57 protein-coding genes (1 of these 57 running past the window's edge) are annotated in these 57,671 nt (G+C 40.1%); 22 read left to right on the top strand and 35 right to left on the bottom strand.

The annotated features are described in order from the left end of the window. On the top strand, positions 1 to 668 hold the 3' portion of the coding sequence (locus KIT27_00285) for a Bax inhibitor-1/YccA family protein (GenBank protein ID MCW5588077.1). It extends 10 nt beyond the left edge of the window; the window shows 668 of its 678 coding nt (coding positions 11–678); its start codon lies beyond the left edge, outside the window; it ends in the stop codon at positions 666 to 668. A gap of 42 nt (positions 669 to 710) precedes the next feature. Here the strand turns inward: KIT27_00285 and KIT27_00280 are convergent, their stop codons facing one another. Genes KIT27_00280 through KIT27_00265 form a run of 4 tightly spaced genes read right to left on the bottom strand, consistent with a single transcriptional unit; the run spans position 711 to position 5,537 of the window. Then, positions 711 to 1,229 carry a DUF4124 domain-containing protein gene (locus KIT27_00280; protein MCW5588076.1) on the bottom strand — a complete coding sequence of 173 codons (519 nt, stop codon included), beginning with the start codon at positions 1,227 to 1,229 and terminating at the stop codon, positions 711 to 713. Continuing rightward, on the bottom strand, positions 1,229 to 2,518 hold the full coding sequence (gene serS / locus KIT27_00275; GenBank protein ID MCW5588075.1) for a serine--tRNA ligase: 1,290 nt from the start codon (positions 2,516 to 2,518) through the stop codon (positions 1,229 to 1,231). Before serS ends, KIT27_00280 begins: the two co-directional genes overlap by 1 nt. A gap of 21 nt (positions 2,519 to 2,539) precedes the next feature. After that, positions 2,540 to 3,157, bottom strand: coding sequence for an outer membrane lipoprotein chaperone LolA (gene lolA, locus KIT27_00270; GenBank protein ID MCW5588074.1), 618 nt, complete (start codon positions 3,155 to 3,157; stop codon positions 2,540 to 2,542). Between the two features lie 13 nt (positions 3,158 to 3,170). After that, entirely contained in the window at positions 3,171 to 5,537 is a 2,367-nt protein-coding gene (locus KIT27_00265) for a DNA translocase FtsK 4TM domain-containing protein (protein MCW5588073.1), read from the bottom strand. Positions 5,538 to 5,698: 161 nt separating this feature from the next. Between KIT27_00265 and trxB the strand changes: the two genes are divergently transcribed. Together trxB and infA are read left to right on the top strand one after the other, a co-directional pair. Beyond that, entirely contained in the window at positions 5,699 to 6,646 is a 948-nt protein-coding gene (trxB, locus tag KIT27_00260; protein MCW5588072.1) for a thioredoxin-disulfide reductase, read from the top strand. Between the two features lie 72 nt (positions 6,647 to 6,718). Next, the gene (gene infA / locus KIT27_00255; protein ID MCW5588071.1) at positions 6,719 to 6,952 is read left to right on the top strand and encodes a translation initiation factor IF-1; all 234 of its coding nucleotides are present in this window, start codon (positions 6,719 to 6,721) and stop codon (positions 6,950 to 6,952) included. A gap of 298 nt (positions 6,953 to 7,250) precedes the next feature. Here infA and KIT27_00250 read toward each other — a convergent pair whose 3' ends face one another. From KIT27_00250 to icd, 12 genes are all read right to left on the bottom strand, one after another. Further along, positions 7,251 to 7,919: a hypothetical protein gene (locus KIT27_00250; protein MCW5588070.1), complete on the bottom strand. Its 669-nt coding sequence runs from the start codon at positions 7,917 to 7,919 to the stop codon at positions 7,251 to 7,253. A gap of 369 nt (positions 7,920 to 8,288) precedes the next feature. Continuing rightward, positions 8,289 to 10,586: an ATP-dependent Clp protease ATP-binding subunit ClpA gene (gene clpA / locus KIT27_00245; protein MCW5588069.1), complete on the bottom strand. Its 2,298-nt coding sequence runs from the start codon at positions 10,584 to 10,586 to the stop codon at positions 8,289 to 8,291. Positions 10,587 to 10,601: 15 nt separating this feature from the next. After that, positions 10,602 to 10,931, bottom strand: a complete 330-nt coding sequence (locus KIT27_00240) for an ATP-dependent Clp protease adaptor ClpS (protein ID MCW5588068.1) — start codon at positions 10,929 to 10,931, stop codon at positions 10,602 to 10,604. Between the two features lie 96 nt (positions 10,932 to 11,027). Then, the gene (locus KIT27_00235; protein ID MCW5588067.1) at positions 11,028 to 11,486 is read right to left on the bottom strand and encodes a cytochrome c5 family protein; all 459 of its coding nucleotides are present in this window, start codon (positions 11,484 to 11,486) and stop codon (positions 11,028 to 11,030) included. Continuing rightward, complete coding sequence (locus tag KIT27_00230; protein ID MCW5588066.1) at positions 11,483 to 11,947, bottom strand: TlpA family protein disulfide reductase; 465 nt, start codon at positions 11,945 to 11,947, stop codon at positions 11,483 to 11,485. Before KIT27_00230 ends, KIT27_00235 begins: the two co-directional genes overlap by 4 nt. Positions 11,948 to 12,213: 266 nt before the next feature. Then, the gene (locus KIT27_00225) at positions 12,214 to 12,879 is read right to left on the bottom strand and encodes an SCO family protein (GenBank protein ID MCW5588065.1); all 666 of its coding nucleotides are present in this window, start codon (positions 12,877 to 12,879) and stop codon (positions 12,214 to 12,216) included. Positions 12,880 to 12,916: 37 nt separating this feature from the next. Further along, positions 12,917 to 13,453, bottom strand: coding sequence for a hypothetical protein (locus KIT27_00220; GenBank protein ID MCW5588064.1), 537 nt, complete (start codon positions 13,451 to 13,453; stop codon positions 12,917 to 12,919). Further along, a complete protein-coding gene (locus tag KIT27_00215; protein ID MCW5588063.1) occupies positions 13,440 to 14,213 on the bottom strand; it encodes an SURF1 family protein in 774 nt (257 codons plus the stop codon). The genes KIT27_00220 and KIT27_00215 overlap by 14 nt, the downstream gene beginning before the upstream one ends. Before the next feature lie 32 nt (positions 14,214 to 14,245). Then, positions 14,246 to 14,833: a cytochrome c oxidase assembly protein gene (locus KIT27_00210; GenBank protein ID MCW5588062.1), complete on the bottom strand. Its 588-nt coding sequence runs from the start codon at positions 14,831 to 14,833 to the stop codon at positions 14,246 to 14,248. A 7-nt stretch (positions 14,834 to 14,840) separates the two neighbouring features. After that, entirely contained in the window at positions 14,841 to 16,466 is a 1,626-nt protein-coding gene (gene ctaD, locus KIT27_00205) for a cytochrome c oxidase subunit I (GenBank protein MCW5588061.1), read from the bottom strand. Between the two features lie 12 nt (positions 16,467 to 16,478). Continuing rightward, complete coding sequence (gene coxB, locus KIT27_00200; GenBank protein MCW5588060.1) at positions 16,479 to 17,246, bottom strand: cytochrome c oxidase subunit II; 768 nt, start codon at positions 17,244 to 17,246, stop codon at positions 16,479 to 16,481. A gap of 197 nt (positions 17,247 to 17,443) precedes the next feature. After that, positions 17,444 to 18,700: an NADP-dependent isocitrate dehydrogenase gene (gene icd / locus KIT27_00195; GenBank protein MCW5588059.1), complete on the bottom strand. Its 1,257-nt coding sequence runs from the start codon at positions 18,698 to 18,700 to the stop codon at positions 17,444 to 17,446. Positions 18,701 to 18,859: 159 nt separating this feature from the next. Here icd and mnmA point away from each other — a divergent pair, with 159 nt between their 5' ends. From mnmA to KIT27_00180, 3 genes are all read left to right on the top strand, one after another. Further along, positions 18,860 to 19,954 carry a tRNA 2-thiouridine(34) synthase MnmA gene (gene mnmA, locus KIT27_00190; protein ID MCW5588058.1) on the top strand — a complete coding sequence of 365 codons (1,095 nt, stop codon included), beginning with the start codon at positions 18,860 to 18,862 and terminating at the stop codon, positions 19,952 to 19,954. A gap of 10 nt (positions 19,955 to 19,964) precedes the next feature. Then, on the top strand, positions 19,965 to 20,585 hold the full coding sequence (hflD, locus tag KIT27_00185) for a high frequency lysogenization protein HflD (protein MCW5588057.1): 621 nt from the start codon (positions 19,965 to 19,967) through the stop codon (positions 20,583 to 20,585). 328 nt (positions 20,586 to 20,913) lie between these two features. Continuing rightward, a complete protein-coding gene (locus KIT27_00180) occupies positions 20,914 to 21,306 on the top strand; it encodes a hypothetical protein (protein MCW5588056.1) in 393 nt (130 codons plus the stop codon). Between the two features lie 174 nt (positions 21,307 to 21,480). On the opposite strand, the gene KIT27_00175 is transcribed toward KIT27_00180, so the two are convergent. Further along, positions 21,481 to 22,206, bottom strand: a complete 726-nt coding sequence (locus KIT27_00175; GenBank protein ID MCW5588055.1) for a hypothetical protein — start codon at positions 22,204 to 22,206, stop codon at positions 21,481 to 21,483. Positions 22,207 to 22,653: 447 nt separating this feature from the next. On the opposite strand from KIT27_00175, the gene KIT27_00170 reads away from it, so the two are divergent. Next, entirely contained in the window at positions 22,654 to 23,466 is an 813-nt protein-coding gene (locus tag KIT27_00170; protein ID MCW5588054.1) for a Dam family site-specific DNA-(adenine-N6)-methyltransferase, read from the top strand. Positions 23,467 to 23,674: 208 nt separating this feature from the next. On the opposite strand, the gene KIT27_00165 is transcribed toward KIT27_00170, so the two are convergent. Then, a complete protein-coding gene (locus KIT27_00165) occupies positions 23,675 to 23,977 on the bottom strand; it encodes a HigA family addiction module antidote protein (GenBank protein MCW5588053.1) in 303 nt (100 codons plus the stop codon). A 12-nt stretch (positions 23,978 to 23,989) separates the two neighbouring features. Beyond that, on the bottom strand, positions 23,990 to 25,441 hold the full coding sequence (locus tag KIT27_00160; GenBank protein MCW5588052.1) for a bifunctional 2-methylcitrate dehydratase/aconitate hydratase: 1,452 nt from the start codon (positions 25,439 to 25,441) through the stop codon (positions 23,990 to 23,992). 387 nt (positions 25,442 to 25,828) lie between these two features. Between KIT27_00160 and KIT27_00155 the strand changes: the two genes are divergently transcribed. Continuing rightward, the gene (locus KIT27_00155; protein MCW5588051.1) at positions 25,829 to 26,707 is read left to right on the top strand and encodes a DUF5630 domain-containing protein; all 879 of its coding nucleotides are present in this window, start codon (positions 25,829 to 25,831) and stop codon (positions 26,705 to 26,707) included. 4 nt (positions 26,708 to 26,711) lie between these two features. On the opposite strand, the gene KIT27_00150 is transcribed toward KIT27_00155, so the two are convergent. The 3 genes from KIT27_00150 to prpC all read right to left on the bottom strand — a co-directional run bounded on the left by KIT27_00150 (position 26,712) and on the right by prpC (position 31,775). Continuing rightward, on the bottom strand, positions 26,712 to 29,147 hold the full coding sequence (locus KIT27_00150; GenBank protein MCW5588050.1) for a hypothetical protein: 2,436 nt from the start codon (positions 29,145 to 29,147) through the stop codon (positions 26,712 to 26,714). 231 nt (positions 29,148 to 29,378) lie between these two features. Beyond that, a complete protein-coding gene (gene ispG / locus KIT27_00145; GenBank protein ID MCW5588049.1) occupies positions 29,379 to 30,608 on the bottom strand; it encodes a flavodoxin-dependent (E)-4-hydroxy-3-methylbut-2-enyl-diphosphate synthase in 1,230 nt (409 codons plus the stop codon). Between the two features lie 45 nt (positions 30,609 to 30,653). Then, a complete protein-coding gene (gene prpC / locus KIT27_00140; protein MCW5588048.1) occupies positions 30,654 to 31,775 on the bottom strand; it encodes a 2-methylcitrate synthase in 1,122 nt (373 codons plus the stop codon). Between the two features lie 156 nt (positions 31,776 to 31,931). On the opposite strand from prpC, the gene fumC reads away from it, so the two are divergent. Continuing rightward, positions 31,932 to 33,323: a class II fumarate hydratase gene (fumC, locus tag KIT27_00135; protein MCW5588047.1), complete on the top strand. Its 1,392-nt coding sequence runs from the start codon at positions 31,932 to 31,934 to the stop codon at positions 33,321 to 33,323. Further along, the gene (locus KIT27_00130) at positions 33,323 to 33,934 is read left to right on the top strand and encodes a carbonic anhydrase (protein MCW5588046.1); all 612 of its coding nucleotides are present in this window, start codon (positions 33,323 to 33,325) and stop codon (positions 33,932 to 33,934) included. Before fumC ends, KIT27_00130 begins: the two co-directional genes overlap by 1 nt. Positions 33,935 to 34,036: 102 nt before the next feature. On the opposite strand, the gene KIT27_00125 is transcribed toward KIT27_00130, so the two are convergent. Then, positions 34,037 to 34,420: a hypothetical protein gene (locus KIT27_00125; GenBank protein ID MCW5588045.1), complete on the bottom strand. Its 384-nt coding sequence runs from the start codon at positions 34,418 to 34,420 to the stop codon at positions 34,037 to 34,039. Between the two features lie 202 nt (positions 34,421 to 34,622). Continuing rightward, positions 34,623 to 35,225: a hypothetical protein gene (locus KIT27_00120; GenBank protein ID MCW5588044.1), complete on the bottom strand. Its 603-nt coding sequence runs from the start codon at positions 35,223 to 35,225 to the stop codon at positions 34,623 to 34,625. Positions 35,226 to 35,374: 149 nt separating this feature from the next. Between KIT27_00120 and KIT27_00115 the strand changes: the two genes are divergently transcribed. Beyond that, positions 35,375 to 35,692, top strand: coding sequence for a hypothetical protein (locus tag KIT27_00115; GenBank protein ID MCW5588043.1), 318 nt, complete (start codon positions 35,375 to 35,377; stop codon positions 35,690 to 35,692). A 62-nt stretch (positions 35,693 to 35,754) separates the two neighbouring features. Here KIT27_00115 and KIT27_00110 read toward each other — a convergent pair whose 3' ends face one another. Continuing rightward, on the bottom strand, positions 35,755 to 37,425 hold the full coding sequence (locus KIT27_00110; GenBank protein MCW5588042.1) for an AMP-binding protein: 1,671 nt from the start codon (positions 37,423 to 37,425) through the stop codon (positions 35,755 to 35,757). A gap of 99 nt (positions 37,426 to 37,524) precedes the next feature. Here KIT27_00110 and minC point away from each other — a divergent pair, with 99 nt between their 5' ends. The 4 genes from minC (at position 37,525) to KIT27_00090 (ending at position 40,280) form a co-directional block, all read left to right on the top strand. Then, positions 37,525 to 38,253, top strand: coding sequence for a septum site-determining protein MinC (gene minC / locus KIT27_00105; protein ID MCW5588041.1), 729 nt, complete (start codon positions 37,525 to 37,527; stop codon positions 38,251 to 38,253). Positions 38,254 to 38,335: 82 nt separating this feature from the next. Continuing rightward, on the top strand, positions 38,336 to 39,163 hold the full coding sequence (gene minD / locus KIT27_00100; GenBank protein MCW5588040.1) for a septum site-determining protein MinD: 828 nt from the start codon (positions 38,336 to 38,338) through the stop codon (positions 39,161 to 39,163). Beyond that, positions 39,160 to 39,453 (top strand): cell division topological specificity factor MinE, encoded by a 294-nt coding sequence (gene minE, locus KIT27_00095; protein ID MCW5588039.1) that lies wholly within the window; start codon positions 39,160 to 39,162, stop codon positions 39,451 to 39,453. The genes minD and minE overlap by 4 nt, the downstream gene beginning before the upstream one ends. A gap of 5 nt (positions 39,454 to 39,458) precedes the next feature. After that, the gene (locus KIT27_00090) at positions 39,459 to 40,280 is read left to right on the top strand and encodes a mechanosensitive ion channel family protein (protein MCW5588038.1); all 822 of its coding nucleotides are present in this window, start codon (positions 39,459 to 39,461) and stop codon (positions 40,278 to 40,280) included. A gap of 173 nt (positions 40,281 to 40,453) precedes the next feature. On the opposite strand, the gene KIT27_00085 is transcribed toward KIT27_00090, so the two are convergent. The 5 genes from KIT27_00085 to KIT27_00065 form a co-directional block, all read right to left on the bottom strand. Beyond that, the gene (locus KIT27_00085; protein ID MCW5588037.1) at positions 40,454 to 41,248 is read right to left on the bottom strand and encodes a DUF1189 family protein; all 795 of its coding nucleotides are present in this window, start codon (positions 41,246 to 41,248) and stop codon (positions 40,454 to 40,456) included. Positions 41,249 to 41,266: 18 nt separating this feature from the next. Next, positions 41,267 to 42,463 carry a Na+/H+ antiporter NhaA gene (gene nhaA, locus KIT27_00080; protein ID MCW5588036.1) on the bottom strand — a complete coding sequence of 399 codons (1,197 nt, stop codon included), beginning with the start codon at positions 42,461 to 42,463 and terminating at the stop codon, positions 41,267 to 41,269. A gap of 117 nt (positions 42,464 to 42,580) precedes the next feature. Then, positions 42,581 to 43,291: a DNA polymerase III subunit epsilon gene (gene dnaQ / locus KIT27_00075; GenBank protein ID MCW5588035.1), complete on the bottom strand. Its 711-nt coding sequence runs from the start codon at positions 43,289 to 43,291 to the stop codon at positions 42,581 to 42,583. A gap of 8 nt (positions 43,292 to 43,299) precedes the next feature. Next, on the bottom strand, positions 43,300 to 43,743 hold the full coding sequence (gene rnhA / locus KIT27_00070) for a ribonuclease HI (protein MCW5588034.1): 444 nt from the start codon (positions 43,741 to 43,743) through the stop codon (positions 43,300 to 43,302). Further along, complete coding sequence (locus KIT27_00065; GenBank protein ID MCW5588033.1) at positions 43,736 to 44,497, bottom strand: class I SAM-dependent methyltransferase; 762 nt, start codon at positions 44,495 to 44,497, stop codon at positions 43,736 to 43,738. Before KIT27_00065 ends, rnhA begins: the two co-directional genes overlap by 8 nt. Positions 44,498 to 44,555: 58 nt before the next feature. Here KIT27_00065 and gloB point away from each other — a divergent pair, with 58 nt between their 5' ends. Together gloB and KIT27_00055 are read left to right on the top strand one after the other, a co-directional pair. Continuing rightward, the gene (gene gloB, locus KIT27_00060) at positions 44,556 to 45,323 is read left to right on the top strand and encodes a hydroxyacylglutathione hydrolase (protein ID MCW5588032.1); all 768 of its coding nucleotides are present in this window, start codon (positions 44,556 to 44,558) and stop codon (positions 45,321 to 45,323) included. Positions 45,324 to 45,521: 198 nt separating this feature from the next. Beyond that, on the top strand, positions 45,522 to 46,928 hold the full coding sequence (locus KIT27_00055) for a LysM peptidoglycan-binding domain-containing protein (protein MCW5588031.1): 1,407 nt from the start codon (positions 45,522 to 45,524) through the stop codon (positions 46,926 to 46,928). On the opposite strand, the gene KIT27_00050 is transcribed toward KIT27_00055, so the two are convergent. Next, a complete protein-coding gene (locus tag KIT27_00050) occupies positions 46,925 to 48,112 on the bottom strand; it encodes an EAL domain-containing protein (GenBank protein ID MCW5588030.1) in 1,188 nt (395 codons plus the stop codon). The two genes, KIT27_00055 and KIT27_00050, sit on opposite strands and share 4 nt — an antisense overlap. 285 nt (positions 48,113 to 48,397) lie before the next feature. Here KIT27_00050 and KIT27_00045 point away from each other — a divergent pair, with 285 nt between their 5' ends. Next, positions 48,398 to 50,593, top strand: a complete 2,196-nt coding sequence (locus KIT27_00045) for a GGDEF domain-containing response regulator (protein ID MCW5588029.1) — start codon at positions 48,398 to 48,400, stop codon at positions 50,591 to 50,593. Here KIT27_00045 and KIT27_00040 read toward each other — a convergent pair. After that, positions 50,573 to 51,577 (bottom strand): tetraacyldisaccharide 4'-kinase, encoded by a 1,005-nt coding sequence (locus KIT27_00040; GenBank protein ID MCW5588028.1) that lies wholly within the window; start codon positions 51,575 to 51,577, stop codon positions 50,573 to 50,575. The two genes, KIT27_00045 and KIT27_00040, sit on opposite strands and share 21 nt — an antisense overlap. Then, positions 51,571 to 53,337 carry a lipid A export permease/ATP-binding protein MsbA gene (gene msbA, locus KIT27_00035; protein MCW5588027.1) on the bottom strand — a complete coding sequence of 589 codons (1,767 nt, stop codon included), beginning with the start codon at positions 53,335 to 53,337 and terminating at the stop codon, positions 51,571 to 51,573. Before msbA ends, KIT27_00040 begins: the two co-directional genes overlap by 7 nt. Positions 53,338 to 53,641: 304 nt before the next feature. Here msbA and KIT27_00030 point away from each other — a divergent pair, with 304 nt between their 5' ends. The 4 genes from KIT27_00030 to KIT27_00015 all read left to right on the top strand — a co-directional run bounded on the left by KIT27_00030 (position 53,642) and on the right by KIT27_00015 (position 56,568). Then, positions 53,642 to 53,866 carry a hypothetical protein gene (locus tag KIT27_00030; GenBank protein MCW5588026.1) on the top strand — a complete coding sequence of 75 codons (225 nt, stop codon included), beginning with the start codon at positions 53,642 to 53,644 and terminating at the stop codon, positions 53,864 to 53,866. A gap of 235 nt (positions 53,867 to 54,101) precedes the next feature. Continuing rightward, a complete protein-coding gene (locus KIT27_00025) occupies positions 54,102 to 55,124 on the top strand; it encodes an ATP-binding cassette domain-containing protein (GenBank protein MCW5588025.1) in 1,023 nt (340 codons plus the stop codon). Next, on the top strand, positions 55,114 to 55,770 hold the full coding sequence (locus KIT27_00020; protein MCW5588024.1) for an ABC transporter permease: 657 nt from the start codon (positions 55,114 to 55,116) through the stop codon (positions 55,768 to 55,770). The genes KIT27_00025 and KIT27_00020 overlap by 11 nt, the downstream gene beginning before the upstream one ends. A 9-nt stretch (positions 55,771 to 55,779) precedes the next feature. Further along, positions 55,780 to 56,568: a MetQ/NlpA family ABC transporter substrate-binding protein gene (locus tag KIT27_00015; protein ID MCW5588023.1), complete on the top strand. Its 789-nt coding sequence runs from the start codon at positions 55,780 to 55,782 to the stop codon at positions 56,566 to 56,568. A 43-nt stretch (positions 56,569 to 56,611) separates the two neighbouring features. On the opposite strand, the gene KIT27_00010 is transcribed toward KIT27_00015, so the two are convergent. Both KIT27_00010 and KIT27_00005 read right to left on the bottom strand, forming a co-directional pair. After that, entirely contained in the window at positions 56,612 to 57,409 is a 798-nt protein-coding gene (locus KIT27_00010; GenBank protein MCW5588022.1) for a TatD family hydrolase, read from the bottom strand. Beyond that, positions 57,403 to 57,671 (bottom strand): hypothetical protein (locus KIT27_00005; GenBank protein MCW5588021.1); only part of this gene is annotated, 269 nt, incomplete at its 5' end. The genes KIT27_00005 and KIT27_00010, both read right to left, overlap by 7 nt.

Genomic DNA, 57,671 nt, shown 5'->3' with positions numbered 1-57,671 from the left:
AACCTTTTGAAAATGTCGTCGTTCGTCGAGAGGCGTCTTTGTTATCCACGCATAAAGTCTTGCGTAACACCTACTTACTGTTAAGCTTAACCCTTTTATTCAGTGCGGCAATGGCCGGCATTGCTATGGCGACTGCAGCTCCCGTTATGTCACCTATTCTTGTACTGGTAGGTTATATCGGTTTGTTGTTATTAACCACGGCCATGCGTAATAGTCCGTTGGGAATTCTTTGCGTATTTGCCTTTACAGGCTTCATGGGTTGGACACTAGGCCCCATGTTAACGGCGTATATCGCCGCTTTTTCTAATGGCGCTGAAATTGTGTTTACTGCGCTAGGTGCCACAGGCTTAATCTTCTTTGCGCTTTCAGCGTATGTGTTAGTCACTCGCAAAGATTTTAGCTTCCTCGGCGGATTTTTATTCGTAGGATTACTCCTCGCGGTTATCGCTTCCATCGCGGGAATTTTCTTTGCGGTTCCTGCGTTACAGTTAGCGGTTTCTTGTGCTGTCGTGTTAATTGCGTCAGGTTTAATTTTATTCGATACCTCGCGGATTATTCACAATGGCGAAACCAATTACATCATGGCGACCATTGCATTGTATCTTGATATCTACATGTTATTTGTTAACTTGTTGCAAATCTTAGGTGCTTTAAGCGGCGATCGCTAATCATCTCGTAAATCAAAAAACCCCGCATCGCGGGGTTTTTTATTAACGCGGGAAACGTTGTAGTTGCAATTGTAATTGTTTAAGTTGAGCTTTGGCTTTGGCAACATCCGCCTCGAGAGGCGCAAGTGAAGGAAAGTTACAATTTACATTCACATTTTGATTAAATTGATTAATGCCACGGGGATTGCATTGCGCCGCCATTTGCGCCTGATGATCACGCGCATCGTTGAGGGCTTGTTCAACTTGTTTTAACATTATTTGCGCTTCGGCAATTTTTTGTCGCAACATTTTTCGCTCTTCATCAATTTTTTTTAAACGATCAGACAATTCTTTATCGGATTGCATTAAATTTTGATAGCGATCCGTCGCTTGTTGTTGTTGCTGGTTACTAAGATTGGGAGAATTTAATTGCATCGTATTTTGATCGTGCGTGTTTGGCATGGGTTGATCGGAAAATACGGGATTACCTTGTTTATCTTTTCCTGAATAAATGGTTTGAGCTAAAACACCGGTCGTCAGAGAAAAACTCGCTAATAAGCATACAGCCATTCTTATCTTCATTATCCACCTCCCTGGATTTTAATAACGCTTAAACCATTCATATAGGATCGCAATACTTGCGGTATATGAATATTGCCCTGTTCATCTTGATAATTTTCAAGAATAGCCACTAATGTGCGCCCGACAGCCAAACCAGAACCGTTTAAGGTATGGAGCAGTTCCGGTTTTTGAGTCACTGGATTGCGCCAACGCGCTTGCAAACGTCGTGCTTGGAAACTTTCAAAATTACTGCACGATGAAATTTCACGATATTTTTGTTGACCCGGTAACCACACTTCTAAATCATAGGTTTTTGCAGCTGAAAATCCCATATCTCCACCACATAAAACCATACGTCGATAGGGTAATTCTAATTTTTCCAAAATTGATTCCGCATGCCTTACTAATTCTTCCAACGCAGCGTCTGATTGATGAGGCGCTACCATTTGCACTAATTCGACTTTTTCAAATTGATGTTGGCGGATCATTCCGCGAGTATCTTTACCGTAAGATCCTGCTTCACTGCGGAAACAAGGCGTGTGACACACATATTTACGAGGTAAAGTTTCTACCTCTAAAATTTCATTGCGTGCAATATTGGTAACGGGTACTTCAGCAGTTGGAATTAAACTATAAGGAAATTCTCCTGCGATATTAAATTGATCTTCAGCAAATTTCGGGAGTTGTCCGGTACCGAATAAACTGTCTTGATTGACTAAATAAGGCACATAAACTTCTTGATAGCCGTGTTGCGTGGTATGAATGTCTAACATAAATTGAATTAAAGCACGATGTAATTTTACTAAATCACCAAACATCACCACAAAACGTGAACCGGTAATTTTAGTGGCGAGCTCAAAATCCATTAAACCTAACTTTTCTCCTAAATCAACATGATCTTTTGGTTGAAACGAAAATACTTTAGGCTCGCCCCATTTTTTAATTTCGACATTATCTTCTTCTGCTTTGCCTGCTGGCACACTCGCATGAGGAATATTGGGAATAGTAGACAAAATTGTGTTTAACTGTTGTTGAAGTTCAGCAAATTGCGTTTCAATGGATTTTAATTGTTGATTTAATTGATCGACTTCTGCAAATAGCGGTTCAATGTTTTCGCCTTTCGCTTTCGCTTGACCAATCGCTTTAGAGCGCGCATTGCGCTCACTTTGCAATTCTTGCAGTTTAGTTTGAAGTTGTTTACGCTGCGTTTCCAGTTGTTCTAATAAATGAGTGTCCAGTTTAAATCCACGGATCAATAATTTTTCCGCGACTTCCTGCAAATTTTGACGCAAATAATGATTATCTAACATAGTATCCTCTGATTAATTTTTTCAGCGTTTGATCACATCCACACCACGCGGTGGTTGAAAATTAAAAATACTGGCATTAAGACGCGGATTCACCTGCACACGTGAGAATGTGACTAATGAGCGTTGTCCTAAATTATCGGTAATACGCATTTGTGAAATAATGCCATTTACAAAAAATAAATCTACCGCTTGATAAGTGGCATTTTGAGTTTTAGCACGCAAGGAAAATCCTTCGCTATTATTAGAATTTGGGAGGCGACTCACCGCATAACTATTTAATAATCCCGTTAATTTGCCGCTGAGTAGCAATGCTGGAGATTGGCCAATACTGTGTTGTAAATTAGCCACGGTAACTTGTTGTAAGTCGACATCATAAATCCATAAGGATTTACCATCGGCAATAATGAATTGTTTATTCGGTTTTAAAATATCCCAACGAAAACGATTGGGGCGTAAAATTGCCATCGTCCCCGCGGTATTTTGACGTAAGTTAGAATTATTACCAAGAGATTGTTGAGTAAAACTGGCCGTAAGACTATTTACCTTGGATAAATAATTTATTACGGTTTGTGCAGGAGAATCAGCAAACACTGTTTGACACAGACACACTATTACGATGCCAATTAATTTTTTCATCATGCTCTTTTCTCACTTAATGATTTTCAGGAATTAACACTTCACGCGTGCCATTAGTTTCCATGGAACTCACTAACCCGGCCTGTTCCATTGCTTCGACCATGCGAGCTGCGCGATTATAACCGATTTTAAGCCGTCGTTGGATACTGGAAATAGAGGCACGCCTCGTTTCAATCACAATTTGCACGGCTTGATCGTAAAGAGGATCGGACTCTTGATCGTCTTCGCTATTATCGAGCGGTTGATTGAGATCGGCTTCGTAGCTCATGGATAAAACATCGTCTAAATAATTAGGCGTGCCTTGTTTACGTAATTCTTCAACCACTTTGTGAACTTCGTTATCACTCACAAATGCACCATGGATCCGCACGGGAATACCTGCACCCGGAGGTAAATATAACATATCACCGTGTCCTAATAATTGTTCAGCCCCTTGTTGATCGATAATAGTGCGTGAATCAATCCGCGAAGAGACTTGAAAAGCAATTCGCGTGGGCACATTGGCTTTGATTAGCCCTGTGATCACATCTACTGAGGGGCGTTGTGTCGCTAAAATCATATGAATTCCTGCTGCCCGTGCTTTTTGCGCAATGCGCGCAATCAGTTGTTCGACTTTTTTGCCGACAACCATCATCATATCAGCAAATTCATCCACAACCACCACGATATAAGGGAGTGCCTCCAGGGTGGGCGCGCTCTCTTCCATACCGGAATTTTTCCACAAAGGATCGACTATCGGCTTTTCTTTTTTAATAGCTTCACGAACTTTGCTGTTATATCCCGCTAAATTACGCACCCCAAGCGCTGCCATTAAGCGATAACGGCGATCCATTTCTGCAACACACCAACGCAAGGCATTCGCGGCTTCTTTCATATCGGTAACGACTGGAGTCAGCAAATGAGGAATATCATCGTAAATGGAGAGTTCCAACATTTTCGGATCGATCATGATCATCCGCGCTTCTTCGGGAGTCGCTTTATAGAGCAAACTCATTAACATGGCATTAATACACACCGATTTTCCAGAACCCGTGGTACCGGCGACTAACAAGTGAGGCATTTTGGCTAAATCCACAATCACCGGTAATCCTGCAATGTCTTTTCCTAAGGCAATGGATAACGGTGAACGAGCTTGTTCGTACTGTTGTGAAGATAATACTTCGCTTAAATACACCGTTTCACGATCGACATTAGGCACTTCCAAGCCTACTACCGGCTTGCCTGGGATCACTTCCACAATGCGCACACTCACCACCGAAAGCGATCGCGCTAAATCTTTTGCTAATGCGCTAATTTTGCTGACTTTTAGACCTGGTGCTAATTGCAATTCAAAACGAGTGATTACAGGCCCAGGATGAACAGCAACGACCTGCACCTCCACACCAAAATCTTTTAAATGTTCTTCGACTTCTCGCGACATTTTTTCTAAAATGCTGGCACTATAGCCTCGTGTTTTGTTCGTGGGAGGTTGATCTAATAAACTCAAGGCGGGGAGTTGTCCACTTTCACCGCCATCGAATAATACGCCTTGTTTTTCTTGAAGAGCGCGTTTACTGGGTTTAATGGGGGTTACCCTGGTTTCAATGTGTGGTTTGATTGGAGATTCTACACTCAGCGTTTCATGATTAACTGTCGGTTCAATTTTTTTGAAGGGAGCGTTTGATTTTTTTTCTTTTGGTTTCACCACAATTGGCTCGCGATTTTCGCGTTCTTCTTTGCGCAATATCCACCAATCCCGCACATCCCAATAGAAATTATAGAGAAATAAAGTGAGTGAGTGACTGAATTTTAACGTATAACGCCCGGTAACATCGAATACTTTTATCCAAGATAATCCACTAATTAATGTGATACTCGTCATCAGTAGAGCGAATAAAATAATAAAACTACCAAAACGACTCAGCAGAGGGACGAGTAATCGATCAATGCCATGCCCTATCACACCACCACTATGATACAAAAATTGAGAGGATTGATACGCATGTAAACTGGCAAGTCCACAGCCGGCGAGCATAAATAATACGAAACCCAAACCACGCAAGGTGAGAAGAAGATAATCGCTTTCTTTGGTTTTTTGGCTACGACCTTCTTGATAATATAGCCAAGTTGAATACACCAACATCAACGGAAAAATAAACGCTAAGTAACCAAACAAATATAAAAAACCATCGGCAAACCAAGCGCCAATGCGTCCACCAATATTTTGAATGGGATGTTTGACAGTTTGGAGATGACCAAAGGCCGGATCGTGATGATGATAGCTGAATAATGCTAAGAGTAAAAATAAACTCACCGCCCCACTGAGAATTAAAATGCCTTCGCGCCAGCGCTGCGGCCAGGGAGACGGAGTCGATTGTTTTGGTGCTCGTGCCATTGCATGCATCCATCATAGCGTGGGTTAATGGCGTATTATACGCATTAATAATTTTTATTTGAAATAAAATCCCACAACAAATAAATTTAAGCATTTACAACGTTTGTAATATCAACAAAATTCATGATAAATTGCGATTAAGACTTTCAATCCATTAACGGAATCACAGTATGTCACCACAACATCATCGTTTAATTATTCTAGGCTCCGGTCCTGCAGGATATACTGCAGCCATTTATGCCGCCCGCGCGAATTTAAATCCTGTTATCATCACGGGCATGGAACAAGGCGGACAACTCATGACAACAACCGATGTCGACAACTGGCCGGGTGATGTTGAAGGATTGCAAGGTCCCGATTTAATGCAACGCATGTTAAAGCATGCTGAGCGCTTCGATACCCAGATTATTTTCGATCATATTAATCGGGTGGATTTTTCGCAAAAACCGTTGTTGTTGTTTGGCGAATCCAATCACTACAGCGCTGATAGTGTTATTATTGCCACCGGTGCGAGTGCGTTATATCTCGGCTTAGATTCTGAAACAGCCTATCGTGGCAAAGGCGTTTCTGCTTGCGCCACCTGCGATGGTTTTTTTTATCGCAATAAAGAGGTTTGTGTGATTGGTGGTGGGAATACAGCCGTGGAAGAAGCTTTATACTTATCGAACATTGCCCGTAAAGTGACGGTTGTTCATCGTCGCCAACAATTTCGTAGTGAAAAAATTCTTGCGAATGAATTAATTGAAAAATCTAAACACGGCAATGTTGAAATTATTTGGGATCACACCTTAAAAGAAGTATTAGGTGATGGTAATGGCGTAACGGGGATCGTTATCGAACACGTTAACACTAAATCACCACAACAAATTAACTTAGAAGGTGTCTTTATTGCGATTGGTCATAAACCCAATACGGAAATTTTCAACGGTCAACTCAACATGAAAAATGGTTATATCGTGGTGAACAGTGGTTTAGATGGCAATGCCACCGCAACGAGTGTGCCTGGGGTATTTGCTGCAGGGGATGTCATGGATCATGTTTATCGTCAAGCCATTACTTCGGCGGGAACTGGTTGCATGGCCGCCTTGGATGCAGAAAAATATTTAGATAAATTGTGAAAAATTTGCTAAACAGGCAATTTTGAGGCATCATTCGCGACAACGTTAACAGTGAAAATTGATTAGGTCATTATGGCAAAAGAAGATCATATTGAAATGGAAGGTACCGTCGTCGATACCCTTCCCAACACCATGTTTCGCGTGCAGCTAGAAAACGGTCACGTGGTTACAGCGCATATTTCGGGTCGCATGCGTAAAAATTACATTCGCATTTTAACCGGCGATAAAGTTCGCGTCCAACTCACCCCCTACGATCTCAGCAAAGGCCGCATTGTCTTCCGCGGAAAAGATGGCGATCGCGAATAATCAGTAGCCTGCATCGAGCTTAAACAAAACCAAATCAGCTACTGGGCTTCTGCTGTTAAAACTTGTTGCGGGTATTTAGCCGTGGTCATTTGATGAAAAAATACTAATTTGTTTTGCTTAAGCGATGATTCAGGCCTTAAAAAATAATTGTATTTCTTGAAATTGCTCAACCGCATCCACCAGGGTTTGCAACGTCTTATTGTTACTTACATTGATACCAGAGTTTGCAATTGCCCTGGCGGCAAAAAAGCGAAATCTTAAATTTCCCGTAGAATAAGTGAATGAGGATTTTGGCGCATTATTGTCTTTTAGGCTTTGCTCCAGTTGTGAGAATAATACGACATGGCCATAACATATCGTATTGCTGTTGGATAATATTATAAATATTTTCGGCCAATTCAAGAATAGTTTGAACATGTTGTTCTTGCTCATATTCCGCGATATCGCTAATTACTTTTAATGCCTGATTCAATCTAAATTGACTGACGCATCTCATTATATCAAAACAGTCTGCAAGATAAATTAATTTTTGGATATATTGTAAATTCGTAACTTCTTCATCTCTATAATTTTTAGATTTTAAATATTTTGCAAATTCTTTGGGATGATTTTTTAGCGCGATAGCTTGAGAAAATAAGTCAGCAACTTTGGTTGATAATCCCTTTTTAATAAAAAATTCATAGGCATTATTAGCACTGTCTTTATCCCAGAGGTCGCTTGCTTCATGTTTGCGTGCAGAATCATGAAGCAAAGCGGCATAACGAGTTAATGTTATTATTTCCGGCTCTGTTAAATGTAATGTTGCTGATAAATATTTAAATATTGTTTGGTGATAAGTAGGGAATATTTCTTTGAACTTTTCATTTAATACTACCACCCATGTTTGTACTCTAGCGACATGCATTGCACCATGGATTGGACGTTCAATATCGCCATCGTATAAATTTATTTTGATTTTAGTAGGCAATTCATAGCCAGAATTATTAAGTGTTAAGGGTTATAGATAATAGCAGTTAATAATTTGCTGAGCGTAATCATAAAAATTTGTCTGTAAATCGAGTATTACTGGTGTATCTAAAGCTGAAAGCATAATCTAACCTTTTAGAATGAGGGAATAGCATTATCAAAACCAGTATTTTATACATACTTAATAAGCATGTCAACTCTCGTTAACACGGTTTAAGTAAGATGTAAGTTATTGTTTTATAGGCACTATATTCAATGCACTTCAAGATGCGGCGAGCATTTTGAAAAACGTTGGGTATATGGGTATATAAGGGGGAGCTTGCGCAAAACGTTCACGAGAAAACACTATCGTCTCGCGCAAGCCAACTCGTTAGGCGACAATGGCATTGTGTTCGGTGGTGATGTTTAAGCTAATTTCATCGTTTTTAGCAACCACTCGCACATGTCCGCCTTTGCTTAGTTTGCCGAATAAGATTTCATTGGCTAAAGGTTTTTTCAAGCGTTCTTGAATTAACCGTGACATCGGACGCGCGCCCATATTTTTATCGTAACCATGTTCAGCCAGCCAAATACGGGCGTTATTATCCACTTCCATGGTCACGCCTTTTTCTTCCAATTGCTGCTCTAATTCCATCAAGAATTTATCCACCACACAGCCAATGGTTTCCATGGTTAAGGGTTTGAAATTGATAATCGCATCTAAACGATTGCGAAACTCAGGCGCAAACGTGCGATTAATCACCGAGCTTGAATCGTGTGAATGATCTTGCTCGATAAAACCAATCGAACTGCGAGAAATCATTTCCGCACCGGCGTTAGTCGTCATCACTAAAATCACGTGACGGAAATCGACTTTACGACCATTGGTGTCGGTTAAAAATCCGTTATCCATGACTTGCAATAAAATATTAAACACTTCAGGATGGGCTTTTTCGATTTCATCTAATAACACCACCGAATGTGGATGTTTTAACACGGCGTCGGTTAATAAACCGCCTTGCTCATAACCGACATAACCTGGAGGCGCACCGATTAAACGCGAAACGGTATGACGTTCCATATATTCTGACATATCAAAGCGCAATAATTCGATGCCCATGATATTAGCCAATTGTTTGGTAATTTCCGTTTTACCCACGCCGGTTGGACCTGCGAATAAAAATGATCCGACGGGTTTATTGGGATTACCAAGACCCGAACGCGATAATTTAATCACGCTGCTAAGCGCATCAATCGATTCATCTTGACCGTAAACCAACATTTTTAAATCGCGTTCGAGGGAACGCATAATTTCACGATCGGAAGAACTCACCGTCTTTGCAGGAATGCGCGCAATTTTCACAATAATTTCTTCCACTTCATGCACGCCAATGGTTTTTTTGCGTTTATTCACTGGCAATAAATTTTGATAAGCACCTGCTTCATCGACAATATCAATGGCTTTATCCGGTAAAAAGCGATCGGTAATGTATTTATCGGCTAATGTAGCGGCGGCTTCTAAAGCACGATTATTAAATTTCAAACCATGATGTTCTTCTAAACGTGCTTTTAAGCCTTTGAGAATTTCAATCGTTTCTTCGACAGAAGATTCTTCCACATCAATTTTTTGAAAACGACGTGATAACGCATGATCTTTATCGAAAATTTGATGATATTCTTTATAGGTGGTGGAACCGATACATTTTAATTCGCCCGTTGCAAGCATGGGTTTAATTAAATTCGACGCGTCCATCACCCCACCCGATGCAGCACCTGCACCAATTAAAGTGTGAATTTCATCGATAAAAATAATGGCACCGGGTTCGGAGCGTAATTGTTGAATAACGGCTTTTAAACGTTTTTCAAAATCACCACGATATTTAGTTCCCGCAAGTAAATCGCCTAAATCTAAAGAATAAATGGTGGCATTGGCTAAAATATCTGGCACATTACCTTCGACAATGCGGCGTGCGAGTCCTTCAACTAAGGCCGTTTTACCCACTCCAGCTTCACCGACGAATAAGGGGTTATTTTTACGCCGACGACATAATACTTGCATGGCACGACTGACCTCTTCATCACGTCCGATTAACGGATCGATTAAGCCTAAACGTGCCATTTCATTTAAGTTCGTTGCATATTTTTCTAATGGCGTTTGCGCTTCTCCATCCAATCCCCCTTCATCGTCCATCATCGGGTTAATATTGGGTGGACTTGAGGGTGGTAAGCGATTGGGTTCATCGTCGCCATTCACTTTAGAAATGCCATGCGATATATAATTAACCACATCTAATCGAGTGATATCTTGTTCGCGTAAAAAATGCACTGCTTGCGAGTCTTGTTCGCTAAATATAGCGGCTAACACATTGGCGCCCGTCACTTCCATTTTTCCTGAAGATTGCACATGGAATACCGCCCGTTGTAAGACACGTTGAAAACCTAACGTTGGTTGAGTTTCGCGGTGTTCATCGGATGATAATGGAATAAGTGGTGTGGTTTCATTAATAAAGCTCGATAAGTTTGCTCGTAACGCACCCACATCGGCACCGCAAGCGATTAACACACTGGCAGCGGATGGGTTGTCTAAAAGTGATAATAATAAATGCTCAACCGTCATGAATTCATGACGTTTTTCGCGCGCCTGCTTAAAAGCCAAGTTTAAGGTAAATTCTAGTTCTTTATTTAACATAGCACGATCCCCCGGTTACACCTCTTTTGTTACACACATCAGAGGGTGTTGATGTTGCCGCGCATAATCGTTCATTTGTGCTGTTAGCTTTTCCGCAACTCCTTGCGGGTAAACCCCACAACCACATTGGCCTCGGGTGTGCACCTCCCACATGGTTCTTATTGCTAAAGCTTCGTCAAAACCTAGAAATTTTTGCAAAAGCTCCACAACAAACTCCATGGGTGTGTAGTCATCGTTTAGTAACACCACTTGATATAAGTGAGGTTCGTTAAACGTTGGAAGGGTTTCAGTATTCTCGTTTTCTAAAACTCTTCCGTTGACACACGACTCGTTTACGCTTCCCATATGTTAAACATAGTCGAGAATTGAGAAATTTGCATGGAATTCAAGAATATTTTTTGCCTAAAATACGTATAAATTCAGCAAGTTTTGTATGTAAAACTAATGATGATGGGGTATTTTGACCTGAGCGCGACTTAACATATACTCAATGGCCAGATGTAATTGCTGATCGCTGCACTCAAAGCACCCTCCTCGTGCCGGCATGGCAGCCACGCCATGTGCTGCGAGTTGAAATAACTGTGGCATTCCCATTTTACTCAGCGCTTCCCACGTTGCTTTATCGTTAATTCGTGGAGCGTTAATAGCAATTTCAGGATGTGCCGCATGACAAGCGTGACAATATTGATAATAAATTTCTTTGCCAGCATGAGGATGATGTTTTAATTGTTCGACAAACGAAACTGGATAATGAAACGTTTTAATCACCACCGTATCAGAGGGGACAGTGAAATTGGATTGGTGGTGAGTTTGATGCAAAAATAATGAAAGAAAAAATCCAGCCAGCGCACTGGCCACTAAAATTAAAACAATCATTATTTTATGTTGCCATTTATTCATGATGAATGCTGTTGTAATTCTTGCACAATGGAAATTAATTCCTTGGCACTATGGGGACCATAAAGGGTTTTTACTCGTTGCTGTTGTGGATTTAAAATATACGTCACTGGCAATGCCTCTGCGACGGGTAAATGCAATTGCGCGGCGGGATCGGTTAGTAATAAGGGATATTGAATAGTGAGTTTTTGCGCTAATTGGGTTAATCCTGCCAGCGCTATCTCGTCATAATTAACGCCGATTAATTGCATCGATTGCGGTGCCTTTTGATTAAATAGATTTAATTGCGGGATTTCATCTCGACAGGCTTCACACCACGCTGCCCAATAATTAATAACTAACCACTGGTGTTGAAAATCGTTGAGAGACCATAACTGACCAGCAGGATTGTAGATCGCAGGAGAGGGTTTCGCACAACCTGAGAAAGTTAGAATTAGGGTTAAAATAATTATTAATTTTTTCATAATATCCTCGGTAGCCTGGAACGGTTGTAGCCTGGAACGGAGAGAAGCTGTAGCCTGGAACGGAGCGTAGCGGAGATCCAGGATTAAACTTTAAAATTTAACAGTGCTTGAATTTAAATTTTAAAATTCAATTATTTTGGATCGGGGTTTTGAATTATTATTGTTCCTGGATCTCCGCTACGCTCCGTTCCAGGCTACAGCTTTGCTCCGTTCCAGGCACAGCTTTGCTCCGTTCCAGGTACAGCTTTGCTCCGTTCCAGGCTACGTTATTTTACATGATTGATTATGGTTACATAATCTTTTGCCATTTGTTTTCCTTCGTGTGGGAACGATAAAAATGCGCGTAATTGTGCGTTAGGATCAATCACCATAATTTCTGCGCTATGATTGATGGCATAATTTTTTTGATCGCCATCTTTAGGTACCACTTTTACTGCTACAACACTCAATTGATTTTCCAATTGTTGCGTGGCTTTTTCATCACCGCGGGCGCCAATAAAATTGGGGTTATAGGCTTTGACATAGGCATTCATTTTTTCAACGGTGTCACGATCTGGATCTACCGACACCATGATCACCTGGGGCATTTGATGAGCAGGCAATTGCTTTTCTAAAAGATGATACATTTTATTGAGCGCAGCCATGGAAGTTGGACATACATAACCACAATTAGTAAATCCAAAAAATAATAATGTCCAGTGACCTTGTAAACTGTCAACAGTAAAAGGTTTGCCGGTGTTATCGGTTAATTGAAACTTTTGCAATAACTTAGGTTGAGGTAAAAATGATCCATCGATCGCTAAATTTTGCGGTAATGCTGGAACCGCAGGTTTTTGATGCAACGCTTGGTAAACACCAATGCCACTCACGAGTGCCACCACAAAAATAATAATTAAGACAATTTTAAGATTATTTTTTTGAACATTGGCCATAATCATTGACTCCTATTGATTTCTTCTGTCATGCGTTTCACATGGATGATACCCCGAACAAATGCTGTAAATCTTGATAGATATCCGTGAGCGGTTGATCAGGTGAATAATACATTACTACAAAGGCCTGTGGATCGAATAATACTAAATGATTCGACGCATTAAAACCCACTGGATAATCTGCCAATAATTTTTGAACTTGCAATTTTAGTTGCGAATTTACGGGTAATCTCGCATCGGCAGCCGTTTTTAGGCTTGTATGAGTCTGCGCCTCCACTAATAAGATAGATACCCGCTGCGCGTTTTTACCTAAGGCGATGCGCATTTGGTGCAAATTATACAAGGTCTTTTGACAAATATCATGGCATTGCTCGGTAAAATACACAAACGTCCAACCGTGGATGGCATCTTTTAAAAAAGAAGCTTGGCGCGCAGGATGAATAAATTGTCCGTGATTATTATGAGTAAACGAAAAATGATTGGCATTGCGATACAGTATCCATGCGCCCACTATCGGGGCTAAGCATAATACGCTAATACCAAACAGCATCCATAAACCTTTATGCTTTTTCATGGGATTTCTCCTCGCCAATCGACGTACTGAGTAACAAATAAATAATGAGTAAACCCACTGCCATGCCATACCATTGCCAGGCATAGGCTAAATGACGTTGTGGCAGCACCGTGGTGACTGGCCAATCACGGATAAATCCTGCGTGGCTATTGGGATCTAAGCGAATGATAAAAGGTAATAGTGGTATCTGCAAAATGGTTTGTAATTCGTTTAAATCAATTTTTTGCATCATTAAAGGATGCTGTTGGGGATTTAAAATATTTTTGCCCAGAATAAATTGATATTCGGGTAATTTAATATAGCCGGTTAATGTCATTGGTTTGGGAGTGCTGAGTTCATTGTGCTGGATTATCGGTAAAACTATCTTGGGATCGTCATTAGGATGAAGGGCAACAAAACCGCGATCCACTAATACTGAATGTCCGGCCACGCTGACTAAAGAAAGTACGTCAGCTCCCACTTGACCGTGATGAGTACGATTAATTAATAACATTGGAGTGGAATTAAATTTATTTACCGTGAAGGTCACGTGAGTAAAGGCTAACTGTGAACGTGGTAAATTTAAAAGTGTGGATAATTCTTGCGGGGCTTTTTTTAGATGATTTTGAAAATTGCTTAATAGCGTTTGTTTATAATGATAGCGATGAAGTTGCCAATTTCCTAATAAACAAAGGATCACCATCCCCACTCCACACACTAAGCTCAAGGCAAGTGTCAGTTGAAAATAGCGTTGACCAATTTTTATGGATAATCGTTTCAAAATACTCACTTCTCTTAACAGCACTAGTAAGGTTAAAGATCGATACGATCATTTTCGTGTGGTTGATTTTTTTTAAGATAATGACTAGCATCAAATAAAGTATAGGATAAACTCATATCTTGCACATCGCTTGGAACATTGGGGTCGACATAAAAATACACAGGCATTTCTGCTTTTTCATTATTGAAAAAATATTGTTGGGTAAAGCAAAAACACTGAGTTTTTTTTAAATATTTTGCTGCATAATCGGGCGTGATACTGGGGATAGCTTGCACGGTAATCCCATGGTGAGTTTGATTTTGCGCATAAAAATAAATTAATTTCGTTTCTCCGGGATGAATTAATACAAAATGTTGCAACGGTTTAAATATAAACGCTAACGATCCATGCACTACAGCAGAAAATTCAACTTTAATAGTACGGGTTTTATCGACATGCATGCCACTTGGCACTTGTGTCGGATCATTTTTGGCGCGGCCATTGATCCCCGCTTCATTGCACAACAAGGTATACAACGGCACTAATAAATACGCAAAACCAAACATGCAACAAACGCCTACGATTAATTTAATCAATAGGCGTTTATTTTTTTGTTGAGCAGTTAATTCAATTTTTTTCATTACTACATTATTTTAACGTCGAATCATTAATTTCAGGTGGAGTCGCAAAAGAATGATACGGTGCGGGTGTTGGCAATACCCACTCTAAACCACGGGCACCCTCCCACACTTTATTCGGGAGTTCAGCGAGTTTTGTCGCCGAACGTTTTAAACGCACGGTGCGCACGACCATGTTATATAAAAATAATAATTGTGAAAATCCAAATACAAACGCACCCACCGTGCACAGTTGATTAAAATCCGTGAATTGCAAAGCGTAGTCGGGAATACGACGTGGCATTCCGGCTAAGCCTAAAAAATGCATGGGGAAAAACGTCACATTCATCGAAATTAGGGTTAACCAAAAATGCCATTGACCTAAACGTTCGTGATATTTAACACCGGTTAATTTAGGCAGCCAGTAATAGGCGGCGGCGAAAATAGTGAATAAGGCGCCAGAGACTAAGACGTAATGAAAATGAGCGACAACAAAATAACTATCGCGATATTGATAATCGTCTGGAGCAATTGACAACATTAATCCCGAAAAACCACCAATGGTAAAAAATACTAAAAATCCTAACGCGAATAACATCGGCGTTTCAAAGGAGATGGAACCTCGATACAAAGTTGCCACCCAATTAAATACTTTGATGCCAGTGGGAACCGCAACCAGCATGGTGCTATACATGAAAAAGAGTTGCACACTTAGCGGCGCACCAGTCGTAAACATGTGATGTAACCATACAGCAAAAGCGAGTATCGCAATACACACATTGGCGTAAACCATGAAACGATAGCCAAATAAGGGTTTGCGCGCAAAGGTGGGGATAATTTCTGAAATCACACCAAAGCCTGGCAAAATTAAAATATAGACTTCAGGGTGTCCAAAAAACCAGAAAATATGTTGAAATAAAATGGGATCGCCACCACCGGCTGCATTAAAAAAGCTCGTACCAAAATTACGATCGCATAACATCATCGTGACTAAGCCTGCTAATACGGGCATTACCGCTAACAATAAAAATCCGGTGATTAACCATGTCCAAACGAATACCGGTAGTTTTAACCAAGTCATTCCAGGTGCACGTAAATTAAAAATCGTGACGACGATATTAATCGCGGCAAGAATGGAGGAAATTCCCATTAAATGAATGGAAAAAATAAAGAAATCGGTGCTGGGTGAACCATAGCTTGTCGAGAGTGGCGCGTAAAATGTCCAACCAAAATCGGGCGCAGGACCTGAAAAAAATAAGGTACTGAGTAAAATGCTAAAGGCAAATGGCAATAACCAAAAACTCCAGTTATTTAAGCGCGGAAAAGCCATGTCGGGCGCGCCTATCATCATCGGCAATAACCAATTTGCTAAACCGGCCATGGCAGGCATAATCACGCCAAACACCATGATTAAACCGTGCAAGGTGGTCATTTGATTAAAAAATTCAGGTGAAATAATAAACGTGTACGGTTTAAATAATTCGGTGCGAACAATCAAGGCCATGATGCCGGCGACAAAAAACATGGTTAAGCTGAATAAGAGATAAAGCGTGCCAATATCTTTATGATTGGTGGTTTTGATCCAACGCATGATCCCTTTGGCAGGAGCGTGGTCGTGTTGCGGGATTAAATCATCATCAGCAAAAATAGTACTCATAGCATCCTCTCATTAACTCGCTTGTGGTGCTGGGATCGAACTTGTCTGTTCTGCAACGTGGGATTGATGTGCTTTTACCCATTCGGCAAATTCAAGTTGGCTCACGGCTTTTACGACGATGGGCATAAAGCCGTGCAATGCGCCACATAATTCTGCGCATTGACCGCGATACGTGCCGGGTTTTTCGATATAAAACCAATTTTGGTTAACATAACCCGGAATGGCGTCTTGTTTAACGCCTAATTCAGGCACCCACCAGGAATGGATGACATCGTTAGAGGTAATTAATAAACGCACTTTTTCGTTAACGGGCACGACTAAAGGATTATCGACTTCGCGCAAAAACCACTTGTCGGGCGCGGCATTGCCTTGAATTTCAGCCTCAGGTGTTGATAATTGACTAAAAAAATGAATACCTTGATCTAAATAAGCATATTCCCATTTCCATTGATAGCCAGTGACGCGAATGGTTAATTGTGGATTATTGCCATTATCAATTTTTTTTAAGACTAGCGTTGCTGGAATCGCTAAACCTAATAAAATTAAAAATGGAATTACTGTCCAAACAATTTCAACGCCTAAATGTTCATGAAAATTAGCAGGTACGGCACCCTTTGATTTGCGAAATTTATACAACGAATAAAATAACACCCCAAATACACCAACCCCAATCAACACACACACCCATAAGGTTATCATGTGGAGATTATAAATATCGTGGCTGATGGGTGTGACGCCATACGGTAAATTGTAGGCAGATTCAGCAAATGCATTCGGCATTAAAAAAGTTACACTGAGCGCAATGGTGATACTGATTGCGAGTAAAAAGCGTGTTTGAATTTTTTCTCTGTTCATACTTTCCATATTTGCGATGCCCCCTAAGTGCGGGGCATTATTTCATAAAGTATTCGAGAAATAAAGAATAAATAATAAAAAAATAAGATGGCGCCAAGATTTTATCCTGGCGCCATTTTTGCTTACATGTGGTTAATTAAAGCATCGCCAAATTGAGAACAGCTTAATAAAGTAGCGCCTGTCATTAAACGTTCAAAATCGTAGGTTACCGTTTTAGCACGAATGGTTTTGCTCATGGCGTTGATGATTAAATCAGCGGCTTCAAACCAACCTAAATGACGCAACATCATTTCCGCCGATAATATTAATGAACCGGGGTTCACTTTATTTTGGCCGGCATATTTTGGAGCCGTACCATGAGTCGCTTCGAATACGGCTACGCCATCGCCAATATTGGCACCTGGGGCTATGCCAATTCCACCCACTTGAGCGGCCAATGCATCGGATAAATAATCGCCGTTTAAATTTAAGGTGGCGACGACGCTATAATCTTCTGGGCGTAAGAGAATTTGTTGTAAAAAGGCATCAGCAATGGCATCTTTGATGACAATAGTTTTGCCCGTTTTAGGGTTTTTAAGGTGTTGCCAGGGTCCGCCATCTAATAAGGTTGCGCCAAATTCTTGCTGCGCTAATTCATAACCCCATTCTTTGAAAGCGCCTTCGGTAAATTTCATGATGTTACCTTTATGAACCAAGGTGACACTCGGGCGATCGTTATCGATGGCATATTGAATGGCTGCGCGAATTAAACGCTGACTGCCCTGTTTAGACACGGGTTTAATACCGATACCACAATTCTCCGTGAAACGAATTTTTTTTACTTTCATGTCATTTTGTAAAAATTGAATGAGTTGATTGGCTTGTGGAGTGCCCGCTTGCCATTCGATACCCGCGTAAATATCTTCGGAATTTTCACGAAAAATTACCATGTCGGTTTTTTCTGGTTCTTTCACGGGGCTTGGTGTGCCATCAAAATAACGCACGGGACGCAAGCAAACATATAAATCTAATTCTTGACGAATAGCCACATTGAGCGACCGAATTCCGCCACCTACGGGTGTGGTTAACGGGCCTTTAATCGCAACCGCAAATTCACGAATGGCTTCTAGACTTTCTTGCGGTAACCATTCATTTTCACCATAGACTTGCGTGGATTTTTCGCCCGCATAAATTTCCATCCACGCAATCGCGCGTTTACCGTGATAGGCTTTTTCAATGGCAGCATTGACTACTTTCAACATCACTGGTGTGATATCAACGCCTGTGCCATCGCCTTCAATGTAAGGAATAATAGGATGATTAGGAACATTCAAAGAATTATCCGCATTGACGGTAATTTTTTCGCCTGTGGCAGGCACCTTGATTTTTTGATAGCCCATGCTTTTCTCCAGATAGTAACAGTTAAGAATACCCGCCATAGCGGAAGTGATAAAATTGGCGCTAAGCATATCATCTTTAAGTGTTGTGATAAATGAGAAATTTGACGATCCTTCTGTTATACTTTTGCGATTAAAAATACCTAGACTATTTTCATTAAAATGAATCAAAATAATTTACCTAAAACAATTATCGGACTTTCAGGTGGTGTCGATTCAGCGGTGAGCGCTTACCTACTCAAAGCACAAGGTTATCCAGTAGAAGCGGTCTTTATGCGCAATTGGCAAGAGGACGATGAACATTGCCCAGCCACTCAAGATTTAAACGATGCGCGTGCGGTGTGCGCGCGCTTAGATATTCCACTGCATACGGTAAGTTTTGCTCGTGAATATTGGGATAAGGTATTTTCGTATTTTTTAGATGAATACCAAGCCGGGCGCACCCCCAATCCCGATATTTTATGTAATCAAGAAATTAAATTTCGTGCATTTTTGGAATATGCGCTGAATGAATTACAGGCTGAAAAAATAGCCACCGGTCATTATGCCAGTAATCAATGGCTAAATAACGAATGGCATTTACAACAAGCCTCAGATTTAAATAAAGATCAAACGTATTTTTTGTATACCTTGCAACAACAGCAATTACAATACAGTTTATTTCCACTGGCAAATATGAAAAAACCTGAAGTTCGGCAACTCGCACAACAGCTTAATTTAGCGAATTTTGCTAAAAAAGACAGTACTGGAATTTGTTTTATTGGCGAACGCAAATTTAAAGATTTTCTACAACAATATTTGCTCGCACAACCGGGAAACATTCGTGATGATGCTGGAAATATTATAGGAATGCATCAAGGATTAATGTTTTATACTATAGGTCAGCGTCAAGGATTACATATTGGTGGACGTAAACATGCTTCAGAAGAGCCGTGGTATGTGCTAGAAAAAAATATTTCAACTAATGAATTAATCGTTGGACAGGGTCACCATCATCCCGCGCTATTCCATACGCGATTAATTGCCAAACAATTGTGTTGGGTGTCGCCCTCGCCACCGCCTGCGAATTATTCATGCCAAGCAAAAATTCGCTATCGTCAAGAGCATCAAGATTGTATCATTCAATCGATTGATCCTCTGAAAATCGCCGTGCAATTTACTCAGCCTCAACGTGCCATCACCACCGGCCAATCGATTGTTTTTTATCAAGGCAATGAGTGTTTAGGGGGTGGTATTATTTGTGATAAATTATCGTAAGGAGTTACCGTTGAATCAAGCATTTGTCGATAAAACATTAAGCTTAGCCGGTGTTGCGCAAGCGGTTGCTCTAATTAATAATTTAGCACACACTGGCCAGTGTGCCACGCTCGCCTTTGAAACGTGTATCGATTCGCTGTTTAAAATCGACACGCCCAATGTGCCCGCCGTATTTGGTACCAGTAAAAATTTACAGTTAGGCTTAACTACTTTACAAAAAATTTTACAAGAAAGCGATGAATCGGCGTTAATTCACACGCGTCGCTATTTTATTGCCCTCTTACATTTAGAACGTTCACTGATGAAAAATTCAGAAATCCAAAAAAAACTACGTCAAGGTATTAACCTCGCGCAACACAAACGCGATTATTTTTCACCTTATCATGAAAATGTTATTTTTTCGCTGGCGGATTTATATAAAGAAACCATTGGCCAATTAAATTTAAAAATTCACATTATTGGCAAAGCCGACTATTTGCACGTGCGCGAAATTGCCGATAAATGTCGCGCGTTACTCTTAGCCGGCATTCGTGCCGCCGTACTCTGGCATCAAACCGGCGGAAGTCGTTTAAAATTAATTTTCACCCGCCAAAAATACATTGAGTGTTGCAAGGAGTTATTAAAACAGTAGTAGTCTGGAGCGGAGCCGTAGCCTGGAACGAAGCGCAGCGGAGATCCAGGATTAAACTTTAAAACTTAACAGTTCTTGAATTTAAATTTTAAAATTTAATTGTTTTGGGATCGGGGTTTTGAATTATTATGGTTCCTGGATCTCCGCTTCGCTTCGTTCCAGGCTACGGCTCAGTTCCAGGCTACGGCTCAGTTCCAGGCTACACAATACGCAATTTTCGTTTATAATCCACCGCTATTTTAGCTGACAAAAAGAAATCATCCGCTTAATCATCGAATGTTTGCTACGCTAAATTGTTTTTTTAACTTTACACCATTGGAGAACTATCATGTTAAATTTTCTATTAAAAACCACGGGCTTAATGGTCGTATTACCGAGTCTTGCCTTGGCAACGGGTAAATTTCAAGAAAATGCCCAAGTCAGCGTATGGAATCTTAGTAAAAATAATATTACCCTACTCTGCAACGCCACCCCAGGGACAACACTTAATCGTTCGCTGTTACCCATAAAAAAAGACGAAATGCCGTCATTGGAATTAAACTTTAATCACTACGGCAAGTTAATGCAATGCACGGCGAATATGTTGAATTCACCGACGTTCACTTATTCAGTCGATAAAAATTTGCAGGAACATGTGACGATTACGGCGGGTGAAAAATATACGTTCATCTATCAGCCTGACTATCAAGGTGCATTGCTTTTTCAGGCGATTAATCCTTAGTTGGCAATATTGGTGTGACGAGCCTGTAGCTAGTCTTCAGGCTCGTGTGCAATGAAGCATTTTGTAATTATGGAATAGTATAAAATTAAAGAAGCTTAACCATTATAGTGTATTAAAAAACTCATTAAAAAAGTTAATCATCCATTGTTTAAAGATTATGAAGTAAATAAGCTATTAATTTCTAGGACTACCCGGCCTATGTGCATTAGCTTCTGGATTATTATCCACGTTTGAATTTGCATGTTTACTATCAGCCTCATTTGCATTTCCATTACCTGGATTACTAGCAGCAGGATTAGAGGCTTCATCGTTATTAGGTGGATTATGAGTCTGTTCGAGAACATCGACGCGTTCTCTATGCTCCTTCCTTTTCTTTTGATCACCCAAATTTGCTAAATAATCTATTGTTTCTAAATCTACTTCCGTTGTGGTATCTTTCCAGGCTTTTTTAACGGCTTCAGAGAAGTTTAATTCGTTATCCACCCACCCTTTTTTGACTCTTTTAGCAAAATCCCATACAGCAGGAAGTGTGCCCAGTGTGCCAATTTCTGCTAAAAATTGACCGGCGAGAAATGCACCTCGTTGGTCGCTTTCTGCTAATCGACGCACTAAACCAGAAAATAAATGTTTAAAAAATTGTTTTGCAGCAATGAGCATGTCCACACGGTGAATGGTATCAATTTTATCTTTTTCATCAGCTTGTTTGGCTTTTGGCTGAGAAGCTTGTTTCGCTTCTTGAATGTTGGGTTTTGGTTGAAACCCTCCTTTATGATCTTCACGTTGACGTTCAACATCCAAATCTTCTTTCACATTATTTTGACGCTGAACGTCCGCATTCAAAGCTTCTTTCAAATTATTTTGACGTTGAGCTTCAGCATCTGGATCTGGGTGACCATGCATAATTCATTACCTCAATAGAAACTATAAAATTTTGAATTGAATATTATCCTAAGTATACTCAAAATCCAGTAAGATTTCATCAAAAATATGCACTATTTTAACTACCCCCATTCATGAATAACTCTTGAGGTTTTTACCCGCTGAAGAGCGCCTCGAGCGCGCAATTAATCGACCTCTTCTATTAAGTCAATGATAAATCAACCAGAATTATTAACTACTACCATTTTTTAATGAAATTACATAGTAGCATCCTCAAGATACTGCTATAGAACTTACGGAAAACTTCGACTTTTGCCAGCACTATTCGTTGCAAACCTCGCTGCGCTGCTCATTTACTCGCATGTAAATGCAGCTAGCCGTTGCGGTTTGCGCCTCGATTGCGGACAAAATTCTCGTTTTTCGTAAGCCCTGTGCTATCATCCCAGTTTTTGCTGGGGCACTCTCAAGATGACCAACACTCCACAGCGTCCTTTTTTGAAATGGGCTGGAGCAAAAACCAAAGTCGTCAATCGCATCAAGGCACGTTTGCCGCAAGGTAACTGTTTGCTGGAGCCATTTGTGGGTTCGGGGGCTTTATTTTTAAATACTGAGTATGAGTATTACCGTTTAAACGATATCAATCAGGATTTAATTAATTTATATAAAATTATTCAACAGCAAGGCCAAGCATTTATCGATCACGCTGCGCAGTATTTTCATCCCCAATATAATCAAAGCCAAGCATACTATGATTTGCGTGAACGCTTTAATCATTCCAGCGATTTAATTGAACGCGCGGCTTTATTTATTTATTTTAATCGTCACGGTTACAATGGTTTATGTCGTTTTAGTCAGAGCGGAAAATTTAATGTGCCGTTTGGACGTTATCAAGCGCCAGGTTTTCCCCGCAAGTATTTACTGCGCTTTTTAGCCAAAAGCAAATACGCGGAATTTTATTGTGAAGATTTTGAGATATTCATGCAACGGGCAAAACCGCGAGAAATCATTTATTGCGATCCACCCTATGTCCCCTTATCAAAAACCGCTTTTTTTAAACAATACAGCACGCTCGGGTTTACCGAAGACGATCAACGTCGCTTAGCTCAACTCGCGCAAAACTTAAGAAAAAAAAATATTACCGTTTTAATTTCCAATCACGACACCCCTTTCACCCGTGAAATTTATGCCAACGCCCGCATTGAATCGTTTAACGTCCAACGCTTAATCAGTTGCAAAGGCGAAAAACGCCTCCCCGTCACCGAATTATTAGCCGAGTTTTAAGCTAAAACCTGAGTGTAGCTTGGAACGGAGCATGTAGCCTGGAACGGAGCGCAGCCGTAGCCTGGAACGAAGCGTAGCGAAGATCCAGGATCAGATTTTTTTTAATGTTCCGATCCTGGATCTCCGCTGCGCTTCGTTCCAGGCTACGGCTGCGCTTCGTTCCAGGCTACGGTTGCGCTCCGTTCCAGGTTACAATCAGGCTTTATAATTATGCTGCATCATTAAAAGGATGGATTTGCTTAGTAATGGTTTTGCCGATAAGCGTTCGAGCGATTTGTAAATCGTAATGTGCTTGTAAATTGATCCAAAATTCGGCTGACATATTAAAAAAACGTCCTAATCTTAATGCAGTATCAGGAGTAATATTACGTTCACCTTTAACTAATTTACTGACACGCGTTTGTGGAATAGCAAGCTCTTTTGCTAAACGGTATTGGCTAATTGCCAAAGGTTGCAAAAACTCTTCAAGTAATATTTCACCAGGATGAGTAGGTGATAGTTTTTTTTTCATGCCAGTACACTCCTAATGATAATCAACAATTTCAACTTTTCTCCACAAATCCATAAAATCGTTGACGGGCATGGCTTGCAATTGTTGGGGATTTTCGCACGCAGTTAAAATAGCTTGCGCACGTTCCGCTGAAAATTGCGTGGCTAAATTTCGTTTGAATTTTTCAATTAATACGGGAATACCCTCTTCACGACGACGGCGATGGCCAATGGGATAATCAATCGTCACTGCTTCTGTTTGACTGCCGTCTTTAAAAATAATTTGGATACGATTACCAATCGCGCGTTTTTCAGGATTTAAATAATCCTCGGAAAATTGTTGATCTTCGTTAACAATCATTTTTTCGCGTAAGCTGTCAATTCTCGGATCCTGAGCAATAGTATCTTCGTAATGATCGGCGGTTAAATTTCCAAATAATAAACCAATTGCCGTCATGTATTGAATGCAATGATCGCGATCGGCGGGATTATGCAAGGGACCGGTTTTACTAATGATACGCACCGCCGATTCTTGAGTATCAATGAGAATTTTTTCAATTTCTTCTAAACGATGTTTCACTTGAGAATGCAATTTCACCGCACATTCTACGGCGGTTTGCGCATGAAATTCAGCAGGAAACGAAATTTTGAATAAGACATTTTCCATGACATAACTATTAAGTTCGCGCTCTAAGGTGATGGGCTGACCTTTGAATAAAACATCCTGAAAGCCCCATTTCGCCGCACTTAACACGCTGGGATAACCCATTTCACCCGTTAGGCTTAATAGCGCCAAACGCACACCACGACTGGTGGCATCGCCCGCAGCCCATGATTTACGCGATCCCGTATTGGGTGCATGGCGATAGGTTCGTAAACTTTGACCATCGACAAACGCTTGCGAAAGCGCGTTTAAGGTAATTTCTCGGCTGGCACCCAGCATCTTAGCGCAAACTGCCGTCGTCGCAATTTTCACCAAAGCGACGTGATCTAAACCGACACGATTTAAACTATTGGTTAATGCCAACACACCTTGGATTTCGTGCGCTTTGATCATAAGGGTTAACACATCTTTCATGGTTAAGTGTCGACGCCCTGTGCGAGTTAAATAGTCGCTTAACGCTAAAATGCCACCTAAATTATCGGAAGGATGGCCCCACTCCGCCGCCAGCCAAGTATCGTTAAAATCGAGCCAGCGGATCATAGCGCCAATATTAAACGCCGCCTGCACGGGATCAAGAGTATAGTCCGTTCCTGGCACAGGCACGCCGTTTTTCACTGTGATTTCAGGAACAAGTGGGCCGAGTAATTTAGTACACGCCGGATAGTTCAGTGCTAACATGCCACAACCAAGCGTATCCATTAAGCAATAACGCGCGGTTTCATAGGCGAGATCGCTAGTGATTTCTTGGGTTAAGACGTAATCTGCAAGGGTTTGCAGGATAGGATCGAAGTCGGATTTTTGGTTGTGATCGGCGGTGGTCATGTATACTTTCCTTCAAGAGTTGAAAATTAAAGATGAGAAATTAACCAATTTAGCTTAAGGAATCAAGGAGGATTGTGTTTATTTTTAGTTAAGTCTAAATTAGATTGCAACGCCCATCATGTAATAAGCCTAATTCTGTTTTTATTGTACGCTATTCTAGTTAGTTAAGAGGGGCAAAAACTTACAACTGTGAGCAAAATAAAAACAGTGATTTTCTAACAATTTGAAATTACAATATTTCTCAGTTTTTCGTAAGAATATCAGTTTAATTTTATGAATTTATTTATTAAAATTTTTGATATGATATAAATATATTATTTATAATTTTCTATTATTTAGAATTAATTTCTTTTATAATCTTTATTAATAATATCAAAGAGCAACATCATGTTTTCGAATACTGATATCACGCAATTAACTGGATATCATTTTGTCATTGCGGTTTGCATAAAGCATTTGAGAGAAAACGCGATTGGATCATTATTAAGTGATCTTTCAAAAACGCAACTTCTCTTAACTTGTTTGGCTGATGAATTTTTGGAAACATGGAAAACTTTTCTTAAGCAAACCAGAATACTTGGAAAAAAGGACTATGTTTTTAAATTATGCGAAACCATTCATCCCTTTTTTCAATTAGCTGGAATTCACTTTTACAATCAAGGCATTATCGCAAGAAAAACTCAGAAAAAAAAGGATAATGAAATAAAACCCTCTAAAGCAGAAAGAGAGAACCTAGCAATCTCCGCTTCTTTTGGCTGTTTTCAGGCCTTTAAACGCTTAGCAAAATATTACGCGATAGATATTCAAAATAATCGCGACGACATAGATGCAATTTTAATAAATTTTGATACCCTTGCAGTAATAAATAATCAAGTGCATTCTACACCTGCGCTATTGATTTCTGCGCAATTCTATTGGATAGTTGCCAGTAATTATAGTAAGAATAATCAAGCTGAACTAGCAAAACAATATTATTTAATAGCTTTAAAAAACTTACTCTTGGCTAAGCATTATGATAGTGACTGTAGCATTCAAAAGGAAAATGCTTATTTTGGAGAAACTGAAATAAGTAAAGCTTTTATTAGCCAAGATGCAACGTTATTACCTTTATCTTTTTCAAGTTGGGAAAGCGCATTAAAGCAATTCATGGAATATGTAAGCTTAGCAGAAATAGAACGTAAGGTTTTAGAGTCAAACTTATTCCATGCTTCTTCAAATAGCAACACCTCTATTACACTCCCTCAAAAAACATGCTCGCTTAAGTAATAATTTACGAACTAGCTACTTTTTTACTAAACGCGCAAGAAGAATATTGCTGGCTTAATTGCTGACTCAGATTAACTTCGGGACTAGGTGGTTCTATTTCTTCATCTTCCTCTTCCTCTGAAATACTATGTTCATTAATCCTTTTTAACTGAGATTCATCAGCATGTTTACTTTTTAATTCACTTTGATTTTTCGCGGCTAAGAGTGTTTGAAGAGATTTGTTAATATCATGATCCAGATGTCCGTGGATTGAACTAATTTGATGTTCACAAAAATATTCATAACATGATAAAACTAACTTATACATATTTGTGCTAACTTGTAATTTATTGACCAAAATATCTTTTGTAATAGCTCTAAGAAAAAATACAATTAACTCAGGTTTTGCCTTTAAATAAGTATCTAACCAATTGTCTTCAGCTAAAAGTTCATGATTAGCAATTTCTTCTATTTCAGCATGAGATAATAGAAAATTAAAAATACTTGGTAAAACTTTATCAAGATTTCCATCATTTTCATCTGCTGAAGCAAAACCTAAGACTCTTAGTATGAATTTCGATAGGGGATTGACACTTTTAAGCACTATGTTTCCAGTCGGTTGATTCAGCCAACTTAAGAGATGCTGTCTCAACTGCGAACTCTGAGAAACCTTTTGATACAAAAGTTTACTACTAGTAAATATTTCATCTGTAACAATATTAGGTTCGTGAATATGAACAAAAAGATAGTCTATGAAGCGTTTACAATCTTCATCTATGTTGACTACTTGTTTTTGAAGAGTGGTTTCTAAACTTGCAATTGTCACACACTGATAGTTATCTCCACGAATTTTTTCTGATTGGGAGTCCACATCAATTGTAAAGAGCGTGATAAGCTTATCAAGCACCAGCGCATCACCTCCGACAACCAGAGTAAATGAAGCGGCGGAAATTGTTGCAAGAGCACCAACTGTGCCTAAATGAGTGGTTAAATAAGCGAGATAAGGTATTACCCCCACTCCTAAAGTAAAATAACCTATTAATGCAACTGAGACAGCAATTCCAACTCCAAGAAGGATAGATCGCCAATGTTTGGCAGCAAAGTTTTTTAATTTTTGCCACCAAGATATCTTTGGCCGTTCGAATTGAAATGAGTTATTTAAAGTTCTGGGAACTCTTGCTGAGATATCTATACACGGCCGAATTTGTGTAATATGTTTTAATTCATTCGCTATTTCTTTTTGCATTTGTTCTAGCATCTCTGTTCCGATTTGCTCTCTTATATCAAAAAAGAAACGAGGTTCATTACAATTGTTTAATAATACTTGAATACAGCTTAGTTTTTTTAATCTTTGGTCATCGGTCCAAGTTAAATAATAATTTGCATATTCCAATAACGCTTTATCTAATTGCTCTATGACAGGCAATATTCTTCCTTGGCTTTGATAATTCACAAACCATTGTTGATAAAAGTTGAAGTTAAGATATGAATAATGAAATAGTACATTTTTCTTAATTCGCTCATTATCTGAATTAAATTTTTTAAGATAATGAAAAAGAAAGTTATTTCTTTGTTCTTCTGTTAAGTTACGATCATTTAGACACTTAAGATAAATAATATTTCTTTGTTCATCGGTTAAGCTATTATCGTGACTTAAAGCTGTTAATAAGTTTATATAATCAGTTTCATCGCCAGATTCTAACGAAAGCAGATACATTTCGCGAGGATATTTTTCATATAATGATATCAATAAGCGCGCATAATTTTTGTACTGTTCTAATTCATCCAGACTCATGGAGTGTGTTTCGGCATACGAATTAATTTTCTTTTGGAAATATTCTAAGACTTTGAGAGTTATTTTATTCTCTACATTATTAGCAAAATTTCTTTCATAAAGCACAAGGAGAAAAGCATAATATAATTTTTTTTCTTCTGGCGTCCAGGAAAAACTAGTTAAGTTATAATATTTATATATATCTTTAAAACGATTGCGAGGCGCATCCACTCCATGACAATTTATCATATAAAAATTATTTACGGGCCTGGAGATTTCTTGAAATGAATCAGCAATGGCCACTAGCTGTAAGAGGGCAAGACGTTCTGCAGCATCTAAGTTTTTAAATTCATAGTAAGTAAACCTATTTCTTTCTAAATCCCACTGATAAGATTCATCAATTTTGTTTTGCATTTCTGCATAATCAGAATTCACTACTTGCGGAAGTGTTTTTTGTCCTTTAAATAAGGATTGACCAGATAGCTTGCCATAAATAATATGCTTATTATCAGGAGAGGATAAAGAGTTTTCAAGAATTGGGATTTCTAACTCTGCATTGTTTTTAGTGCCGTATTCTATATCATCACGAAGCAATGGGTTTAAAATATTGAAAAAACCAGGATTCATCGGGATGAATGGAAAGGTAATCTGATGTATATTTTGTGGAAATTTAGGATCAGACATCATGGTTTTTGACTCTAAAAATAAAATTCAAATTACAAAATTATTTCGTAACTTAAAAATTCACTTACTTTAATTTTTTCATTATAACACTTTTACACTGGGAATACATGCAACTCATGCCTTTAGGGGGTGTGATTGGTCAATTAAATTACATATTTGCATAGTCAACTATAACTTACCCTTCAATATGACAGTTGGGAACTAATTAATACCAAACAAAACGCGATGCGCTCATCACCCACCAAATCGCCTCACCACATAGTCTTTCACAATCTCTTCAAATTCTTCGGCAATCGATTCCCCGCGCAAAGTGAGTGCTTTGGCTCCATCGATAAACACCGGAGCAACTGGGCTTTCGCCAGTACCCGGTAAACTAATGCCAATATCCGCATGTTTACTTTCGCCAGGGCCATTCACCACACAGCCCATCACAGCAACATTGAGTGTTTCTACCCCTGGATACTGCTCTTTCCACACTGGCATTTGGGTATTGAGAAAATGTTGAATTTTAGCGGCTAATTCTTGATAGACGGTGCTGGTGGTACGTCCACAACCTGGGCAGGCGGAAACTTGCGGATTAAATGAGCGCAGTCCTAATGCTTGGAGAATTTCTTGGCACACCCTCACCTCTTGCGTGCGATCGCCGCCAGGTTCGGGAGTGAGTGAGGCGCGAATGGTATCGCCAATGCCACGCTGGAGTAAAATCGCGAGAGCGCTGGTGGTGGCGACAATCCCTTTCGATCCCATGCCTGCTTCGGTTAAACCAACGTGCAAGGCATAATCGCAACGCTTGCCCAGTTCCGTATAAATCGCCACTAAATCTTGCACGCGCGAAACTTTGCACGCCAGAATAATTTTATTGCGGGCAAGCCCTAATTCTTCCGCGGCTTTCGCGCTGGTTAACGCCGAGGTGATCATGGCTTCTCGCATGATCTCATCCGCGGTGAATGGCTCTTTGCGTTCTGCATTTTCATTCATGAGATGCGTTAATAAATCGTTATCTAAACTGCCCCAATTTACACCAATGCGCACAGGTTTTTGATAGTAGATGGCCGCCTCAATCATCATCGCAAATTGCGCATCGCGTTTTTTGCCAAATCCCACGTTACCCGGATTAATCCGATATTTATCGAGTGTTTTAGCGCAGTCGGGAAATTCAGTTAATAAACGATGACCGTTATAATGAAAATCGCCCACTAATGGCACATCACAATTCATGCGTAATAATAATTCTTTGATGTAGGGTACTTGGCGGGCGGCTTCTTCGGTGTTAACAGTAATGCGTACGATTTCTGAACCGGCATCGGCTAGCACTTTCACTTGGTGAGCAGTGGCGTTGGCATTTTCGGTATCGGTATTCGTCATCGATTGCACCACAATTGGCGCGCTACCACCCACGGTCACATTACCAATTTTTACCGCCACACTGTTACGACGAATAATATTTGCAGAAAATTCACTCATACCACCTTCCTTCCTATTTTTTTACCCGCCAGCGAATTTATTTTCTTAGCGTTTATCAATGCTCACAAACGATAAGGGTTCTGGTCCGATATACGTTGCAGAAGGTCTGATTAAACGATTATTGGCACGCTGTTCCACAATATGCGCCGCCCAACCCGTCACGCGCGACATCACAAAAATCGGTGTAAAAAAAGGTGTTGGAATACCACACAAATGATAAGCCGAAGCGCTATAAAAATCGGCATTGGGAAATAATTTTTTTTCATCCCACATGATTTTTTCGATGGCTTCAGAGATTGCAAATAACATGGGATTATTTTCTTGTTGCGATAATGCTCGCGAATAATCTTTGATGATATCCGAGCGTGGATCACTGATTTTATACACGCGATGACCAAATCCCATGATTAAGGCTTTATTGGCGAGCATGGTTTTTAAGCTCACCTGCGCATCTTCCACCGAATCGAATTTTTCAATTAATTCCATCGCCGCTTCATTGGCACCACCATGCAAGGGACCGCGTAAGGTGCCGATGGCAGAAGTGATTGCGGCATAAAAATCAGCAAGCGTTGCGGCGGTGACGCGTGCGGCAAAGGTTGAAGCATTAAATTCATGTTCAGCGTATAAAATTAACGACACATCCACCGTGCGACGCGCTAATTCGTTGGGTTTTTTACCGTGCAATAACTGCAAAAAGTAACCTGCAAGCGATTCTTCAGAACTTTCTAAAGAAATTTTTTTACCGTGATGAGAATAATGATACCAGTACAATAACATTGACGGAAAAATTCCAATTAAACGATCGGCAATATCTAACTGTTGTCCTTTGGGATTATGTTCTGGTTCTAAGGTGCCTAACATCGAACAACCCGTGCGCAATACATCCATAGGATGAGCGTTTTTAGGAATATTTTCTAAAACAATTTTTAACGCAGCAGGCAATCCCCGATGTTGGATTAATTTGGTTTTATAGGCAGCCAGTTGCTGGGCATTCGGTAATTTGTCATGAACCAGTAAATAAGCCACTTCCTCAAAGCAGGCGTGCTTGGCTAAATCTTCAATATTGTAGCCACGGTAGGTTAAACCTACCCCTTCCTTACCGACTGTGCAAATAGCCGTTTCACCGGCATTCACTCCCGCTAAACCGCCTGGTTTTTTATCTGACATGACGCATCCCCTTGGATTAATCGAATTAGGAATGGATTGTACCGAAAATATCATGGAAATGGGAAAAAATTTTTAATTGCTAAACGTTGCAATAAATTATTCGCATTTAGAAATCAATCTGGTATACAGTAGCAGTTTGTTTAAGGGAGAAAATCTATGTCAAACACACGCATTGAAACCGATTCTATGGGTACCATTGAAGTTGCTGATGATCATTATTGGGGTGCGCAAACTGAGCGCTCTTTGCATCATTTTGCCATTGGTCATGATGTGATGCCTAAAGCGTTAATTAAAGCTTTTGCGATATTAAAAAAATCTGCAGCACTAGCCAATCAAGAATTAAATCGTTTACCCAGTGAAAAAGCAAAACTCATTATTCAAGCCGCAGAAGAAATTATTGCCGATAAACTAACGAATGAATTTCCGTTACGCATTTGGCAAACCGGCAGCGGCACGCAAACCAATATGAATGTTAATGAAGTGATTTCCAATCGGGCGATTGAATTAGCCGGCGGAAAAAAAGGCAGTAAAGATCCTATTCATCCAAATGATCACGTTAACATGTCGCAATCATCCAACGATACCTTTCCCACGGCCATGTATATCGCCGCCGCGTGTGAGTTGCATGAAACCTTAATCCCTGCCGTGAAAAAATTACGCGATGTGATATTTCAAAAACAACAAAAATTTAATGATATTGTAAAAATCGGTCGCACGCATTTACAAGATGCGGTACCCCTCACCTTAGGCCAAGAATTTTCAGGCTATGTCGCACAACTCGATCAAGCACTCGAACACATCAAGCATAGTTTAACTGGGTTGTATCAATTGGCAATCGGTGGTACTGCCGTGGGAACGGGATTAAATGCACCCGCAGGTTTTGCCGATTTAGCCGCAAAGCACATTGCGAAATTAACAGGCTTGCCTTTTCAATCGGCAGAAAATAAATTTTCAGCCTTAGCAGCGCACGATGCCTTAGTCTTTGCTAGTGGCGGATTAAAAACACTTGCCTGTGCTTTAATGAAAATTGCTAACGATATTCGCTGGCTGGCATCAGGTCCTCGTTGTGGTTTAGGTGAATTAATTTTACCCGAAAATGAACCAGGCTCCTCGATTATGCCCGGTAAAGTGAATCCCACGCAAAGCGAAGCCATGACCATGGTGTGTGTGCAAGTGATGGGTAATGATGCGGCGATTAGTTTTGCCGGTAGCCAAGGTAATTTTGAATTAAATGTGTTTAAACCGGTGATGATCCATAATTTTATTCATTCCGTGACGTTAATCAGCGATGCCTGCAATTGCTTTCGCCAATTTGCCATGGAAGGTTTAGAAGTTAATTTAGATCGCTTGCATCATTATGTTGAAAACTCATTAATGTTAGTGACTGCGTTAAACACGCATATTGGCTACGATAAAGCCGCCGCGATTGCTAAAAAGGCTTATAAAGAAAATACCAGTTTAAAAGCGGCGTGTTTAGCCTTAGGTTATTTAACCAGTGAGCAATTCGATGATTATGTGCAAGCTCGTAACATGACGAATGCTAAATAATGACAGCAACACTGTTAACGCCGAGATTAATTGCGGGTTATCAAAAATTTCGCGAAAAATATGTGGCGCAAGATCAGCAGTTATTAAAACAGCTCGCCAAAATGGGGCAACATCCTTCGGTATTAGTGTTGGCGTGTTCCGATTCGCGCGTTGATCCGGCCATTCTTTTGCAATGCGATCCCGGTGAAATTTTTGTGATCCGCAATGTTGCCAATATCGTTCCACCGTATGAGCGCGATAGCGCTCATCATGGAACCAGTGCGGCGTTAGAATTTGGCATTTGTTATTTAAATATTAAACATTTAATGATTTTAGGTCACAGTCAATGTGGTGGCATTGAGGCACTCACGCAAAAAAATTCCGCTCAACAAAATGATTTTATCAATAATTGGGTGAATTTAATTAATTTAGGTCACCATCATTCTGACGATAGTGATGAATGCGCGCAATTATCGCTATTACAATCCTATCAACACTGCTTAACCTTCCCTTGGATTAAAGAACGTTTAGATAATAACACGTTAACGATTGATTTATGTTTTTTTGCCATTGATCAAGGGTTATTGAGTGTATTTGATAAAAGTACTCAGAGATTTGTAGCGTTAGCGTGAATCCTTAGAGATTATTTGCCAATAAAATAGAGTTGACCTTTCGTGGGGAGGAAATAACCGTTGATGACGGATTCATCTGAATATGTCCTTGAAAAAATTTTATTAGAACGTCGTTGGAATGAATTGATGCAATACATGATGAGTCGCATCACCGACTGAATAGGGTTTTACCATAAAATCTTTCGGAAATTCTAAAAAAATTAATGCATTTTTATTATTAATTAATTTTCGCGATTGATAAACCACGTGATTACTGCCGACCGCAAAGATATAACCTTGGTTAACGCATAATCGATTATTTGAAAATTTACGCTGTATAATTTTGGGGCTATAGGTGCCAATTAAATATTTCACATCCAATTGTCCGGCATAAAAACTCACGCCAAAATTACTCTCGACCCAAATTTGCGTTTCGCATATAGCAAAAACGGGAGAAGTGGTGAATATCAATAAAATTGCGAAGAAATAGGATTTATAGAATGTCATGATATTATCCTTGGTGTAGCCTGGATTGAAGCGCAGCGTGTAGCCTGGAACGGAGCGCAGCCTGTAGCCTGGAACGGAGCGCAGCGGAGATCCAGGATCGGTGAATTTTTAAAACTTCGATCCTGGATCTCCGCTGTGCTCCGTTCCAGGCTACAGGCTACGCTCCGTTCCAGGCTACAGGCTGCGCTCCGTTCCAGCTACATTATATTTCAGTAGTTTTTGGGCTTTCACCAATTTTTGCAGAAGGAGTTTCGGGTTTTTCTTGTTTGGGTTTTTTATTGTCGTCGATTTTGGTTTCTGGTTGAGTGGGTTTTTGCAATTTATTTTTATTATCAACCACAGATTGTTCGTTACTTGAAACATGAAATGCATCTAATTGCTTAATATTTTTTTTCTTACGGGATAATACGTTTTGTTCAAAAGAACTCACATCATTCGGATTATTGTCATATGAACCAAACGAAGAAGGAGGTGGATTGTGTAATCGTTGTTGACGTAATTTTTCCATTTGCTGTTGTTCATTCACACTCACACTGTGCGTGGGATAAGAAGATTCTGAAGCCGGTGCCTGACCGGTATAAGGTTTTTGGTTTTGCGGTAAGACGAGGTGATCATGTGCTGAACTGCTGGGAGCTTGAGTTTGGTTTGGCGGAGAAACTTGTGTGGCTTGCGATTCGGCGGGTACGGCATAAGCTGGAACCACATCCGCAGGACTGCCGCGAGTTCCCCATAAATCTTGTAAGGAACTGCATCCCGCTAATCCTAAGCTCATCCCTAAACTCACGCAAAGTATTGTCCGTTTCATTCACATTCTCCTGAATTAACTTTCAAGCATTGTATAATGTGTTACTAAAAAAATCAAAATCATAAAATTTTTTTGATGCTGTCTTGCGTGACGTTTGGAAACTCTCTACACTGATGAAGTGCTTATGCAAGCCACATAGGATATTTGCCGTGTTCGAACTGAATCGTATCGCCTTCGTGATTAAACCCACAGAATTAATGTATGAGTGGATCCAAACCTTACCGCAAGACAATAGCGAGATCACCTTAGAAGATATTCGCGAAGATGGCACGGTTTTATTATTGCCCGATTATGAATACGATGAGGTGTGGGATTATTTTGAAAGCATGGCCATCACTATATTTGAAAATGAACTTGCCTCTTGGACACCCAATGAAGATTTGTGGCCAAGCGATCGCAGCCTTGAAATGTTTCGAGAATGGTTTGAGCTTGAGCAACATAGCTTAGTTATCGATCTGGCAAAATAATTCAACGCTCCTCTCGACTTCAAGTGAGAGCTTGAAGTCGCCGATAATTTTTGAAGAGGCTGTTACGCCGCATCCTCATCCCGCAATTCCCGTCTTAAAATTTTACCCACATTTGATTTAGGCAAATCATCGCGAAATTCAATGACCTTAGGAACTTTGTAGGCGGTTAAGCGTTCACGACAAAATTTAATTAAGGCTGCTTCATCGAGACTGGGATCTTTACGCACCACAAAGGCTTTCACTTGCTCTCCAGTTGAAGGACAAGGCGCACCCACGACGGCCACCTCCAATACTTGTTCATGACTAGCAATGACTTCTTCCACTTCGTTAGGATATACGTTAAATCCTGAGACTAAAATCATATCTTTTTTACGATCGACAATATAAATAAAGCCTTTTTCATCCATCGTCGCGATATCACCGGTTAACAACCAACCGTCTTCGGTAAAAATTTTATGCGTTTCAGCGGGCATATTCCAATAACCTTGGGTGACTTGTGGCCCTTTGACACATAATTCCCCCGGTTTATTCAGTGACGCACTTTCACCCGTACGTGAACGGATCATGACCTCAGTTGAGGGCACCGGCAAACCCACGCTGCCATTATAAGACGCTAGATTGAGCGGATTAATACACACCGCAGGTGAGGTTTCGGTTAACCCATACGCTTCTAATAAAGGTTTTCCGGTAATGGTTTGCCAACGATTGGCCACCACTTCTTGCACTGCCATCCCGCCGCCTAAGGTTAAATGCAAATGACTAAAATCTAAATGACAAAATTCCGTATTGTTGAGCAAGGCATTAAATAAGGTATTTACGCCCGTGATCGCGGTAAATTTTAACTTGCTAAGTTGCTTCACAAAACCTGGAATATCGCGAGGATTGGTGATTAACACATTCATTGCGCCTAAATTCATAAAGGTTAAGCAATTGGCGAGTAGCGAAAAAATATGATACAGCGGTAAAGCCGTGATAATAATTTCTTTGCCTTCATGAGCAATCGGTTTAATCCAAGCCGTGGCTTGCAACATGTTTGACACCATATTGCGGTGAGTTAAAATAGCGCCTTTGGCAACGCCTGTTGTACCACCGGTATATTGTAAAAAAGCAATATCGGTATTGTGAATATTTACTTTATCAAACTGCAATGATTTTCCTTGTGTCATGGCTTGACGAAAAGGAATGGCTTCTGGTAAATGATAATGGGGTACCATTTTTTTAATGGCGCGGACGACAAAGTTGATCACGTGACGTTTTAGCCGAGGAAATAGATCGCCCATGCTGGTAATAATCACATGTTCAACCTCGGTATCCGGTAATGCTATTTGCAATTCTTTGGCAAAATTTTCTAGTACGATAATCGCTTTCGCACCCGAGTCGCTTAGTTGGTATTTTAATTCGCGCGCAGTATACAACGGATTGATATTGACGACGATTAAACCGCAACGCAAGGCCGCAAACATTGCAATGGGATATTGCAAAATATTCGGCATCATGATGGCAATCCGATCACCTTTTTCTAGATTTAATTTTTTTTGCAAAAAAGCCGCAAATTGCGTTGTTAGCTCATTTAATTCTTGGTATGAAATAGCATGACCCAAATTATAAAAAGCCGCTGCATTTTTAAATTTTTTACAACTCTGTTGGACAATATCATCGATATTATTATATGCATCAGGATCAATTTCTGCTGGAACACCTGGCGGATAGTGTTCTAACCACGGTTTTTTCACGTAAGCCCCCTTCTTAACCTAAAAACAGAAAATAACTATTGGGCAAGTTTATGGTACTTGCTAGAATATATCCACTTTTTTAAGAGGTTGGGAATTATTATGAACGATACGGCCGTCATCACACAGATTGAAGCACTGCAATTAAAGGGCAGTTTATTTACCTTAACGGTGTTACAACTCATTCACAAAGATCAAAATGCTGTTTTGCAACAGTTGGATCACCTAATTGAAAAAACGCCGAAGTTTTTCTACCGTATGCCCGTCGTGATTGACGTACAAAAAATTAATCGCTTTCCTGACGCGATCAATTTTACTTGGCTTAAACAAGTATTATTGGAACGTAATATCTTTCCGATTGGTGTCCGTGGCGGTACCACTGAAATTAATGAAGAAGCGATTCGCGCTCATTTAGCCGTGATGCCATCGTCTAAAAATGATATCTCACTCACCACCGACACAGCAAAATCTGAAACAGCATCTGTTAATTCTTATCAAGAGACACTCATTGTCACCAAACCGGTGCGTTCTGGCCAACAAATTTATGCTAAAAATAGTGATTTAATTGTGATCGCTCCCGTCAGTCATGGTGCTGAACTCATTGCCGCAGGCAATATTCATGTGTATGGTGCTTTACGCGGACGCGCCGTTGCGGGTGTTCACGGTAATACACAGGCTCATATATTTTGCCAAATGCTCGATGCTGAACTTATTGCGATTGCTGGTACGTATTTAATAAAAGAAAATATGCCAATCATTACCGAGGGACAGTATAAATGCATCGATATTTCATTGGTGAATGAGCATTTACACGTAAACCGAATAGAATAAACCAGTTTATCTTGTGTAGCCTCTTTTGTTAAATCACAAAATGGTGTAGAGTTATTTTTTTTGGAGATGGAAGGGATATACCTTGGCTAAAATAATTGTAGTAACTTCAGGTAAAGGAGGCGTTGGCAAAACCACAAGCAGCGCTGCATTTGCAACCGGACTGGCTTTACGCGGTTTTAAAACCGTCGTCATCGATTTCGATGTGGGCTTGCGTAACCTCGATTTAATCATGGGTTGTGAACGCCGCGTAGTTTACGACTTAATCAATGTCATCAATGGCGATGCGAATATCAAGCAAGCGCTCATCAAAGATAAACGCGTCGAGAATCTTTATATTCTCCCCGCATCGCAAACTCGCGATAAAGACTCCCTCACTCAAGAAGGCGTTGAACGCGTGCTAAACGAATTAAATGATTTTGATTATATTCTCTGTGACTCACCAGCGGGAATTGAAAAAGGCGCATTAATGGCCTTGTATTTTGCTGATAGCGCAATTGTAGTCACTAATCCTGAGGTATCGTCTGTGCGCGATTCCGATCGAATTTTAGGTATTCTCAGTTCAAAATCACGTCGTGCGGAATTAAACCAAGATCCGATCACGGAACATTTATTAATCACTCGCTATTCACTCGAGCGCGTCGAGCGTGGCGAAATGCTCAGCATCAAAGATGTGCAAGACATTCTAGCCATTCCCTTACTCGGCGTCATTCCAGAATCACCCGCCGTATTAAAAGCATCTAATGCGGGCATTCCTGTGATTCTTGATCAAGATAGCGATGCTGCAAATGCCTATAGCGATGCCGTGTCACGCTTTTTAGGTGAAACCGTTCCTCATCGTTTGCATGGCAAACGTAAAAAGGGATTGATTGGTCGCATCTTTGGCGGCTCAAAGGAGGAAACAATCGCATGAGTTGGTTACAATACATTCGTCGTCGCAAAACGTCAGCGTCCGTGGCTAAAGAACGTTTGCAAATTATTATTTCCCACGAGCGCGGAAATCGCTCGGCAAACGCTTCGCCAGATTACTTACCAATGTTACAGCAAGATTTAATTCAAGTGATCAGCAAATACGTTAACATCGATCCTGAAGCGGTAAAAATTTCACTCGATAAAAGTGGCGATTTTTCCGTGCTGGAATTAAATGTGGCATTACCCGAAAAAAAACCTGAGATTCTTGAAGAAGAATCCATGGTTAATTAGCGGCCATGATAGCGGATTTGCCCCATCACATTACCTCGTTTTTTAATTGGCAACAAATTAAACCTTATCTTTTTGCAATCATTACCTTGATAGTGGGAGTGTTCATTGCAAAATTTGTGAGTCGTGGGGTAGCGCACGCACTCAAAAAACATGCCAGCGCGCAACAGATTATGGTCTCAACGCGCTTAACTTTTTATCTAATTTTATTCTTGTTTATTTTTGCAGCGCTGCAACAAATTGGGTTTAAACTGAGTGTACTCTTAAGCGCAGCAGGCGTGTTAACGATTGCAGTGAGTTTTGCTTCGCAAACGGCATTTTCTAATATTATCTCTGGCATTTTTTTAATTATTGAAAAGCCTTTTAAAATTGGTGATACCATAACCGTGACTAATTTAACCGGTGAAGTCATCGCCATTGATTTATTATCCATTAAACTACGCACCTCCGACAATACCTTGGTTCGTTTGGCGAATGAACAAATTTTAAAAACAGGAATTATTAATTTATCGTATTTTCCCACGCGTCGTTGTGATATTCCATTGCGCGTGAGTTATAAAACTGATCTGAATCAAGCTTTTGACTATTGTTACGAAGCCGCTCGCAATAATGCTCTCATTTTAAAAAATCCAGCACCTACGATCGCGATTGTTAATTTTGGTGAGATAGGGATTGAATTACTTTTTTCAGTATGGTGCATGAGTGACAAACTCGGTGATGTGAAACGAAGTCTACAAATTGAATTAAAATCGATATTGCAAGAACATCAAATTGATATCCCCTACCCTCATCGCACCATTGAAATTATTCAACATCAACCACAAAACTAGGGCGTGTTGACAATTCTACTCTGCTGGCCGTATCTCGTTGATTTTTTGTGCTCCGCTGCTCATTTACTTCGTGTAAACTGCGCGCTAGTTCTCAAAAATCAACAAGCCGTCTCAGCATAGCGAATTGTCAACACGCCCTAGAATAAGTTGAACCTATCGTTACTCAACCACAACTAACTAATCACCTCATCATTTGCAGCTATCGGTGCGCGCTTTGGATTCGCAAGAATAGCAAAAAATAAATAACATAAGGTAATAATCACACCGACAAATAACTGATGACTAAAATGAATATCCAGCAGTTTAATTATCGCATGTAACAATAACGCGGGAGTTAGCGCAACGACTGATAAACGTAATAACGCAATATAATCGAGTTGACGATCCGTTAACGAAACAAATATCAGCCCCAGCAGAGCTAAAATAATCACGGCAAATAAATACGTGCTAAAGCCTAGTATCACCGTCAGCGGGTAGGCAATGAAACTAAACCAGGTTTTAAGTTCACGCATTTTCATGGCGAAAAATTCCGGGGTTAATGTTGCCGATTGCTGAGTATCAAAGCGATATTCGTGCACAAGATTATCCCAACGCAGACTCAATTGATGGGCGTGCACCACAAATTTAGCATCAGAAGGTTTAACGAGGGATGCCGAAGCTGTATCAAAAATAATATAAGGTAAATGCGTCAGCGGATGATAAATGGTATAAGGAACTGCTTTATCAATCGATAGGCTGCCTTGATCTATTTTAATCAGCGGCAGTTCTTTGAGGATAGGTGGAAAAATAAATTTGGCAAAATAATTAATCTCAAGCTGCCATTTAAGGGTGAGGGGCAGAGAATACAGCATAATTAGTAGGAATAAATATTTAAATCCAGCACCAATCCATTTTTGCCCTACTTGGGAATAAAGTGCTCGAGAAAAAAAGGAATAAATAATTGCTTGTAGTAAAGAAAACTTTTTCACCACGACTTGTCCTTTGCGTTAATGAATTGCCTGACGTGATCGACTAAAAAAATATAAAATAAGATAACCTACCACACCAGAAAGAATCGAACCTGAGAAGACACCAATTCGAACTAAGGTAATGTATTCTTGATAATTTCCAAACGCAAGCCCACCGATAAATAAACTCATGGTAAAGCCAATACCGCACAATAAAGACGCACCATAGAGTTGTAAAAACGTGGCGTTTTTAGGTTTTTGCGCAATTCCGAGTTTGATAAACAACCAACTTAAACCAAACACGCCGATTTGTTTACCAATAAATAGCCCTAGCGTAATGCCGAGTGAAATTGAGTGCAGCAGTGATTCGGCATGAACGCCCGCCAGTGAAACTCCGGCATTAGCAAACGCAAATAAGGGCATAATAAAAAATGCCACCCAAGGTAAAATGGTATGTTCCAAATTATCGAGCGGTGACACTTCGTGATCGTGAGGATCTCGCAAGGGAATGGCCATCGCCAACGCAACACCCGCTAAAGTCGCATGCACGCCAGATTTTAATACGGCAATCCAGAGAATAATGCCCACGAGAAGATACGGCGTGAGTGTCATGATGCGATAGCGATTGAGTAGAAATAAAATTAATAAACATATCGCAGCAATGCCTAAGGCTAAAAAATAAATTTTATCCGTATAAAAAATAGCAATAATAAGAATCGCGCCCAAATCGTCTAATATGGCCAGCGCGGTTAAAAATATTTTGATCGACGGTGGTATACGTTTGCCTAATACCGATAAAACACCTAGCGCAAAGGCAATATCTGTAGCCGTGGGGATTGCCCAACCTCGCATGGCATTACCAGGATGATCGTGATTTAATGCGGTATAAATTAATGCAGGTACCACCATACCACCCACCGCGGCAATCCCAGGTAGAATAGCTTTGTTGAATGTGCTTAACTCACCGATTAAGAATTCGCGTTTAATTTCTAAACCGACTAAAAGAAAAAAAATCACCATTAATCCATCATTAATCCAATGTTGCAGAGATTTGGTAAAAATGAATGAACCGAGATTAAACCCCAGAGGAGTTTCAAGAATTAAATTGTAGGATAATTTCCATGGAGAATTTTCGATGATAATGGCCAATACCGCCATGACAAATAATAAAATACCACCAGCGGATTCAAGTCGAATAAAGCGGCTTACCGCTTCGCGAATACTTTTTAGTGGCATAATTATCCCTGCCTGCAATTGCATCAATGTAAGATTATATACAATACTACTCATCAATCAAGATGCTAAAAGAAAGAAGTCAAAGACCAATATTAGCAAGTCAGTAACAAAAGAATTTTAATTTTTCCATATAATTTCAGACTCTGAATGTTGCTGAAGGAAGGTTAAAAATTGTTGATGTGCGCTCACTTCTTCGCGTGATGCTGGAATGACTAGCCTATTTTCCCGAGGAGAATCGGCGTTACTAATAATTTGCTGATGAGAATCATGAGATCTTTCGCTATTCAATTCTGCAAATAATTGGCTTTGCCCGCCTGTCATCGCTAAATACACACCCGCTAATAATCGCGCGTCTAATAAAGCGCCATGCCAATCACGAGAAGAATTATCGATATCGTAACGTTTGCATAGCGCATCCAAACTATTTTTTTGCCCTGGATGAAGTTTGCGTGCTAAGACTAAAGTATCGATGACGGGACAGAGCGACGTAATACTGCCATAACCTTGGTTTAATAACTGTAATTCATGATCGATAAACCCCACATCAAATGCGGCATTATGGATCACTAACTCAGCACCTTCGATAAAGTGAATAAAATCTTGCACGATCTGGTTGAAGCGAGGTTTATCCGCCAAAAATTGTCGCGAGAGGCCGTGCACGTTTAAAGCCCCGGCATCGATATCACGTTCAGGATTGATATAATGATGAAAGCTTTTGCGGGTGATACGCCTATCGACAATTTCAATGCAGCCGATTTCTATAATCCGATGACCGAGTTTAGGATCAAGTCCTGTTGTTTCTGTATCTAAGACAATTTGACGTTTCATGCGCTATGTTATCCTTGAGCTAATAATTCATCGATAGCTTGATTAGCTAAGCTATCTACTAATTCGTTTTCTGCATGACCACTATGACCTTTTACCCATTGCCATTCCACGGTATGTTGCTGAGAGAGTTGATCGAGTAAACGCCATAAATCCTCATTTTTCACCGGTTTTTTTTGACTGGTGCGCCAAGCATTTTTTTTCCAATTGGCAATCCACAACGTGATACCATTTTTAACGTATTGGGAATCGGTGGTGAGAATAGCTTGACTGGCACGGTTTAACGCGCGCAGGCCTTCAATGGCTGCCGTTAATTCCATGCGGTTATTAGTGGTGAGTAATTCCGCACCTTTTAACATTTTTTCATGTTCACCATAGCGAAGTAATACGCCCCAACCACCAGGACCTGGATTACCGCGGCAAGCGCCATCGGTAAAAATTTCAATTTTAGCCATAATGAATATCCTGATGTTGTTGCAAGGTTTCTATCACACTGGTTGCTTTGAGCTTGGGTGGTTTTTTCCATTCGACACGCAAGGGTCTCATGGCTAACACTTTTTTCTTGGCAAATAATAAATAGACCGCGCCACAACTCGGCCAATATTTATAGCCTAATTTTTCAATAAAATTCATCCGAGGAAAATGCGCATCGGCATGCTGCGGGAAGCGATATATCATAAAATCCTTACGCAAAATATCAAAATCATAGGCCGTTAACCAATTTTGCAACGTGGTTGGAGCAATAAAACGACTTGACCAGGGTAATTCCTCTTGGTGGGCGCGCCAGAGTTTGGTGAGTCCCCATAAACTATAGGGATTAAACCCAAAAATAATCAAATGGCCTTCTGGAATTAATACTCGCTCGACTTCTCGTAATATTTCGTCAGGTTTCGCCATGTGTTCGAGTAAATGCGGTAAGATAACCACATCGATACTGTTGTCTCTAAAGGGTAATTCACCGCCGAGAGCACGCAAGGTTGGCGCTTGACGTGGTGGATAATTATCTTGATTGAGAAAAATTCGTTCGCGAATAGGACTTGCAGATAAATCAAAACAGGTTTCCTGCAAGGAAATTTGCAATAAATAATATCCGAAAAATCGGGGTAATAAATGATTTAGCTGCGTTTGTTCTACTGCATGAACGTACTTTCCCAATGTGCTGGATGACCAGGCTCGCAAATTTTCCAGCAATTGTTGATGTTCGATCATGCAATCTCCAGCATAGTTCGCTACAATTTGTTCAAAAAGTTAATAAAGGTAGATAATTATGATAACCATAATCCCCCTCCGCGCATTCATTGATAATTATATCTGGCTTCTGCAAAATGACCAAGGGTATTGCATAGTCGTCGACCCGGGTGATGCCGAAGCTGTTCTCGCGTATCTACATCAACAGCAGTTATCTTTAAGTGCCATCCTAATTACTCACCATCATCCTGATCACATTGGCGGCGTGAAAAAATTAACTGAACAGTTTGAAGTACCTATATTCGGACCCGCGTCTATTCCTGGAGTGAATCATCCACTGGCGGATGAAGATCGAGTAAACCTCAGCGAATTTCCTTTTAGCGCAGAGGTGTTAGCCATCCCGGGACATACGCTTGATCACCTTGCATATTATGGCGAAGGCAGATTATTTTGCGGTGATACTTTGTTTAGCATAGGCTGCGGTCGATTATTCGAAGGCACCGCAGAGCAACTTTATTCTTCATTGCAACGACTCTCGCAACTGCCAGATGACACCTGGGTTTATTGCGCTCATGAATATACATTGAATAATTTACGCTTTGCCTTAACCCTTGAGCCAAATCACCCAGCCTTACTCGAGCGACTGGCAGAAGTTGAAACACGGCTATCGCAGCACTTGCCGAGTTTGCCGGTGACACTTCGAAGTGAGAAACGTACTAATCCATTCTTACGTGTTGATGAAGCGGAATTGCAACGTCGAATTGCACAACACGCCAATCAACCTAGAGCGATTAACCATCCACTCACGGCCTTTACTGTCCTGCGCCAATTAAAAGATCAGTTTTAAAATACTTGCTTCTCTGCAATACGTTGGGTACCATCGCTCGAATGGACTTTGCCAGTAAATGAATTATTGATAATGAAGTGGATTTCTCAACAGCAACTGCGGTGGTTAATCATCTTAACAAGCTTAACTCTCCTGAGTTTAAAGCTGTTTTTTTATAATCCTGCGTTCGCCTATATGCGAGTTCTGGGTGAAACCCATATGACTCATGTCCCCTCATTAAAACCACCCACTCAACCTTTTACCTATCACTCACCCGATCCCAACCGTTATCCTGATTTATGGAATATTTTACGCGAACAATTTATCCTCTACGATTACAGTGATTCTGCTCCGGTACGCGCGCAAATTCGTTGGTATCAAGCGCATCCTAAATATTTTACCCGTGTCACCAATCGCGCTCGTCCCTATTTATTTTATATTTATCAAGAAATGCGTGCTCGCCATTTACCCGTGGAATTGTGTTTATTACCGATGATTGAAAGTGCCTATAATCCTTTTGCCTATTCACCTGTAGGTGCCGCAGGACTTTGGCAAATCATGCCACAAACGGCCAATAATTTCAGAATAAAACAAGATTATTGGTTTGATGGTCGTCGCGATATTACCAGCTCAACCAAAATGGCGGTTAATTATCTCTCGTATTTAAATCAATTTTTTAATCGCGATTGGTTGCTCGCGATTGCTGCGTACGACTCTGGCGAGGGCACGGTGCTTAATGCACTACAATATAATCTCCGCCAAGGTTATGCAGCCAATTTTTGGAATATTCCACTGCCCGAAGAAACGCGATCCTATGTCCCAAGCCTCCTGGCGTTAATCGCTATTGTTCGTCATCCGAATTGGTACGGATTTCATTTACCCTACATCGCAGCAACTCCCTATTTTACAGCGGTTACCGTCGATAAACCCATGCAACTAAATAAAATTGCCGAACTTGCAGGGATGAGCTTAGAAGATTTATACGAATTAAATCCTGGCTACAATCGTTTCATGACCGGCATGCGCGGCTCATTTAAACTCTTAATACCCATTAACTTGGTGGATCGATTTCAACGCAATTTAGCATATTATAATCATCACTCGAACATGCATCACGTGGTCAAACACGGTGAGAGTTTAAAACAAATTGCTAATCATTATCATATTGCGGTATCCACGCTTGAAAAATCGAATCATTTAAGTCATGGCAACATTCATGTCGGGCAAACGCTTACCATTCCCTCAAGTTTAACGATAACAGCCGATCTTGCTCCAGCTGCCAGCGCTGAGCCCAATGAAAAGACCACGACCACTCATATCGTGACCAAAGGCGATACTTTAGCAAGTATTGCCAGAAAAAATCATATTAGCATTGCTGAGTTGCGTGATTGGAATCATTTATCGGCTAAAAGCGTGATAAAAATCGGTGAAAAGCTGCTGATAAAAACTCATCCCGTGGTAAAATCTCTGACGCATAATTTAACCCAATATTATATTGTGGAAAGTGGCGACACCTTAAGCGGCATCGCCGAAAAAACGAACGTGCCATTAGCCACCTTAAAAGCATTAAATCATTTACAAGATTTTAGTTCACTCAATCCTGGGCAAAAAATTCGCATGAACTAGGCCTTATTAATTTTAACGCTGCTTAGATTGCCTGTTAAATATTGCTGCAATAAGCGTGAAGTCATGGGTTTAGCAATTAAATTTCCTTGAGCATAGTGACAACCCAGTTCATACAACACCCGTAATTGCGCATCGACTTCCACGCCGTTGGCAATGATTTGCATCGAATGAGATGTGGCATAATTTTTTAAGCGTCGTCCCAGTTCATTAATACGCAAGGTTTTATTGGGTAGAATATCGTTAACCGCGACTTCAACATAATGCAGAGGATATTCGCTAAAATAGTGAAAATTATTGCGCTTATTATCAATGGCGCTAACGCAAATTTTCATTCCAACCTCAGCACATTCGCACAAAATATCTTGATAAAAAGGAATAGGCTCAAGCAAAATCGATTCGGGTATTTTTAAAATAACTTGATTTAAATCGCCAACCGTTTTCATCATCGATTCACAAAAATTTTCTTCTTCTAATTGCCGCGCAGATACCGAAAATACGACTGGTAAGGGATTAAGAGCTTTTTTTTCCTGAGCATAATATTGAAAAATTCGCGTACCTAATGTAACCGACAAACCACAACTTTCGATTAATGAAGCAATTTTTTGATAGCCTTGAGCCGCCATTGGCTGATAATTCCAATTGAGAGACGCTTCAATAGCGTGAATTTTTCCCGTGCTAATTTGGAGTAAAGGTTGATAGAGCAAATGTAATTCATTATTATCTAAAGCATGCTCTAAAAAATGAATCGCATTAATAAATTGTGTTTCTCTTGGAGTGAGTTTTTCTGAAAAATAGTGAATGGATGGTGAGTCACTCGATTGTTGGGCGAGCGCACGCATAATGGTGTGTTGTAATTTATCGGCTGTAATTTCTGTTTTTAATAAATAATAATTATCATTTTTCGCTGTTGTTGGAGTTTCCAATAAACCGATATAAACCATATTTTGATCACTATTAAATAACTCAAATTGTTTAAATGCTTCACCATTTTCGGCATTTAAATTTGCATGATCAATAATGACAACTTGAGGTGAAAAAGAATTTAAACTTTTATAAGCCTCATTGAAAGTATTGACGGCTGCCAATTCATAATCCTGAGTAAAATTTTGGATGAGTAGTTGTTGATAAAATTCGAGTTCGCTATAGTGCTGAATAATCAGTAAGACCCGTATTGAACTTTCCATAATTGTTGACTCCGCTTTGACGTATTACCCATTTGCTCTTTTCTTAGATTTGTTATTATTTTTATCACTCTTGGTAGTGATTGGTGATTTCAGTATAGTTGCTATAAGGCAAATTGCCACCTTTGGCCTAAATTGCTCATTAACTGATAATCCAGCGCGACAGCGGACAAACGCTGGAAAATCAATGGATATTTGCTATGCTGAAAGTGGAGCGTTACATTATTTTTCCTAGAAATACGTTAGGTAGGCAAATAGCATCCGGGATCAATGGCGAGTCATTTGTGAATGAGTGGAGCAACAACAAAATTAATTATCGTTGGTGGACTGCAAAAAGAGCGTGAATATTGGCAAGAGTTGTTAGAAAACAAGTACCCCAATGAATTTGAAGTATTTCTTACCGACTCTGGTAAGGAAGCACTGAGTATTAGTAAAAATAATCAACCTGCTTGCATTTTATTGGATTTCTGCTTATTCGATTTAGATGGTTTGCAATTAATTGATTTATTCAATAAACAACACCCTAAACCGGGTGTCCCCATTATTATGCTCGCCGAACCCACTCAAAAAGAAGCGGCGCATCAAGCCTTAGCTAAAGGTGTCATGCATTGCATTGTCAAAACTAAAATTTCTGCAACGACTTTGCACCGCGCTATTAGTGAGGCCATTAAAAATATTGCCCTACCGGAAGAAGAGCGTAAAAAACAAACTCGCATTATTGGGCTTGAGCAAATGGATGATGATCCTGTCGATAGCATAGCAGAAAATACGGTAAAAACTGAGGCCGTATCACCCGATAAACCTGAAGTTCTAATAGAGGAGGAAGACCAGCCTCTTGAAAGCGAACAAACCGAAGAAACTATTTCACTTGGAAGCGAACCTGTCGCAAGCAATGATCCGATTGCTATTGATGAAATCGAGTTACAGATCAAACCGGCTTCAACTGCGCCGGCTACCACGGCTTCTGCTTATCAAAAACCTGCGTATACTGCTGGCTCATCCTATCCAAACTCTCCCTATCAACGTCCAACAACTTCATCTGCGCCCTCTTCGTCCGTTTCGCCCAGCATTAAACCACCGTTAAAACAACCCGTGCAAACCGAACGAGATTTAAATCAACTCGCCCAGCAATTAACAGCAAGCCACGTTCAGGAGCCGCCTCAAGTAGGACAAACCGATCCGATAACGGGATTACCTAATCACGTACTTTTTAAATCCACTTTAGAGCGTGCTATTGCTCATGCCGCACGCCACAGTCGTTACATGGCACTCTTGTTATTTGATTTACATGAACTCGATGCCATCACGGAACAATTTGGTGAGGAAAATCGCAATAAAATTATTTGCGATATTGTATTACGTTTTAAAGAAAACTTGCGCTCTCACGATTATATTGCGCGTTTAAACACTCTCGGCATGGGTGAATTTGCGGTTATTTTAAGTGAAATTGCCGATTATTATGATGCGAGTTTAGTGGCACGGCGACTCTTAGACATTATTCGCCAACCACTCAATCTTGGTACTGAAAAAATTCAACTGACTGCAAGTATAGGAATTGCTTGTTATCCCGCAGATAATCATTCTGTGATGGATTTTCATAAAAATGCCGTGCTCGCCATGTATTATGCCAAACAAAATAATGGCGAAATTTATTATTTTAACGAAGAATTAAATCAACAGCATAAACGGCGGATTGAAATTGAACGCGATTTAATTCGTGGATTTCAGCAAAATGAGTTTTACTTATGCTATCAACCTGTTTTTAATTTGCAAACCATGGATATTGTGGGCTTACAAACAGAAATTCAGTGGAATCATCCTACTTATCACATTGTCAATGTCACTGAATTTTTAGCAGTGGCGGAAAAATCAAATTTAATTATTGAAATTACGCAGTGGGTATTTAATACCATTCAAAAAGCGCATCATGAATTAGCTCGTCATAATAGTTTACCGCATAAGTTATACATTAAAATTTCTTTACGGCATTTTCAAGATCAGGCAGCACGAGAAAGTTTAATACAATTTATCAGGGAGGGGCATATCAATTCAGCTATCATTTCCTTGCAAATTCCAGAATCTCTCATGAATCATCAAAACAAAGATTTTCTTGTTTCATTACAACAACTCAAAGCACTGGGCGTGCATTTGTGTTTTACGGAATTTGGTACGGGCATGACTAATTTAAATTTATTAAAACACAAACCCGTCGATGCCTTAGTGGTCGATCAAACTTATTTGCGCAATGCTCATATTTCTCTAAGCGATGCGGCGATGGCTAAAACCATCATTAATATTGCCAATAATATGGAAATGCAATCAATAGCTGAGAAAGTGCAAAATCAGGAACAATTAATTTTTTTAAAAGATCATCATTGTACGTTTGCTTATGGAGACTTTTTATGTAAACCCCTCACGCTTGAGGAGTTATTCAATAGCACGACCCAACACTCTGCCAATGCTTTACGCCTGCGACAAAAATAATTGACGTTTTTTCAAAACAATTTCTGCTACTAAATTTAAAAATCGAAGATCAAAATCGTCAGACATTTCTGCTTCTACTCGCAAATACCAATGTCGATGGTCAGAAAATTCTGTGCATTTTACTGCATCTTTTTCTGTCATGATGACTAAATCATCGCTACCAAAATTAATATCGTGAGCTGAAAATGAATAATGATCGGGGTAGGCATGCTCAATACATTGCAGCCCTTGTTGGGTTAAGGTAGTAAAAAAACGTTGTGGGTTACCAATGCCAGCGACGGCATGCACCAGTTTATGATAAAAAAAGCCCACATCTACCGTCACATTTTTATCATTAACGTTATGATAATAATGTGGCATTAACGTCATTTTATAACAGTTGGGTTGCTCACCTCCGTTACAAATACGAAAATCACATTCTTGTAAACGCCGCCATGACTCGCGCAAGGGTCCTGCTGGTAATAATAAGCGATTACCCAGTAAACGCTGGCCATCGATTAAAGCAATTTCCATATCACGTGCTAATGCGTAATGTTGTAAACCATCATCGCTTAAAATCACATCACATTCACTATTATCAATTAAATACTGTGCCGCCTGCACGCGTTTTTTAGCAATCACGATAGGTATATTTAAATTGCGTTGTAATAAAAATGCTTCGTCTCCAACCTCTTCAACTTTGGAGAGTGATGTGACACAATAAAAATCATTTTTTGAATTATTTTTATAACCGCGCATCACGATGCCCGGTTTGTAGCCGTGTCTTAGTAATAATTTTGCTAAATAATACACTAACGGCGTTTTACCCGTACCACCGACAGTAATATTGCCAATAACAATCACAGGAACAGGAAATTGATGTTGTTTAAAAATACCATAGCGATAACACAAGCGACGCATTGTTATGATCAGAAAAAAAAGTAGGGAAAATGGTAACAGAAAAAATAACCACCATCGATTTTGGTACCACGCTTCTGCTAGCATATCATAGCCTCAGATGCAGAAACATTTTCTTCTGAATGATGATGTTTAAATTGTAAATGGTATAAATGCGCATAAACTTGATTTAAGGCTAATAAACTTTGATGATTGCCTTGTTCAACTAAGCGTCCTTTATCGAGCACAATAATTTTATCGGCATTTTCAATGGTAGAAAGCCTGTGAGCGATGACCAACGTTGTGCGATCGCGCATTAAATTTTGTAGCGCGGCTTGAATGTGTAATTCGGATTCCGTATCTAATGCGGAGGTGGCTTCGTCTAAAATTAAAATCGGTGCATTTTTTAAAATTGCCCGCGCAATGGCTAAACGTTGACGTTGCCCACCTGAAAGTAACAGACCCTTATCACCAATACGCGTATGTAATCCCTGAGGTAATTCTTGAATGAAATCCCACGCGTAGGCCGCTTTGGCGGCTGCAATAATTTCAGCTTCGCTTACTTCGTTAAATTTTCCATAGGCAATATTATGCGCAATCGTATCGTTAAATAAAACGACATGTTGCGACACCAGGGCAAATTGTTTGCGCAGATTTGTCAATTCAAATTCTCGAATATCTTGGCCATCTAGAGTAATTAAGCCCTGTTCATAATCATAAAACCGCGGCAGTAAGCTGACTAACGTTGATTTTCCACTACCCGATTTGCCCACCAGCGCCACAGTTTCACCAGGTTTAATCTGTAAATTAATTTTATCTAAAATTGTTTTACTCTCATCATAACTAAAACTTACTTCACGAAACTCAATCTCACCTTCAACTCGAGCGACCTGATGTGTGCCAAGATTTTTTTCAATAGGTTCATCGAGTAACGTAAATAAACTTTCTGCGGCGGCTAATCCCCGTTGAATCGTATTATTTACCGTCGTTAAATTTTTTAACGGTTTTAAAATAGCGAGCATGGCGACAAGTACCGAAGCAAATCCGCCCGGAGTAACGCCCGATAAATCATGGGCGGCTAAGGTAATGGCTGCCACAATTACCATACCTGCCACTAATTGCACTAGGGGACTGGTCAAACCATTTATTAAAGTTATTTTCATTTGGCGATGACGATTTTGCAGTGCCGTTTCATTAAATTTATTAATTTCATAGTCTTCACCACCAAAGGTGCGAATAATGCGATACCCACCTACGCCTTCTTCGGCCACATGAGTGATATCCCCCATTAAATCTTGTTCCAGATGACTTTGTTTACGCGTTTTACGACTACTGTAGCGCACAATTAAGCCGATAACGGGTGCTGCCAAAATAAATAACAACGTGAGTTGCCAGCTCACGACTAACATCACGGTTACCAACCCTGCAACAAACACACTTTCACGCACAAGAATAATTAAGGCATCGGTACTGGCTTCTGCTACATGCTCGACGTTATAGACGATAATCGATAAAATCGCACCAGTAGTTTTGCCATCGAAAAAGCGTGCTGGTAATTTCATTAGATGGCTAAATAAATGTTGGCGAAAGCGCATGACCACCGAACGGCCTACGAAGGCAATGAAATACGAAGAAAGAAATCCAGCACAACTCCGCAATAAAAAAACACCAATCAGAATCAAGGGAATTTTATTGATAAACTCGTTATCACGTGCAATAAAACCTTTATCTAAAGCAGGTTTTAAAAAATAGGTCATGCTGGCATCGATAGAAGAATAAGCAATAGTACCGGCAATTCCAAGTAACAATGCCCACCAATAATAACGAGAATAATTTAATAAACGCGAATAAACATGAGTAGTTAACAATCTTGGCTTTTTTTCTGGCACGGGGTGTAATCTCGAATTCAATCTTTCGTTAAAGTGGCATAATGTACCTGAATTTGCGTCATAATGCACGTTTAGGGTGCTGCCTGAATCATTTTTATCGATATGTCTGGTCACTACTTGACATTTGACATTACACTCTAAATAGGTTAATATCCTACGCCTGTCTGGGATATCTCTGGTACAGCATATAGTCAATCTTTGTCACTCTTTTAGGAGATTACAGTTGGTTTATCTTTCACAAACCAACTTTAGTTAAATTTAATTGAAAAAAGGACACGCTCACATGGCCTCAACCAAAAAAACTTGCACCCTGTGCAATCATACTGTCGAAAAATTTTCAGTCACTGGTATTAAAGTCATTAATAATCAAGAAGCTCCTTATCAATTGTGTTTATCTTGCTGTCAAGAATTACATGGTCTTTCTTTCTACAGCCCAACAGAATCCAAAAAACGCCGTGATTTTTGGAATAAAGTGTGGAAATGTTTAGAACTCGCACAAGCTGCGTAAGTTCACGAATACCCAATGAACGTAATCGCGCCGATTTGAGCATCAGCTTGCGGGCGCTTAGAGCCAGTTCAAAGTCTCCAAGCTTGAGTCAGAAACTGTCGATTGTTGAGCACCGGAGCGCCGTTTACACGTCAGTAAATGAGCACCGGAGCACAGAAAATCTGCAGTTTATGACCAAGATTGGAGATTTTCAACAGGCTCTTATAAATACTGCTAAAGAGGATAATTATATTTCATGATCCGCGTTGAACAACTGTCGAAAGTGTATCGTCGTGCTAATCAAGAATTTACAGCCTTAAACAATATTAACTTAACCATCGAGGCCGGTGAAATATTTGGCATTATTGGAAAAAGTGGTGCGGGTAAAAGCACACTGATTCATTGCCTCAATTTACTAGAGCAACCCACCGCAGGTGCAATTTATTTTGATGACCGTAATATTTTATTACTTTCACCTGCCGAACTGCGAAAAACACGCCAGCAAATCGGGATGATTTTTCAACAATTTAATTTATTACATTCACGCACTGTTTTTCAAAATATCGCCCTACCCTTACAACTCAATCATCAATCCAAACTTTTCATCCACAAAAAAGTCAATGCCTTACTAGAGTTAGTTGGCTTAAGTGAAAAAGCGTTATCTTATCCGGCGCAATTAAGTGGTGGCCAACAACAGCGGGTGGCAATTGCGCGTGCGCTCGCTAACGATCCCAAAGTATTATTATGCGATGAAGCCACTTCGGCACTCGATCCTAAAACCACACGATCCATTTTGGAATTGTTGCAAAAAATTAATCAAGAATTAAATTTAACTATTATTTTAATTACGCATGAATTGGATATCATTAAACAAATTTGTCATCGCGTTGCCCTATTAAAACAAGGCACATTGATTGAGGCGCAAAACACTGTAGATTTTTTTGTTGATCCTAAAAGTGATTATGCAAAAGAATTTATTCGTTTACATTTACCTAAAGCACTTAAAACTCAAATACAAACTCAGCCTATGGCCAGCGGAAAACCGGTATTACAACTCTTATTCACCAAAACCAGTGCGCGCGAACCGATTATTAGTCAATTTGTTCAATCATTTAATAGCCACGTCACAATTTTACTGGCAAACATCGACACAGTCGGCCAGGAAAGTATTGGGCACATGGTCATTGCGCTTTCTGAATTTCAAGAAAATTTACAACCCTATTTAGAATTTTTTCAACAACAGCAAGTCAAAGTGGAGTTATTAGGTTATGTCGCTTAATCAATTACTCATCCTTGCAACTTGGCAAACGATTTATATGGTGGGCGTCTCCAGCATTATCGGTATGCTTTTTGGGATACCACTCGGAATTATCCTCGCCATTACTCACAAAAATGGTATCTGTGAGCAACGCATTTTACATCAAGTATTAGCGATTATTATTAATGCCACGCGGTCTATTCCGTTTATTATTTTATTAGTCGCCATCACACCTTTGACGCGTTTACTCACCGGAACATCCATTGGTACGCTCGCTGCGATTGTGCCATTAAGTGTAGGGGCGATTCCTTTTATTGCTCGAATTATTGAAACCGCAATTTATGAAGTCCCTCGCGGTTTACACGAGACGGGTATGGCGTTAGGTGCCAACCACTGGCAAGTCATTCGCTATTTTTTATTGCCCGAAGCATTACCCGCTATCATTGATGGCATGACCGTGGTGATTGTGGCATTAATTGGTTATTCAGCCATGGCGGGCGCCATTGGCGGTGGCGGTTTAGGAGAAGTTGCGATTAACTATGGTTATCAACGATTTAATATGAAAATCATGTTGATCACCATTATTATTTTGATTATGTTAGTGCAACTAATTCAATTTCTCGGCGAACGATGGGCAAATCATTTGCGCCATAAAATTAGTCATTAAGGAATTTACATGCGTAACATAATTGTAATCTTGTTTGGGTTTATTTTTTTAGCCGGATGTTCAAAACAGCCGTCTGCCAATGAAATTAAAGTGGGCACTATTGCGGGTCCTGAAACGCAATTAATGGAAGTTGCGGCGAAAGTAGCTGAGAAAGAATATGGATTAAATGTCAAAATTGTACAATTTAGCGATTACACCATGCCTAATGCCGCTCTTGCGGACGGCAGCATTGATGCCAATATGTTTCAACATATTCCTTATCTACAACAAGCGATTAAACAACAAGGCTATTCATTGAGTGTGGTAGGGAAAACATTTCTTTACCCCATGGGTATTTATTCGCAAAAAATAACAACGCTTGCTGATCTGGCTCAACGTGCTGAAGTTGCCATTCCAAACGATCCGAGCAACGAAGCACGCGCTTTGCTCTTACTCGAAAAAGCTCACTTAATTACCTTAAAACCAAACAGTGGTGTAAATGCCACTGTCGTCGATATCAGCCAAAATCCACATCAATTAAATTTTAAAGAAATTGATGCCGCTCAATTACCGCGAGTATTACCCGATGTTGCTCTCGCCGTGATTAACACGAACTATGCCATTCCCGCCGGTTTGCACCCAACTTCGGCATTGTTAACTGAAGATAGTACCTCACCCTATGTTAATATCGTCGTCGTGCGCACCCAAGATCGTCACAATAAAAAATATCAAGAATTAGTTTCTGCACTGCATTCAGCAGCCGTGCTTGCTAAAGCCAAAGAATTATTTGGCGATGGCGCAATTCCTGGCTGGAAATAACTGTTGAAATCAGGTACTACCGGCATAGCCGGTAGTACCTGATTTACCTGATATTCGATGATAGATCCACCCCGCTAAATAAGCGCTTAAAATTTTCGGTAGTGATGTTGGCGAAATCTACATAACTCACGTGATGTAAGTTTGCTAAAAATTTTGCTGTATGGTGCAAATAAGCAGGTTCATTGGATTTGCCACGCAAGGGATTCGGCGCTAAATAGGGCGCGTCGGTTTCGATTAAAATTCGATCTAATGGAAGTGCTGTGGCGGTAGCTTGTAGTGCTTGGGCATTTTTAAAGGTCACAATCCCTGAAAATGAAATATAAAAATTTAAATCCATCGCCGCTTCCGCCACGGCTAAGCTTTCGGTAAAACAATGCATTACCCCGCCAATTTCCTGGGCATTTTCTTCGCGTAAAATAGCCAAGGTATCGGCGCTGGCGTCGCGCATATGAATAATAAGAGGCTTGCGAATCGCTTTTGCCACTTGAATATGGGTGCGAAAACGCTGCCGTTGAATCATTAAATTTTCTTCAGCACTCCGATAATAATCAAGTCCTGTTTCACCAATGGCAATCACTCGCGGGTGCTGTGCTAGAGTCAATAGCTCGTCATAGGTGGGTTCAACTGCAGGCGTTTCATTGGGATGTAAACCCACTGATGCGGTAATATCTGGATGGTGTTCCGCTAAATGAATAATTTCAGGAATATGTTCCAAATCAATTGCCACACACAAAAAATGCCCCACATCTTGCTCCCGCGCAAATGCCAAAGCACGTTGTAAATCGTTTTGATGATTGCTTAAATCCAAACAATTTAAATGACAATGAGAATCGACTAGCACTTGTTATTTCCTAAATGAGGTTGATGCAATATATCTATCCTATCAAAAATATCAATCATGATCGCGGTAAAATTGCCATAGTGTTGTTTGAAATGTTCCACGACAAAATCTCGACAGTCTTTTTTAGTAGTAAACTCAATTTCAATAAACTCAGGGTCAAAAAATTTCCATGTTTGAGTGCTCCTGACGTATTTTATCGCAGTCGAGTGAGAACCTGAATATCCAACTACAGAAAGATTATAAAAATCGTTTACCGAGTTAT

The organism is Legionellales bacterium, from assembly GCA_026125385.1.
Classification (GTDB): domain Bacteria; phylum Pseudomonadota; class Gammaproteobacteria; order JAHCLG01; family JAHCLG01; genus JAHCLG01.
Note: the sequence above shows the minus strand (reverse complement) of the source record. Positions and strands in the feature narration are given on the sequence as shown.

What these genes read in the sequence shown, in the direction of transcription:
- KIT27_00280 (MCW5588076.1), bottom strand. Translation starts at nt 1,229, where the DNA reads ATGAAGATAAGAATGGCTGTATGCTTATTAGCGAGTTTTTCTCTGACG.
- serS (MCW5588075.1), bottom strand. Translation starts at nt 2,518, where the DNA reads ATGTTAGATAATCATTATTTGCGTCAAAATTTGCAGGAAGTCGCGGAA.
- lolA (MCW5588074.1), bottom strand. Translation starts at nt 3,157, where the DNA reads ATGATGAAAAAATTAATTGGCATCGTAATAGTGTGTCTGTGTCAAACA.
- KIT27_00265 (MCW5588073.1), bottom strand. Translation starts at nt 5,537, where the DNA reads ATGCATGCAATGGCACGAGCACCAAAACAATCGACTCCGTCTCCCTGG.
- trxB (MCW5588072.1), top strand. Translation starts at nt 5,699, where the DNA reads ATGTCACCACAACATCATCGTTTAATTATTCTAGGCTCCGGTCCTGCA.
- infA (MCW5588071.1), top strand. Translation starts at nt 6,719, where the DNA reads ATGGCAAAAGAAGATCATATTGAAATGGAAGGTACCGTCGTCGATACC.
- clpA (MCW5588069.1), bottom strand. Translation starts at nt 10,586, where the DNA reads ATGTTAAATAAAGAACTAGAATTTACCTTAAACTTGGCTTTTAAGCAG.
- KIT27_00240 (MCW5588068.1), bottom strand. Translation starts at nt 10,931, where the DNA reads ATGGGAAGCGTAAACGAGTCGTGTGTCAACGGAAGAGTTTTAGAAAAC.
- KIT27_00235 (MCW5588067.1), bottom strand. Translation starts at nt 11,486, where the DNA reads ATGAATAAATGGCAACATAAAATAATGATTGTTTTAATTTTAGTGGCC.
- KIT27_00230 (MCW5588066.1), bottom strand. Translation starts at nt 11,947, where the DNA reads ATGAAAAAATTAATAATTATTTTAACCCTAATTCTAACTTTCTCAGGT.
- KIT27_00225 (MCW5588065.1), bottom strand. Translation starts at nt 12,879, where the DNA reads ATGGCCAATGTTCAAAAAAATAATCTTAAAATTGTCTTAATTATTATT.
- KIT27_00220 (MCW5588064.1), bottom strand. Translation starts at nt 13,453, where the DNA reads ATGAAAAAGCATAAAGGTTTATGGATGCTGTTTGGTATTAGCGTATTA.
- KIT27_00210 (MCW5588062.1), bottom strand. Translation starts at nt 14,833, where the DNA reads ATGAAAAAAATTGAATTAACTGCTCAACAAAAAAATAAACGCCTATTG.
- ctaD (MCW5588061.1), bottom strand. Translation starts at nt 16,466, where the DNA reads ATGAGTACTATTTTTGCTGATGATGATTTAATCCCGCAACACGACCAC.
- coxB (MCW5588060.1), bottom strand. Translation starts at nt 17,246, where the DNA reads ATGCCGAATGCATTTGCTGAATCTGCCTACAATTTACCGTATGGCGTC.
- icd (MCW5588059.1), bottom strand. Translation starts at nt 18,700, where the DNA reads ATGGGCTATCAAAAAATCAAGGTGCCTGCCACAGGCGAAAAAATTACC.
- mnmA (MCW5588058.1), top strand. Translation starts at nt 18,860, where the DNA reads ATGAATCAAAATAATTTACCTAAAACAATTATCGGACTTTCAGGTGGT.
- KIT27_00180 (MCW5588056.1), top strand. Translation starts at nt 20,914, where the DNA reads ATGTTAAATTTTCTATTAAAAACCACGGGCTTAATGGTCGTATTACCG.
- KIT27_00175 (MCW5588055.1), bottom strand. Translation starts at nt 22,206, where the DNA reads ATGCATGGTCACCCAGATCCAGATGCTGAAGCTCAACGTCAAAATAAT.
- KIT27_00170 (MCW5588054.1), top strand. Translation starts at nt 22,654, where the DNA reads ATGACCAACACTCCACAGCGTCCTTTTTTGAAATGGGCTGGAGCAAAA.
- KIT27_00165 (MCW5588053.1), bottom strand. Translation starts at nt 23,977, where the DNA reads ATGAAAAAAAAACTATCACCTACTCATCCTGGTGAAATATTACTTGAA.
- KIT27_00160 (MCW5588052.1), bottom strand. Translation starts at nt 25,441, where the DNA reads ATGACCACCGCCGATCACAACCAAAAATCCGACTTCGATCCTATCCTG.
- KIT27_00155 (MCW5588051.1), top strand. Translation starts at nt 25,829, where the DNA reads ATGTTTTCGAATACTGATATCACGCAATTAACTGGATATCATTTTGTC.
- KIT27_00150 (MCW5588050.1), bottom strand. Translation starts at nt 29,147, where the DNA reads ATGATGTCTGATCCTAAATTTCCACAAAATATACATCAGATTACCTTT.
- ispG (MCW5588049.1), bottom strand. Translation starts at nt 30,608, where the DNA reads ATGAGTGAATTTTCTGCAAATATTATTCGTCGTAACAGTGTGGCGGTA.
- prpC (MCW5588048.1), bottom strand. Translation starts at nt 31,775, where the DNA reads ATGTCAGATAAAAAACCAGGCGGTTTAGCGGGAGTGAATGCCGGTGAA.
- fumC (MCW5588047.1), top strand. Translation starts at nt 31,932, where the DNA reads ATGTCAAACACACGCATTGAAACCGATTCTATGGGTACCATTGAAGTT.
- KIT27_00130 (MCW5588046.1), top strand. Translation starts at nt 33,323, where the DNA reads ATGACAGCAACACTGTTAACGCCGAGATTAATTGCGGGTTATCAAAAA.
- KIT27_00125 (MCW5588045.1), bottom strand. Translation starts at nt 34,420, where the DNA reads ATGACATTCTATAAATCCTATTTCTTCGCAATTTTATTGATATTCACC.
- KIT27_00120 (MCW5588044.1), bottom strand. Translation starts at nt 35,225, where the DNA reads ATGAAACGGACAATACTTTGCGTGAGTTTAGGGATGAGCTTAGGATTA.
- minC (MCW5588041.1), top strand. Translation starts at nt 37,525, where the DNA reads ATGAACGATACGGCCGTCATCACACAGATTGAAGCACTGCAATTAAAG.
- minE (MCW5588039.1), top strand. Translation starts at nt 39,160, where the DNA reads ATGAGTTGGTTACAATACATTCGTCGTCGCAAAACGTCAGCGTCCGTG.
- KIT27_00090 (MCW5588038.1), top strand. Translation starts at nt 39,459, where the DNA reads ATGATAGCGGATTTGCCCCATCACATTACCTCGTTTTTTAATTGGCAA.
- nhaA (MCW5588036.1), bottom strand. Translation starts at nt 42,463, where the DNA reads ATGCCACTAAAAAGTATTCGCGAAGCGGTAAGCCGCTTTATTCGACTT.
- dnaQ (MCW5588035.1), bottom strand. Translation starts at nt 43,291, where the DNA reads ATGAAACGTCAAATTGTCTTAGATACAGAAACAACAGGACTTGATCCT.
- rnhA (MCW5588034.1), bottom strand. Translation starts at nt 43,743, where the DNA reads ATGGCTAAAATTGAAATTTTTACCGATGGCGCTTGCCGCGGTAATCCA.
- KIT27_00065 (MCW5588033.1), bottom strand. Translation starts at nt 44,497, where the DNA reads ATGATCGAACATCAACAATTGCTGGAAAATTTGCGAGCCTGGTCATCC.
- gloB (MCW5588032.1), top strand. Translation starts at nt 44,556, where the DNA reads ATGATAACCATAATCCCCCTCCGCGCATTCATTGATAATTATATCTGG.
- KIT27_00055 (MCW5588031.1), top strand. Translation starts at nt 45,522, where the DNA reads ATGACTCATGTCCCCTCATTAAAACCACCCACTCAACCTTTTACCTAT.
- KIT27_00050 (MCW5588030.1), bottom strand. Translation starts at nt 48,112, where the DNA reads ATGGAAAGTTCAATACGGGTCTTACTGATTATTCAGCACTATAGCGAA.
- KIT27_00045 (MCW5588029.1), top strand. Translation starts at nt 48,398, where the DNA reads ATGAGTGGAGCAACAACAAAATTAATTATCGTTGGTGGACTGCAAAAA.
- KIT27_00040 (MCW5588028.1), bottom strand. Translation starts at nt 51,577, where the DNA reads ATGCTAGCAGAAGCGTGGTACCAAAATCGATGGTGGTTATTTTTTCTG.
- KIT27_00030 (MCW5588026.1), top strand. Translation starts at nt 53,642, where the DNA reads ATGGCCTCAACCAAAAAAACTTGCACCCTGTGCAATCATACTGTCGAA.
- KIT27_00025 (MCW5588025.1), top strand. Translation starts at nt 54,102, where the DNA reads ATGATCCGCGTTGAACAACTGTCGAAAGTGTATCGTCGTGCTAATCAA.
- KIT27_00020 (MCW5588024.1), top strand. Translation starts at nt 55,114, where the DNA reads ATGTCGCTTAATCAATTACTCATCCTTGCAACTTGGCAAACGATTTAT.
- KIT27_00015 (MCW5588023.1), top strand. Translation starts at nt 55,780, where the DNA reads ATGCGTAACATAATTGTAATCTTGTTTGGGTTTATTTTTTTAGCCGGA.